The organism is Citrobacter sp. CK180 (assembly GCF_030333655.1).
Classification (GTDB): domain Bacteria; phylum Pseudomonadota; class Gammaproteobacteria; order Enterobacterales; family Enterobacteriaceae; genus Citrobacter_B; species Citrobacter_B koseri.
Genome location: NZ_JAOWFM010000045.1, coordinates 1 through 54,370 on the forward strand (window position 1 = coordinate 1; position 54,370 = coordinate 54,370).

At 62.6% G+C, this 54,370-nt stretch carries 63 protein-coding genes and 1 tRNA gene; 36 read left to right on the top strand and 28 right to left on the bottom strand.

Translation table 11 applies throughout. From position 1 onward, the window contains the following. On the top strand, nt 1–312 hold a 312-nt coding region (locus OGV50_RS10365; protein ID WP_286488534.1), incomplete at its 5' end, for an ATP-binding protein. A gap of 216 nt (nt 313–528) precedes the next feature. Beyond that, the gene (pcoE, locus tag OGV50_RS10370; RefSeq protein ID WP_004388336.1) at nt 529–963 is read left to right on the top strand and encodes a copper resistance system metallochaperone PcoE; all 435 of its coding nucleotides are present in this window, start codon (nt 529–531) and stop codon (nt 961–963) included. Nucleotides 964–1,459: 496 nt separating this feature from the next. Here the strand turns inward: pcoE and OGV50_RS10375 are convergent, their stop codons facing one another. The 14 genes from OGV50_RS10375 to OGV50_RS10440 all read right to left on the bottom strand — a co-directional run bounded on the left by OGV50_RS10375 (nt 1,460) and on the right by OGV50_RS10440 (nt 13,398). Then, complete coding sequence (locus OGV50_RS10375; protein WP_023102508.1) at nt 1,460–2,122, bottom strand: SDR family oxidoreductase; 663 nt, start codon at nt 2,120–2,122, stop codon at nt 1,460–1,462. A gap of 55 nt (nt 2,123–2,177) precedes the next feature. After that, entirely contained in the window at nt 2,178–3,137 is a 960-nt protein-coding gene (locus OGV50_RS10380) for a quinone oxidoreductase family protein (RefSeq protein WP_023102507.1), read from the bottom strand. Between the two features lie 33 nt (nt 3,138–3,170). Then, nucleotides 3,171–3,323: a nuclear transport factor 2 family protein gene (locus tag OGV50_RS10385; RefSeq protein WP_158443159.1), complete on the bottom strand. Its 153-nt coding sequence runs from the start codon at nt 3,321–3,323 to the stop codon at nt 3,171–3,173. Between the two features lie 4 nt (nt 3,324–3,327). Continuing rightward, nucleotides 3,328–4,341: a zinc-dependent alcohol dehydrogenase family protein gene (locus OGV50_RS10390; RefSeq protein ID WP_023102506.1), complete on the bottom strand. Its 1,014-nt coding sequence runs from the start codon at nt 4,339–4,341 to the stop codon at nt 3,328–3,330. A gap of 71 nt (nt 4,342–4,412) precedes the next feature. After that, complete coding sequence (locus OGV50_RS10395; protein ID WP_023102505.1) at nt 4,413–5,468, bottom strand: NAD(P)-dependent alcohol dehydrogenase; 1,056 nt, start codon at nt 5,466–5,468, stop codon at nt 4,413–4,415. A 27-nt stretch (nt 5,469–5,495) separates the two neighbouring features. Beyond that, entirely contained in the window at nt 5,496–5,906 is a 411-nt protein-coding gene (locus OGV50_RS10400) for an organic hydroperoxide resistance protein (protein ID WP_063977413.1), read from the bottom strand. Between the two features lie 63 nt (nt 5,907–5,969). Next, nucleotides 5,970–7,022 (bottom strand): aldo/keto reductase, encoded by a 1,053-nt coding sequence (locus tag OGV50_RS10405; protein ID WP_043086373.1) that lies wholly within the window; start codon nt 7,020–7,022, stop codon nt 5,970–5,972. A gap of 62 nt (nt 7,023–7,084) precedes the next feature. After that, nucleotides 7,085–8,224, bottom strand: a complete 1,140-nt coding sequence (locus OGV50_RS10410; protein ID WP_023112348.1) for an alkene reductase — start codon at nt 8,222–8,224, stop codon at nt 7,085–7,087. Nucleotides 8,225–8,304: 80 nt separating this feature from the next. Then, on the bottom strand, nt 8,305–9,696 hold the full coding sequence (locus OGV50_RS10415; RefSeq protein WP_023102500.1) for an NAD-dependent succinate-semialdehyde dehydrogenase: 1,392 nt from the start codon (nt 9,694–9,696) through the stop codon (nt 8,305–8,307). 70 nt (nt 9,697–9,766) lie between these two features. Beyond that, the gene (locus tag OGV50_RS10420) at nt 9,767–10,597 is read right to left on the bottom strand and encodes an NADPH-dependent oxidoreductase (protein ID WP_023102499.1); all 831 of its coding nucleotides are present in this window, start codon (nt 10,595–10,597) and stop codon (nt 9,767–9,769) included. 33 nt (nt 10,598–10,630) lie between these two features. Beyond that, on the bottom strand, nt 10,631–10,936 hold the full coding sequence (locus OGV50_RS10425) for a DUF1330 domain-containing protein (protein ID WP_023102498.1): 306 nt from the start codon (nt 10,934–10,936) through the stop codon (nt 10,631–10,633). Between the two features lie 11 nt (nt 10,937–10,947). Then, nucleotides 10,948–11,625, bottom strand: a complete 678-nt coding sequence (locus tag OGV50_RS10430; protein ID WP_023102497.1) for a type 1 glutamine amidotransferase domain-containing protein — start codon at nt 11,623–11,625, stop codon at nt 10,948–10,950. 37 nt (nt 11,626–11,662) lie between these two features. Beyond that, entirely contained in the window at nt 11,663–12,691 is a 1,029-nt protein-coding gene (gene curA / locus OGV50_RS10435) for an NADPH-dependent curcumin/dihydrocurcumin reductase (protein WP_023102496.1), read from the bottom strand. Nucleotides 12,692–12,792: 101 nt separating this feature from the next. Beyond that, on the bottom strand, nt 12,793–13,398 hold the full coding sequence (locus OGV50_RS10440) for a TetR/AcrR family transcriptional regulator (RefSeq protein WP_023102495.1): 606 nt from the start codon (nt 13,396–13,398) through the stop codon (nt 12,793–12,795). A 318-nt stretch (nt 13,399–13,716) separates the two neighbouring features. On the opposite strand from OGV50_RS10440, the gene OGV50_RS10445 reads away from it, so the two are divergent. From OGV50_RS10445 to csrA, 9 genes are all read left to right on the top strand, one after another. Then, a complete protein-coding gene (locus tag OGV50_RS10445; protein WP_257719772.1) occupies nt 13,717–13,845 on the top strand; it encodes a hypothetical protein in 129 nt (42 codons plus the stop codon). 128 nt (nt 13,846–13,973) lie between these two features. Beyond that, a complete protein-coding gene (gene pilL2 / locus OGV50_RS10450) occupies nt 13,974–14,558 on the top strand; it encodes a PFGI-1 class ICE element type IV pilus protein PilL2 (RefSeq protein ID WP_023102493.1) in 585 nt (194 codons plus the stop codon). Next, nucleotides 14,555–15,202: a hypothetical protein gene (locus OGV50_RS10455; RefSeq protein WP_023102492.1), complete on the top strand. Its 648-nt coding sequence runs from the start codon at nt 14,555–14,557 to the stop codon at nt 15,200–15,202. Before pilL2 ends, OGV50_RS10455 begins: the two co-directional genes overlap by 4 nt. A 9-nt stretch (nt 15,203–15,211) precedes the next feature. Then, nucleotides 15,212–15,952 (top strand): TIGR03759 family integrating conjugative element protein, encoded by a 741-nt coding sequence (locus OGV50_RS10460; protein WP_023102491.1) that lies wholly within the window; start codon nt 15,212–15,214, stop codon nt 15,950–15,952. After that, on the top strand, nt 15,949–16,521 hold the full coding sequence (locus OGV50_RS10465) for a lysozyme family protein (RefSeq protein ID WP_023102490.1): 573 nt from the start codon (nt 15,949–15,951) through the stop codon (nt 16,519–16,521). Before OGV50_RS10460 ends, OGV50_RS10465 begins: the two co-directional genes overlap by 4 nt. Continuing rightward, nucleotides 16,518–17,069, top strand: coding sequence for an integrating conjugative element protein (locus tag OGV50_RS10470; protein ID WP_023102489.1), 552 nt, complete (start codon nt 16,518–16,520; stop codon nt 17,067–17,069). The genes OGV50_RS10465 and OGV50_RS10470 overlap by 4 nt, the downstream gene beginning before the upstream one ends. Nucleotides 17,070–17,079: 10 nt before the next feature. After that, complete coding sequence (traD, locus tag OGV50_RS10475; protein WP_023102488.1) at nt 17,080–19,245, top strand: type IV conjugative transfer system coupling protein TraD; 2,166 nt, start codon at nt 17,080–17,082, stop codon at nt 19,243–19,245. Beyond that, on the top strand, nt 19,242–19,991 hold the full coding sequence (locus OGV50_RS10480; protein WP_033938196.1) for a TIGR03747 family integrating conjugative element membrane protein: 750 nt from the start codon (nt 19,242–19,244) through the stop codon (nt 19,989–19,991). Before traD ends, OGV50_RS10480 begins: the two co-directional genes overlap by 4 nt. Before the next feature lie 274 nt (nt 19,992–20,265). Next, the gene (csrA, locus tag OGV50_RS10485) at nt 20,266–20,463 is read left to right on the top strand and encodes a carbon storage regulator CsrA (protein WP_010427565.1); all 198 of its coding nucleotides are present in this window, start codon (nt 20,266–20,268) and stop codon (nt 20,461–20,463) included. 61 nt (nt 20,464–20,524) lie between these two features. On the opposite strand, the gene OGV50_RS10490 is transcribed toward csrA, so the two are convergent. Together OGV50_RS10490 and OGV50_RS10495 are read right to left on the bottom strand one after the other, a co-directional pair. Further along, nucleotides 20,525–21,814: a type II toxin-antitoxin system HipA family toxin gene (locus OGV50_RS10490; RefSeq protein WP_033938200.1), complete on the bottom strand. Its 1,290-nt coding sequence runs from the start codon at nt 21,812–21,814 to the stop codon at nt 20,525–20,527. Then, nucleotides 21,811–22,179 carry a helix-turn-helix domain-containing protein gene (locus OGV50_RS10495; RefSeq protein WP_049874857.1) on the bottom strand — a complete coding sequence of 123 codons (369 nt, stop codon included), beginning with the start codon at nt 22,177–22,179 and terminating at the stop codon, nt 21,811–21,813. Before OGV50_RS10495 ends, OGV50_RS10490 begins: the two co-directional genes overlap by 4 nt. 343 nt (nt 22,180–22,522) lie before the next feature. On the opposite strand from OGV50_RS10495, the gene OGV50_RS10500 reads away from it, so the two are divergent. Genes OGV50_RS10500 through OGV50_RS10540 form a run of 9 tightly spaced genes read left to right on the top strand, consistent with a single transcriptional unit; the run spans nt 22,523 to nt 30,213 of the window. Beyond that, nucleotides 22,523–22,879, top strand: a complete 357-nt coding sequence (locus tag OGV50_RS10500) for an integrative conjugative element protein, RAQPRD family (RefSeq protein WP_023102483.1) — start codon at nt 22,523–22,525, stop codon at nt 22,877–22,879. After that, nucleotides 22,876–23,109 (top strand): TIGR03758 family integrating conjugative element protein, encoded by a 234-nt coding sequence (locus OGV50_RS10505; protein ID WP_023102482.1) that lies wholly within the window; start codon nt 22,876–22,878, stop codon nt 23,107–23,109. Before OGV50_RS10500 ends, OGV50_RS10505 begins: the two co-directional genes overlap by 4 nt. A gap of 16 nt (nt 23,110–23,125) precedes the next feature. Then, a complete protein-coding gene (locus tag OGV50_RS10510) occupies nt 23,126–23,491 on the top strand; it encodes a TIGR03745 family integrating conjugative element membrane protein (RefSeq protein ID WP_023102481.1) in 366 nt (121 codons plus the stop codon). A gap of 9 nt (nt 23,492–23,500) precedes the next feature. Beyond that, the gene (locus OGV50_RS10515) at nt 23,501–23,902 is read left to right on the top strand and encodes a TIGR03750 family conjugal transfer protein (RefSeq protein ID WP_023102480.1); all 402 of its coding nucleotides are present in this window, start codon (nt 23,501–23,503) and stop codon (nt 23,900–23,902) included. Continuing rightward, a complete protein-coding gene (locus OGV50_RS10520) occupies nt 23,899–24,591 on the top strand; it encodes a PFL_4703 family integrating conjugative element protein (RefSeq protein ID WP_023102479.1) in 693 nt (230 codons plus the stop codon). The genes OGV50_RS10515 and OGV50_RS10520 overlap by 4 nt, the downstream gene beginning before the upstream one ends. Next, the gene (locus OGV50_RS10525) at nt 24,588–25,493 is read left to right on the top strand and encodes a TIGR03749 family integrating conjugative element protein (protein WP_023102478.1); all 906 of its coding nucleotides are present in this window, start codon (nt 24,588–24,590) and stop codon (nt 25,491–25,493) included. The genes OGV50_RS10520 and OGV50_RS10525 overlap by 4 nt, the downstream gene beginning before the upstream one ends. After that, complete coding sequence (locus OGV50_RS10530) at nt 25,483–26,916, top strand: TIGR03752 family integrating conjugative element protein (protein ID WP_023102477.1); 1,434 nt, start codon at nt 25,483–25,485, stop codon at nt 26,914–26,916. The genes OGV50_RS10525 and OGV50_RS10530 overlap by 11 nt, the downstream gene beginning before the upstream one ends. Further along, entirely contained in the window at nt 26,897–27,331 is a 435-nt protein-coding gene (locus OGV50_RS10535; RefSeq protein WP_023102476.1) for a TIGR03751 family conjugal transfer lipoprotein, read from the top strand. Before OGV50_RS10530 ends, OGV50_RS10535 begins: the two co-directional genes overlap by 20 nt. Then, a complete protein-coding gene (locus OGV50_RS10540; protein WP_033938203.1) occupies nt 27,331–30,213 on the top strand; it encodes a conjugative transfer ATPase in 2,883 nt (960 codons plus the stop codon). Before OGV50_RS10535 ends, OGV50_RS10540 begins: the two co-directional genes overlap by 1 nt. A 39-nt stretch (nt 30,214–30,252) precedes the next feature. Here OGV50_RS10540 and OGV50_RS10545 read toward each other — a convergent pair whose 3' ends face one another. Beyond that, nucleotides 30,253–32,364: a putative bifunctional diguanylate cyclase/phosphodiesterase gene (locus tag OGV50_RS10545; protein ID WP_033938205.1), complete on the bottom strand. Its 2,112-nt coding sequence runs from the start codon at nt 32,362–32,364 to the stop codon at nt 30,253–30,255. Between the two features lie 526 nt (nt 32,365–32,890). Here OGV50_RS10545 and OGV50_RS10550 point away from each other — a divergent pair. After that, nucleotides 32,891–33,637: a DsbA family protein gene (locus OGV50_RS10550; RefSeq protein ID WP_023102473.1), complete on the top strand. Its 747-nt coding sequence runs from the start codon at nt 32,891–32,893 to the stop codon at nt 33,635–33,637. 27 nt (nt 33,638–33,664) lie between these two features. Here the strand turns inward: OGV50_RS10550 and OGV50_RS10555 are convergent, their stop codons facing one another. From OGV50_RS10555 to OGV50_RS10570, 4 genes are read right to left on the bottom strand one after another with little or no spacing between them, the layout of a single operon-like run. Then, complete coding sequence (locus OGV50_RS10555; protein ID WP_234009660.1) at nt 33,665–34,288, bottom strand: IbrB-like domain-containing protein; 624 nt, start codon at nt 34,286–34,288, stop codon at nt 33,665–33,667. Continuing rightward, on the bottom strand, nt 34,179–34,730 hold the full coding sequence (locus OGV50_RS10560) for a GNAT family protein (protein ID WP_228379834.1): 552 nt from the start codon (nt 34,728–34,730) through the stop codon (nt 34,179–34,181). Before OGV50_RS10560 ends, OGV50_RS10555 begins: the two co-directional genes overlap by 110 nt. After that, nucleotides 34,727–35,149, bottom strand: a complete 423-nt coding sequence (locus OGV50_RS10565) for a DUF3440 domain-containing protein (protein ID WP_199533741.1) — start codon at nt 35,147–35,149, stop codon at nt 34,727–34,729. Before OGV50_RS10565 ends, OGV50_RS10560 begins: the two co-directional genes overlap by 4 nt. Nucleotides 35,150–35,164: 15 nt before the next feature. Continuing rightward, the gene (locus OGV50_RS10570) at nt 35,165–35,734 is read right to left on the bottom strand and encodes a phosphoadenosine phosphosulfate reductase domain-containing protein (RefSeq protein WP_199533723.1); all 570 of its coding nucleotides are present in this window, start codon (nt 35,732–35,734) and stop codon (nt 35,165–35,167) included. A gap of 163 nt (nt 35,735–35,897) precedes the next feature. On the opposite strand from OGV50_RS10570, the gene OGV50_RS10575 reads away from it, so the two are divergent. The 10 genes from OGV50_RS10575 to OGV50_RS10620 all read left to right on the top strand — a co-directional run bounded on the left by OGV50_RS10575 (nt 35,898) and on the right by OGV50_RS10620 (nt 44,743). Beyond that, nucleotides 35,898–36,323, top strand: coding sequence for an organic hydroperoxide resistance protein (locus OGV50_RS10575; RefSeq protein WP_023102469.1), 426 nt, complete (start codon nt 35,898–35,900; stop codon nt 36,321–36,323). A gap of 45 nt (nt 36,324–36,368) precedes the next feature. After that, nucleotides 36,369–36,824 carry a MarR family winged helix-turn-helix transcriptional regulator gene (locus OGV50_RS10580; RefSeq protein ID WP_031633154.1) on the top strand — a complete coding sequence of 152 codons (456 nt, stop codon included), beginning with the start codon at nt 36,369–36,371 and terminating at the stop codon, nt 36,822–36,824. 63 nt (nt 36,825–36,887) lie between these two features. After that, nucleotides 36,888–37,640 carry an SDR family oxidoreductase gene (locus OGV50_RS10585; protein WP_023102467.1) on the top strand — a complete coding sequence of 251 codons (753 nt, stop codon included), beginning with the start codon at nt 36,888–36,890 and terminating at the stop codon, nt 37,638–37,640. Between the two features lie 400 nt (nt 37,641–38,040). Further along, complete coding sequence (locus tag OGV50_RS10590) at nt 38,041–38,682, top strand: glutathione S-transferase family protein (RefSeq protein ID WP_033938206.1); 642 nt, start codon at nt 38,041–38,043, stop codon at nt 38,680–38,682. A gap of 80 nt (nt 38,683–38,762) precedes the next feature. Continuing rightward, on the top strand, nt 38,763–39,875 hold the full coding sequence (locus OGV50_RS10595) for a VIT1/CCC1 transporter family protein (RefSeq protein ID WP_023102465.1): 1,113 nt from the start codon (nt 38,763–38,765) through the stop codon (nt 39,873–39,875). 191 nt (nt 39,876–40,066) lie between these two features. Further along, on the top strand, nt 40,067–40,516 hold the full coding sequence (locus OGV50_RS10600) for a TIGR03757 family integrating conjugative element protein (protein ID WP_052157204.1): 450 nt from the start codon (nt 40,067–40,069) through the stop codon (nt 40,514–40,516). After that, nucleotides 40,513–41,463 carry a TIGR03756 family integrating conjugative element protein gene (locus OGV50_RS10605; protein WP_023102463.1) on the top strand — a complete coding sequence of 317 codons (951 nt, stop codon included), beginning with the start codon at nt 40,513–40,515 and terminating at the stop codon, nt 41,461–41,463. The genes OGV50_RS10600 and OGV50_RS10605 overlap by 4 nt, the downstream gene beginning before the upstream one ends. Further along, nucleotides 41,460–42,863, top strand: a complete 1,404-nt coding sequence (locus OGV50_RS10610) for an integrating conjugative element protein (protein ID WP_023102462.1) — start codon at nt 41,460–41,462, stop codon at nt 42,861–42,863. Before OGV50_RS10605 ends, OGV50_RS10610 begins: the two co-directional genes overlap by 4 nt. Next, nucleotides 42,860–43,210 (top strand): hypothetical protein, encoded by a 351-nt coding sequence (locus OGV50_RS10615; protein WP_023102461.1) that lies wholly within the window; start codon nt 42,860–42,862, stop codon nt 43,208–43,210. The genes OGV50_RS10610 and OGV50_RS10615 overlap by 4 nt, the downstream gene beginning before the upstream one ends. A gap of 15 nt (nt 43,211–43,225) precedes the next feature. Continuing rightward, nucleotides 43,226–44,743 carry a conjugal transfer protein TraG N-terminal domain-containing protein gene (locus tag OGV50_RS10620; protein ID WP_023102460.1) on the top strand — a complete coding sequence of 506 codons (1,518 nt, stop codon included), beginning with the start codon at nt 43,226–43,228 and terminating at the stop codon, nt 44,741–44,743. A gap of 8 nt (nt 44,744–44,751) precedes the next feature. On the opposite strand, the gene OGV50_RS10625 is transcribed toward OGV50_RS10620, so the two are convergent. From OGV50_RS10625 to OGV50_RS10640, 4 genes are all read right to left on the bottom strand, one after another. Further along, nucleotides 44,752–45,132, bottom strand: coding sequence for a DUF3742 family protein (locus tag OGV50_RS10625; RefSeq protein ID WP_049874861.1), 381 nt, complete (start codon nt 45,130–45,132; stop codon nt 44,752–44,754). 145 nt (nt 45,133–45,277) lie between these two features. Next, nucleotides 45,278–45,697 carry a type II toxin-antitoxin system VapC family toxin gene (locus tag OGV50_RS10630; protein WP_023102459.1) on the bottom strand — a complete coding sequence of 140 codons (420 nt, stop codon included), beginning with the start codon at nt 45,695–45,697 and terminating at the stop codon, nt 45,278–45,280. After that, nucleotides 45,694–45,948, bottom strand: coding sequence for a FitA-like ribbon-helix-helix domain-containing protein (locus OGV50_RS10635; protein ID WP_023102458.1), 255 nt, complete (start codon nt 45,946–45,948; stop codon nt 45,694–45,696). Before OGV50_RS10635 ends, OGV50_RS10630 begins: the two co-directional genes overlap by 4 nt. A 173-nt stretch (nt 45,949–46,121) precedes the next feature. Next, nucleotides 46,122–46,313, bottom strand: coding sequence for a hypothetical protein (locus tag OGV50_RS10640; RefSeq protein ID WP_023102457.1), 192 nt, complete (start codon nt 46,311–46,313; stop codon nt 46,122–46,124). Nucleotides 46,314–46,798: 485 nt separating this feature from the next. Here OGV50_RS10640 and mobH point away from each other — a divergent pair, with 485 nt between their 5' ends. Together mobH and OGV50_RS10650 are read left to right on the top strand one after the other, a co-directional pair. Further along, nucleotides 46,799–48,658 (top strand): MobH family relaxase, encoded by a 1,860-nt coding sequence (mobH, locus tag OGV50_RS10645; protein WP_023102456.1) that lies wholly within the window; start codon nt 46,799–46,801, stop codon nt 48,656–48,658. 462 nt (nt 48,659–49,120) lie between these two features. Then, on the top strand, nt 49,121–49,303 hold the full coding sequence (locus OGV50_RS10650; RefSeq protein ID WP_196765151.1) for an Hha/YmoA family nucleoid-associated regulatory protein: 183 nt from the start codon (nt 49,121–49,123) through the stop codon (nt 49,301–49,303). Between the two features lie 29 nt (nt 49,304–49,332). Here OGV50_RS10650 and OGV50_RS10655 read toward each other — a convergent pair whose 3' ends face one another. Then, nucleotides 49,333–49,659, bottom strand: coding sequence for a helix-turn-helix domain-containing protein (locus OGV50_RS10655; protein WP_031633150.1), 327 nt, complete (start codon nt 49,657–49,659; stop codon nt 49,333–49,335). Between the two features lie 106 nt (nt 49,660–49,765). Here OGV50_RS10655 and OGV50_RS10660 point away from each other — a divergent pair, with 106 nt between their 5' ends. The 3 genes from OGV50_RS10660 (at nt 49,766) to OGV50_RS10670 (ending at nt 52,145) form a co-directional block, all read left to right on the top strand. Continuing rightward, complete coding sequence (locus OGV50_RS10660) at nt 49,766–50,044, top strand: LysR substrate-binding domain-containing protein (protein WP_033938207.1); 279 nt, start codon at nt 49,766–49,768, stop codon at nt 50,042–50,044. Between the two features lie 66 nt (nt 50,045–50,110). After that, a complete protein-coding gene (locus OGV50_RS10665; RefSeq protein WP_033938208.1) occupies nt 50,111–51,490 on the top strand; it encodes an IS1380 family transposase in 1,380 nt (459 codons plus the stop codon). Nucleotides 51,491–51,713: 223 nt separating this feature from the next. Continuing rightward, nucleotides 51,714–52,145, top strand: coding sequence for a LysR substrate-binding domain-containing protein (locus OGV50_RS10670; RefSeq protein ID WP_052157205.1), 432 nt, complete (start codon nt 51,714–51,716; stop codon nt 52,143–52,145). 78 nt (nt 52,146–52,223) lie between these two features. On the opposite strand, the gene OGV50_RS10675 is transcribed toward OGV50_RS10670, so the two are convergent. After that, nucleotides 52,224–54,059 carry a tyrosine-type recombinase/integrase gene (locus OGV50_RS10675; protein WP_023102453.1) on the bottom strand — a complete coding sequence of 612 codons (1,836 nt, stop codon included), beginning with the start codon at nt 54,057–54,059 and terminating at the stop codon, nt 52,224–52,226. 226 nt (nt 54,060–54,285) lie between these two features. Then, nucleotides 54,286–54,361: transfer RNA gene (locus OGV50_RS10680), tRNA-Gly, on the bottom strand. Between the last annotated feature and the right edge of the window lie 9 nt (nt 54,362–54,370).

Sequence of the window (54,370 nt, forward strand, 5' to 3'; positions counted from 1 at the left end):
GCTTTCAGTAACCTGCTTTCCAATGCAATCAAGTATTCTCCCGATAACACCTGTACAGCGATACACCTTGAGCGTGACAGTGACTGTGTGAACGTGATGATTACGAATACGATGTCTGGCCCGGTTCCCGCTAATCTGGAACGCCTGTTTGACCGGTTCTATCGCGCAGACTCATCTAGGGTCCACAACACGGAAGGCGCGGGGCTGGGATTATCAATTACAAGGTCGATCATTCATGCTCACGGCGGCGAGCTGTCAGCAGAACAGCAGGGGCGGGAAATTGTGTTCAGTGTGCGTCTGTTAACGGATTAATACTGTTATTCAGGAAAAATCCGGAAGGTGACAAAAATGTCATCATTTAGTCACGCGATAAACAGAGGCGGTTTTTTATAATCAGTCATAAATCAGGAGCAACGTGATAATTCAATCGCCCGGTTCCTGGCGTGATGATTAACCAGCCCTGAGATCAAATGCTTTCTCTGTTATAAGCATTGATTGTTCGGGTATGAAAACACCGGAGACCCAACCATGAAAAAGATCCTTGTATCCTTTATTGCCATGATGGCTGTCGCTTCATCTGCCTGGGCTGCAGAGACAATGAACATGCATGACCAGGTAAATAATGCCCAGGCGCCTGCCCATCAGATGCAATCATCCGCTGAAAAAAGTGCAGTTCAGGGGGAGAGCATGAAAATGATGGATATGAGCGGTCACGATCAGGCCGCAATGTCCCATGAAATGATGCAAAACGGCAATTCTGCTGCCCATCAGGACATGGCTGAAATGCATAAAAAAATGATGAAATCCAAGCCAGCAGCTTCTAACGAAACAGCAAAATCATTTTCCGAAATGAACGAGCATGAGAAAGCCGCTGTTGTGCATGAGAAGGCGAATAATGGTCAATCTTCCGTTATTCATCAGCAGCAGGCTGAAAAGCATCGCAGCCAGATCACCCAGAATTAACCCGCAGCTCCACTTGTTAGACCCTCATTTGACGCCGAAGTCACTGGCTTACGCTCCCGTCCGGGAGCGTTTTTTTCCCATATATCAAACTTTAACTCTGAAGAGGTGGAAGTATCTGACCAACACTGTCACGTAACGCCAGATAACTACAAAAACACCTTTTTCCTCCTGTAAATTGCAGTTCCTGCAAGAACATCAAGGCATAATGTTGGAACAGCGTGTGATACACACTTAGTATCATGTTTTGTATGTGTTTTTTTTAAAAGTTTACAACTTTAAAGTCTTTTTCAGGTTAAAGGATACAACTTTAATGTCTCTACACAGCTCCAGTAGGTGCCGAGCAGGCGGTTGATGATCCGGGTGACCTCGGTGTCCTCGGTCGGTTTCTGCGAGAGCTGGTTTGACATGGGTTCGATTCCTTATCTATCTCTGCGGGTCGGTGGTGAAGGCGGCAAGATCGCCTTGGGCGAGGCTGCCGATCTCCATGGACGTTGGGCTATTCCTGCCGCGCGAGCGCGGCCAGTGCGTCGCGTACCGGGGCAGTGCCCTGGGTCAGCTCGATGATGGCCCGGTTGATTGTGGGTTGATCGATCAGTTCGGCGAGCGTCGCCGCCACGTCGTCTCTCGGCACGTCGCCATAGGGGATCGCCGGTCCGGCGGTGATCCTGCCGGTGCCCGCGGTATCCACCAGCGTGCCCGGACGCAGGATGACCCAGTCCAGACCACTCTGCGCCAGATATACGTCGGCCTGTTTCTTCACCTTCATGTAGTTCTCGAAGGTATCCGAGACGTGCCTTCCGCGGCCGGCCTCGGGAAAGGCCGATACCAGCAGGAAACGCCGGATGCCTGCCGCCTGCGCCGCCGCGACGGCCAGTTCCAGACCGCGTCCGTCGATGGCATCGGTGCGCTGCGGCCCGCCCTTGCCGCCCGCGCCGGCAGTGAACACCACCGCGTCGCTGCCGGACAGCAGCGAGGCCAGCGCGTCAGCGTCCAGCCCGGTCAGGTCGCCGGCCACCGGCGTTGCGCCCAGCGCGGCAAGCTCGTCGGCCTGATCCGGGTGGCGGTGCATCGCGATGGGCCGATGGCCTCGCGCGGCCAGCAGCCGGGTCAGGCGGCTCCCGACCTTGCCCGCCGCGCCGATGATGAAGACCTTGCTCATATCTTTCTCCCGGGTTTGGGCTGCCGGATCTATCGTGACAGCCCGGACATCGCATTCAAGGCACCATGACCACGCGGCCGATGCGGCCGCGCTCTTCTGCCCGTCGATGAGCGGCCGCCGCGTCGGCAAGTGCGAAGGTCGCGTCGATCGGCACCTTGATCTCGCCGCGCAGGGCCTGCTGGAGCAGATCGTCGATCAGTGCATGGACCTCGGGCTCGCCCATGACGGGGCCGAGCAGGCAGCCGATCACCGTTTGCCGATGGACCAGAAGATGCCCCGCGTCGATCGGCTGGTTGCGGCCACCGAACACGCCCACGATGATGGCGCGTCCGCCGTCCCTCACGGCCTGGAGGCCATCGACCAGCGCCGGCCCGCCGATATTGTCGATCAGAAGGTCGACCTTGTTGCCGCCGAGCAGCGCGCGGATCTGGTCGCTGGCGGGCTGGTCGGTGGTGACGATGGCGTCGGAGAGCCCGTATGCGCGGAGTTCCTCCAGCGTGTCTGCACGCGTGCCGGTGCCGATGACCCGCGCGCCCGCCCTGGCCGCGAGCTGGACGGCGGCCAGCCCCACGCCGCCCGCCGCGCCCTGGATCAGCACGGTCTCGCCCGACCTGAGCGCCCCCAGTTGCAGCGTGTAGGCGGCGGTGCCCGGACCCGACGGGATCGCCGCCGCGACCTTGATGTCGAGGCCATCCGGCACGAGCCAGCTGGTCGCCGCGGGCACGGCGCGCAGTTCGGCGTGCGATCCCTTGAAATTGAACCCTGTGACCTTCTGGCCGACCTTGAAGCCGGTCACCGACCGACCCACCTGCAAGATTTCGCCAGCGGCGGCGTAGCCAAGGATGTCGCTCGGGCCGGACGAGGTGCTGCTGCGGCGCCCGATGAGATCGCCACCTTCAATGCTGATGGCCTCGACGCGGATGAGCAGGTCGTCGTCGCCCGCGACCGGGTCCGGAACCTCGGCCAGATGCAGGACGGAGGGATTTCCAGGTTGTTCGTAGATGGCTGCTTTCATGTCATGCTCCTTTCTTGTGGTATGTCCGGGCACTCACCGTTCGGTGCGCTCATGCCGCCCCAAGCGGGCGGCGTGAAACGGAAAATAATCGCGCCATTCGGCAATTGTGCCGTCGGGCGCGATGAAGAGGCCCATCAGGCGGATCGTCGTCAGCACCGCGCCATCGGTCGGGCGCCGGTGGTCCACGCGCTCAGATCTCCACCACGACCTTGCCGAAATGGCGGCCGCTTTCCTGGAAGCGGAAGGCCTCGGCGAGCTGTTCCAGCGGGAAGCTGCGGTCGATCACCGGGCGGATGCCGGTCTGTTCCATCGCCGCGATGTATTCCTGTTGCAGGCGCCGGCTGCCGACGATCAGGCCTTGAAGCCGCGCCTGCTTTGCCATCAGCACGGTGGTCGGCACCTCGCCGGCGTGTCCGGTCAGCACGCCGATCAGCGCGATGTGGCCGCCCACGCGCACCGCGCGGATGGACTGCGCCAGCGTGCCCGGGCCGCCGACCTCCAGCACGTGATCGACGCCGCGCCCACCGGTGATCTCCAACACCCGTGTGCCCCACTCCGGCGTCTGCCGGTAGTTGATCAGGTGGTCGGCGCCGAGCGCGCGCAGGCGTTCGAGCTTCTCATCCGATGAGGAGGTGGCAATCACGCTCGCGCCCATCGCCTTGGCGATCTGCAACGCCGCCACCGAGACCCCTCCGCTGCCCAGCACCAGCACGCTCTCGCCGGCCTTGAGCGGGCCGTCGGCCACCAGCGCGCGCCATGCCGTCAGCCCGGCGGTGGTGATGGTTGCCGCCTCGGCATGGCTCCAGCCGCGCGGCGCCAGGGTGAAATCGGTGGCCGCGCGCACCGCGACCTCGGTGGCGTAGCCGTCGATGCCGTCGCCGGGCGTGCCCTGGAAGTTGCCAACACTGCCGAACGGCAGGCCATCGGCCCAGTGCGGGAAGAAGACGGAGACCACGTGGTCGCCGGGCTTGAATTCCGTGACGCCTTCGCCCACCGCCTCGACCACGCCGGCGGCGTCGGACAGCAGCACCCGCTCGTCGGCGGCGGGAAAGCCGCCGTTGGCCACCAGCAGGTCATGGAAATTGAGCGAACTGGCGTGTAGCTTCACTCGGATCTGCCCTGGCCCCGGCTGGCCGGGATCAGGCAGGTCGCGTACTTCGAGGCGGTCGAGTCCGCCGGGCGCGCGTATGACAATGACTTTCATCTTGAATCTCCTGCTTCAACACGCGGGCCGCCTCGCCGGGAAGCGGCCCGCAACGGTTAGGCTGTTTCGCCTCAGGCGGCGGCCAGGCTCGCGCTGTCGATCACGAAGCGGTACTTCACGTCGCTCTTGAGCATGCGCTCGTAGGCGTCGTTGATCTGCTGGATGGCGATCATCTCGATCTCGGCGACGATGCCTTTCTCGGCGCAGAAGTCGAGCATCTCCTGGGTCTCGGCGATGCCGCCGATCAGCGAGCCGGCGATGCTGCGGCGCTTGAAGATGAGATTGGCGATGCTCGGCGACGGGTGCGGGTGCTCGGGTACGCCGACCAGGGTCATGGTGCCGTCGAGTTTGAGCAGGCCAGTGAAGGCGTCGAGGTCGTGGCTGGCTGCGACCGTGTTGAGGATGAAGTCGAAACTGTTGGCGTGCGCCGCCATCTCTTCAGCGTTACGCGAGACAATGACTTCGTCGGCGCCCAGTTCCAGCGCAGCGGCGCGCTTGCTCTCGCTGGTGGTGAAGGCCACGGTGTGTGCGCCCAGGGCATGTGCCAGCTTGATGCCCATGTGGCCAAGCCCGCCGATACCCACGATGCCCACTTTCTGGCCAGGACCGACCTTCCAGTGGCGCAACGGCGACCAGGTGGTGACGCCGGCGCACAACAGCGGCGCCACGGCGGCCAGTTGCGCCTCGGGGTGCGAAACCTTCAGGACGAAGTCGTCCTTGACTACGATCTGCTGCGAATAGCCGCCCAGGGTGTGGCCGGGCGCATCATGCGTCGGGCCATTGTAGGTGAAGACCTGGCCGTGCTCGCAATACTGCTCCAGGCCCGCGTCGCAGGCCGGGCAATGATGGCAACTGTCGACCAGGCAGCCGACGCCGACCGTGTCGCCGATCTTGAACTTGGTCACCGCACTGCCGATGGCCGAAACGTGGCCGACGATTTCGTGCCCGGGCACGCAGGGGTACAGCGTGTTGGCCCACTCGTTGCGGGCCTGGTGCAGGTCGGAATGGCAGACGCCGCAGTAGGCGATGTCGATCTTGACGTCGTGCGGCCCCGGCTCGCGGCGAACAATGTCGAGCGCCGCCAGCGGCGTGTCAGCGGCGTGGGTGCCATAGGCTTTTACTGTCATGGTGTTTCTCCTTGGGTTTGATGTGTTTCAGGCGACGCTGGTGTGCAGGCGCACGTCGACGTTGCCGCGGGTGGCGTTGGAGTACGGGCAGACCTGGTGGGTGGTCTCTACCAGCTTGTGCGCGTCGGCTTCGCTAAGGCCCTGGACTTCCACGTAGAGGTCGATGTCCAGGGCATAGCCGCCCTCGGCGGTCTGGCCGATGCCGACCTCGACCGAGGTCCTGGTGGCGGTGGGTGCCAGCTTCAATTGCTTGGCCGCCACCGGCAACGCGTTGTCGAAGCAGGCGGCGTAGCCCATGGCGAAAAGCTGTTCGGGGTTGGCGCCAGCCTTGCCGGAACCGGGCTGGGACATGTCCAGCGCAAGGCTGCCATCGTCCAGCGTGGTGCGTCCGGAACGGCCGCCGACGGCGGTGGCGCGGGTCTTGTAGAAAATCTTCATGATGTCAACTCCTAAGGGTCAAGGGATCGGAAAAGAGCGGACCGGAGTGGTCCGCGACGAATTTCAGGAAGAAAGGCCGGACCAGCGGTCCACGGGGCCGAGCCGATCCGCGTTCTGCACTTCCAGCACCCAGCCGGGGTACTCGCGCAGCAAGGCGCTGGCCGCATCAAGCGCGGTCAGCTCCACCTCGCTCAGCGCCAGTTCGACGGCGGCAAGATTGTCGTGCAACTGCTCCAGGCGCCGGGCGCCGACGATCACCGAGGTCACCACCGGCCGCGACAGCAGCCAGGCCAGCGCGACGCGGGCGACACTGCAGCCGTGCGCCGCAGCTATCGGTTTCATCGCCTCGACGACGTTCCAGGCCCGTTCCTTGTCGACGAACGGGAAGTCGAACTCCGAGCGACGCGCGCCTTCCGGCTTCTGGTGCTCGCGGTCGAACTTGCCCGAGAGCAGCCCGCCGGCCAGTGGACTCCACACCAGCAGCCCGATCTTCTCGGCCTGCAGCAGCGGTACGAGTTCGCGTTCGATGTCGCGCCCGGCAATCGAGTAGTACGCCTGCAGGGTATCGAAGCGGGCCAGGTTGCGCGCTTCGGAGACGCCCAGCGCGCGGGCGATCTTCCACGCCTGCCAGTTGGAGACGCCGACGTAGCGGACCTTGCCCTGGCGCACCAGGTCATCGAGCGCGCGCAGGGTTTCCTCGATAGGCGTGACCGGATCGTTGGCATGGATCTGGTAAAGGTCGATGTGATCGGTCTGCAGGCGCCGCAGGCTGGCCTCCACCGCATCGAGGATGTGGCCGCGCGAAGCGCCCACATCGTTGCGCCCGGGGCCGGTGCGGGTATAGCCCTTGGTCGCCAGCACCACATCCTTGCGGGCGATGCCGAGGTTGCGCAGCGACTGGCCAAGCACCTGCTCGCTGCTGCCGGCCGAATAGGCATCGGCGGTGTCGAAGAAGTTGATCCCGCCGTCGACGGCAGCCTTGACTATCGCGTCGGCCTCGTCCTGGCCGGCGCTGCCGATGTGCCGGAAGATGCCCTGGCCGTCGCCGAAAGTCATCGTGCCCAGGCACAGCGAAGAGACCAGCAAGCCGGTGTTCCCCAGCGTCTTGTATTCCATCGCGATGTCCTCTGTGGTGAGGGCGGCCATGGCTGCCCGGTGGGTGATGCGACGCGCGCCGGCTAGCCGGCGTGGACCGGATAATCCGTGTAGCCTGCCGTACCGCCGCCATACATGGTGGCGGGGTTCAGCGCATTGAGCGGCCAGCCGTGCGCGATGCGCGCCGGCAGATCAGGGTTGGCGATGAACGGGCGACCAAAGGCGATCAGATCGGCCAGCCCCGCCTCAAGCAGGCGCTCGCCGCGCTCGGCGGTGTAGCGACCGGCGACGATGATGCGTCCGCTGAACGTCTGGCGCAGGTCGCGACGAAAGTCCTCGGGCAGTTCCGGGGCGTTGTCCCAGTCGGCCTCGGCGATCGAGACATAGCCGATTCCCGCCTCCTCCAGCACCCTGGCGGCAGCGATGTAGGTCGCGTGCGGATCGTCCTCGACCAGGCCCAGGTAGACGCGATCCTCATCGGTCGTGGTGAACAGCGGCGAGAAGCGCACGCCCAGGCGCTGCGGGCCGACCACGCCGGCCACCGCCTGGACCACCTCGCGCAGAAAACGCAGGCGGTTGTCCAGCGAGCCACCATACTCGTCGTCGCGCTGGTTGGTACGGGCGGAGATGAACTGGTTAACTAGGTAGCCATTGGCGGCGTGGATCTCCACGCCGTCGAAGCCGGCGTCCAGCGCGTTGCGGGCAGCCTGGGCATAGAGCTGCACCAGCTCCTTGACTTCGGCGGTGCTCAGGGCGCGCGGCACTGACGGCGGCACCAGGGTACCGGCGCCGGGGGCAGTCTCTATGAACACGCTGACCCGGTCGGCCGGGATCGCAGAGGGAGCGACGGGGGCCGCGCCCCCCGGCTGCAGCGCGCTGTGGGAGACGCGACCGACGTGCCAGAGCTGGGCGAAGATGATCCCGCCTTCGGCGTGTACGGCCTCGGTGACCTTGCGCCAGCCCTCGACCTGGGCCGGGCTGTAGATGCCCGGGGTCCAGGCATAGCCCTCGCCGCGCGGCTCGATCTGGGTGCCCTCGCTGATCAGCAGGCCGGCACCGGCGCGCTGCTGGTAATAAGTGGCCATCAGCTCATTGGCGGCATTGCCGGGCTGGGTGCTGCGTTGCCGGGTCAACGGCGGCAGCACGATACGATTCTTCAGTGTGTAGCTGCCGAGTTGCAAGGGCCGGAAAAGGCTTCGGTTGCTCAAGATGTTTTCCTTCATGTTGTGAGCAGAACGGGGTTGGGCGCCGCCAATCGTTCCCGCGATGAGAGCGGGAGCGACTGGCCGCCGGCCGGCCCGCATCAGAACGGCGCGTCGATATCGACCACGTCGATCAGCTTGTGGTTGACGAACTCCTTCAGGCCCAGGCCTAGCAGCTCGCGGCCGTAGCCGGAGCGGCGCACTCCGCCGAACGGCAGGTCGGCCTTGGCCATGGTCGGGTGGTTGACGAACACCATGCCGGTGGAGATGCGCTTGGCGACTTCCGCGCCATGTTTGGCGTCGGCGGTGAACACCGAGCCACCCAGGCCGAACGGCGAGTCGTTGGCGATGGCGATCGCCTCTTCCTCATCGGCGGCGCGGTAGATCAGCGACACCGGCCCGAAGAACTCCCAGTAGTAGGCTGGGTTGTCCGGGGTCACGCCGGTGAGGATGGTCGGCTGCACGAAGGCGCCTTGGGTCGGCACCTTGGGTCCGACCTCAGTGGCGGTAGCGCCGTGGGCGACAGCTTGACGAATCTGCTCCTTGATGTCGTCGGCGGCTTTCTGCGAGGACAATGGCGCCAGGGTGGTTGCCGCATCGAAGGGGTCGCCCGCCTTGAGCGCGGCCACGCCCTCGGTGTAGCGGCGCAGGAACTCGTCGTAGATGGCCTCGACCAGGATGATGCGCTTGGAGGACACGCAGACCTGGCCGGCATTCCAGTGGCGACCGAACACCGCCCACTTCACGGTCTTGTCCAGTTCGGCGTCGGCCAGTACCACGAAGGCGTCGGCGCCCCCCAGTTCCAGCGTCGACTTCTTCAGCGCCTTGCCGGCCTGGGCGGCGACCACTGCGCCGGCACCCTCCGAGCCGGTCAAGGCCACGCCGTGCACGCGCGGATCGTTGATGATGGTCTCGATCTGCTGGCGCGTGGCGTAGAGGTTCTTGAAGGCGCCTTGCGGCAAGCCCGCGTCGAGCATCAGTTTCTCGAAGGCGTCCGCGCTCTGCGGCACGTTGGCGGCGTGCTTGAGCAACAAGGTATTGCCAGCGGCCAGCTGCGGAGCCAGGATGCGGGCGATCTGGTAGTAGGGGAAATTCCACGGCTCGATCGCCAGGATCACGCCCAGCGGCTCGTGCACCAGCAGCGCGTCGCCTTCGGCCGGATCGGCCACCGGCAATTTCTCCGGTGCCAGCAGGGCTTCGGCGTGCTTCACGTAGTACTCAAAGATGCGCGCGGACAGCTCGACCTCGGCCAGCGCTTCGGCGGTGATCTTGCCCATCTCCAGGGTCAGCAGCCCCGCATGCGCCTCGGCATTCTCGCGCAGCAGGTCGGCGGCGCGCTGCAGGATCGCACCGCGCTCTTCGAACGAGCGCTCGCGCCAGGCCAGGAAGGCTTCATGGGCGGCGCCGATGGCCTGGGAGACTTCGGCGTCGGTAGCGTCGGGGAAGGTCTTGACGACTTCGCCGGTGTAGGGGTTGGTGGTGGCGTAGGCCATAGCTATGACTCCTTGCAGCAGTGAACGAACAAGTTGCGTTCGGCTCGACACGAGCCGGACGCGGTGGGTTTCAGCGCAGGGCGAAGCCGAGCGCGTTCAGGGCCTCGCGCAGGCGGTGGCGGCCCATCAACGCTTCGGCACTGCCGACGCGCTGCAATGACGTCTGCGACCAGGGCCGGTCGTCGCGTTGCTGGTCCTGCTGGAAGCGGCGCATCAGCGGGTCGTAATGCCCCACCGCGACCGCCTCGCCCGCGGCGTCGTAGTGCTCGCGGTGCAGCACCGCCGCCTGCGCCAGGCGCGGCTTGATCTCGGCCGGGCGGGCCTGATCGGGATGGCCCACGCACATGCCGAACACCACGAAGCTGTCCTGCGGCAGGCCCAGTTCGGCGGCGGCCGCCTCCGGCTGGTTGCGCATGCCGCCGATATAGACGATGCCCAGCCCCTGGGCCTCGAAGGCGACCACGGCGTTCTGCGCGGCCAGCGCGGTGTCGACCACACCGACGGTGTAGCTCTCCAGGTAGTCGATACCGTCGGTCGCCACGCCTTGCGCGGCACCGAGCCGGCGCAGCCGCGACCAGTCGGCGACCCAGGCCAGGAACAGCGGGGCCTCGGCCACGTGCCGCTGGCCGCCTGCCAGCTCGGCCAGCCGCGCCCGCCGCGCGGGGTCGCGCACGGCGATCACGCTCCATGGCTGCAGGTTGGACGAACTGGAGGCCGATTGCGCGGCGGCGATGGCGAGTTCAAGCGCCTCGTCGTCGACCGGCTGATCGGTGTAGGCGCGCACCGAGCGGTGCGCCAGCAGCGCCGCCAGGACGGCGGGAACGGGCGGCAACGGTCGGGTGGCAACCTCCCCGTAGCGGGCCTGCCACGCAGTGGCGGGATCAATTTGTTGGGATGTCATGCCAGATTCCTGTGCGTGTGTGGGAGCGTCGACTCAGGCCGCAGGCGGCGCATCGATACCGTCGAGCAGGACCACGCGGTATTCCGCGCCCTTGAACCGGTGCGCTCGTGCCGCCTGGTAGGCGGGGCTGTGATACCAGGCGCGCGCGGCCTGCATATCGGGAAAGCGCAGGATCACGCCGCCCTCGATCGTCGGGCCTTCCAGCACTTCGAAATCGTCATAGAACGCCAACGGCGTCAGGTCGTGCCCTTCGCGCGCGGCTGGAGCTTCCTTGGCGTAGGTGTCAAGTTCGCCGGCGTCGAGGGTGCGTTCTCGCAGGAAAACCACATAAGCGGACATGTTCAGACTCCTCACAGAAGGGAAAGCAGGGCCTTGGCGGCGTCGGCGGACGAGGCCGGGTTCTGGCCGGTGACCAGCAGGCCGTCGGTCTGCACATGCGAGGCCCAGTCGGCGCCCTGGCTGTAGTGGCCGCCATTGGCCTTGAGCACGTCTTCGACCAGGAACGGCACCACCTCGGTCAGGCCGACCGCTTCCTCCTCGCTGTTGCTGAAGCCGGTCACCCGCTTGCCGGCGACCAGCGGCTTGCCGTCGACGCCCTCGGCGTGGCGCAGCACGCCCGGCGCGTGGCAGACCGCACCGACCGGCTTGCCGGCCCTGACCGCCGCCTCGATCAGGCCGATCGAGGCGGGGTCTTCGGCCAGATCCCAGAGCGGGCCGTGGCCGCCGGGGTAGAACACCGCATCGAATTCGCCGATGGCGACTTCGGACAGCTTGCGGGTGTTGGCCAGCGCCTTCATCGCGTCGGCGTCGGACTGGAAGCGGCGGGTGGCCTCAGTCTGGGCGTCGGGTTCGTCGCTCTTGGGGTCGAGAGGCGGCTGGCCGCCCCTGGGCGAGGCCAGTGTCAGGGTCGCGCCGGCATCGTGGAAGGCGTAGTAGGGTGCGGCCAGTTCCTCCAGCCAGAAACCGGTCTTCCTGCCGGTGTCGCCGAGCTGGTCGTGAGAGGTGAGGACGACGAGAATGTTTGCCATGTGGAAGTTCTCCTTGGAATGATGAAGATGGAAAGATTCAGGCGCCGGCCACGCGCACCACGACCTTGCCGAAGTGCTTACCGGCCAGCAGGTCGATCAGCGCCTGCGGCGCGCGCTCCAACCCCTCGACGAAGTCCTCGCGGAGCTTGACCTTGCCCGCGGCGACCCAGCCGCCCATGTCGCACTGGAAGGCTGTGAAGCCGTCGGCGTAGTGATCGCTGATGATGAAGCCCTGGAGCAGCAGGCGCTTGCGCAGCACCAGGCCCAGCAGCTGCGGCATACGGTCCGGGCTGGGCGGCAGGCCGGTGTCGTTGTAATGCGCGATCAGCCCGCACACCGGCACGCGGGCGCCGACGTTGAGTCGCGGCAGCACGGCGTCGAGCACTGCACCACCGACGTTCTCGTAGTAGACGTCGATGCCCTGCGGCGTGGCGGCCGCCAGTTGCTCGGCGAAGTCAGGCGCACGGTGGTCGAGGCAGACGTCAAAGCCCAGCGCTTCCACCGCGTAGCGGCATTTCTCCTCCCCGCCGGCGATGCCGATGGCGCGCGCACCCTTGAGCCTGGCAAGCTGCCCGACCACCGAGCCGACCGCGCCGGTGGCCGAGGCGACGACCACGGTCTCGCCCGCTTGCGGCCGGCCGATGTTCAGCAGGCCGTGGTAGGCGGTGAACCCCGGCATGCCCAGCACGCTCAGCGCCAGCGAGGGCTGCGCCAGGCTGCGGTCGAGCAGGCTCAGGCCATGCCCGTCGGACAACGTGTGGCTCTGCCAGCCGGTATCGCCGAGCACCAGATCGCCGGGTTGAAAATCGGGGTGATGCGAGACCGCCACCCGGCTCACCGCGCCGCCGCTCGGCACCGCGCCCAGTTCCCACGGCGGCGCGTAGGACGGTGCATCGCTCATCCGCCCGCGCATGTACGGGTCGAGCGAGAGATAGAGCGTCTCCAACAGCAATTGACCCGCGGCGGATTGAGGCAGCGGCCCCTGCTCCAGCCGGAAGTCTTCCGGCTTCGGCTCGCCCACAGGGCGCGAGGCAAGCACGATGCGGGTCTGGGTGATCTCAGTCATGAGTGAGCTCCTTGAGGATGTGAGGTAAAGGCGGCCAAACAAAACAGATACATTGCTTGATTAGACCGGTCGTATAGCTCCCGGACAAAAAAACTGGTGTTTCAGGTGCCGACCGCAGCAGGCAGCCCCAGCAACCCACGCGTAGCGGTCAATGCGGACTCAAGAGGTACGCGGTCGCGCGTAATCTTGGCGCGCAAGCTCGCCCCTAGCCACAATTGGTACAGCGTGGTCGCCATGGCGCTGGCATCCGGCTGCGAGGCAAGGGAGCCGTCTGCTACGCCAGCCTCGATGGCACGGGTCAGGCGCGCAATGATGCGTGCAGTACCATAATCGAGGACGGAACGCATCGCTTCGGAAAGGTCGCTGACCTCGGCGGCCAGCTTGACCGCCAGGCACTTGCCTTTCGGATCGCAGGTTGCCTGGGTCTCCAGCCAGTGCTCGAAATAGGCCATCAAGCGCTCCCCGGCCGACACGTCGGACCGAGCCAGCACGGCATCAAGCGCAGCCAGGTAATCGGTGAAATAGTTTTCCAGCAAGGCCTCACCAAACGCCTCCTTCGACCCGAAGTAATGATAGAACGAGCCCTTGGGCACGCTCGAGGCATGGAGGATTTCATTCAGGCCAACGGCACTGAAGCCCTTACCGCCAATGATGCTTTGCGCGGTAGTCAGGATGTGTTGGCGAACGTCGTTCGTAGTATTGGTCATGCGATGCAGTATATTCCAAATTAGACCAGTCGGCTAGTCCTTAAATGCTCCTGCTCCAAATCACACGCCGATCAGTGGCTAAAAATGGAACATCTCCAACCTAATGTCTTCAGTTTTGCGATATCGGGAGCCCTCTTGTTGCATGGACGCGGGATACGCGCATCGCTGTAGTGCCTGCCCCGGCGGATCCGGACACTCTGCCGCTAAGAATCGGGTTGACCCGGACTGGAACCGCCCCTTTAGCGTTTCTTGGCGGCTTGGGCATGACGTTCTGGTACCACGACTGTCTGGCGACGCGCTACCAAGGGAGCCAGGAAAATGGCCTCCGGGTTGCAGTCGCTGACCTTCCACCGCGACGGCGTGGTCGGCACCAAGGTGCTGGAGGCCGGCGGCTTCTTTGACACCGATCGCGGCGGCGGCCTGGACACCCAGCGCATGGTGGTGTGACTCAGGCCCAGGCTGCGCAGCGACATCGCAGATGACTTAAATAGGGAGAGCCAGCAAATCCCTTTGTTTGCTGATGCTCCCGCCATCAACAGCGATGGTGTCGGTTCAACGTCCCAGAGAACCGACACATGCAACCACTCAGCCACTTTCATCGCCGTCTGGCGGGCGGCGGCCTGCTGATCGCCGCCGTACTGATGAGCGGCTGCGCGACGACAACGCCTCCGCCCAAGGCCGCCCCGATCGCAAAGCCGGCGATCGCACCGACGAAGCCGAATCCGGAATTCGTGCCCGTCGTTCGCTATGGCCGTTACACGCTGGTCGAACTGGCGCCGGCATCGGCACAGCAAGACCTGTTGCTGCAGGTTGTCGATGTCTCCATTCCCGACACGCGCAGCGCGACAGTGGGCGATGCACTGCATCACGTCTTGCTGCGTTCCGGCTACCAACTTTGCCCGGTGGGCGACATCACCGCACTCAACTCATTGCCGCTGCCAGCATCCCACTATCGGCTGGGGCCGATGCTGCTTCGCGATGCCCTGCTGACGTTAGCAGGTCCTGCGTGGGATCTGAAAGTCGATGATGGCGCTCGCCGAATTTGCTTCAACCGCGCTCAGCAGCCGTCATCAAGTCAGACCCAATCCCCCCCGCAGTCAGCCTTGAAGGCTGCCGATCATGTCGAAAGACGTCCGCTCACAACGGAGGTGCGGCCATGACCACCATCCCCGGCTCTCCCCGTCGGTCGCGGGTACCGCTGCTGCGCGTGGCCACCATCACCTGGGTCTTGCTGATCAGCACGGGAGTGGTGGTGAATCACGTGGCGTTGTCCAACCTTGCCACCGAGGCAGGCGGCAGCGCACAGAGCACACAAGTCGCAGCCCTGGAGGCCCGGCTGGCAGAACTGAGTCAGCAGCTCGAAGCGCAGCGTCAGCAGCCCGACATGTTGACGACCACGCAATTCGAGATCGAGCGTCAGGCCATCGAGCAATGGGCTTCCAGGATCGAGCAGGCCCTCGGCGAACGGCTGACGGCCGAGAGCCTTGCCCCGTTGCATAGCCGCATCGAGCAACTGGAAGCCCGCCTGGCGAAAGCCGCTCAGGTCGCACCCGCCCCAACCCGCGCGCAGAAAAACCAGGCCTCCAGGCGCAAGGCGGCGGTGCCTCCATTCAAGGTCGTTGGTCTCGAAATGCGGGGCGGTGAACGCTTTTTGTCGATTCAGCCCGCGAGGGGAGCTTCCTCGCCACTGACCGGCGTTTTGCGGCCCGGTGAATCCGAGGCTGGCTGGCGGCTGGAAACCATCGAAGACCGCACCGCCGTGTTCCAGAACAACGGTCAGGTTCTTCGCGTGGTAGCGCCATAGGAGGGCCAGATGAACCGCATGATCATTTCGCTTGCCCTGGCTACCAACCTTGCCGTTGGCGTCATCTCCCCCGTATCAGCACAGAACACCCGCACGTCCACGTCACCTGCTGTACCTGATCAGGAACAGGCGACAACTGCGAGCAACAGCGAGGAGAAAAATGCTCGCGACTGGGGGCTGCGCCTGGAGGAATGGACACGTTACCGGGAGGTGATGCGTGGTCCGCTGGGCATTTTTTCCCCCAATCTCGATCCGCTTACCGCGCTCGGCATCGAGGCGCGTTCAGATGAAGAGCGCCGGCGCTACGCCGAACTGCAGGTTCAGGTCGAAGCGCGGCGTGTCGAGAAAACACTGGCTTACCAGCGTGCTTATGACGCTGCCTGGCAACGCCTGCATCCGGGCATGCAGCGCGTCAATCTGCCGGGGGCCAACCAGACTTTCAGCGCAACCGGTGTGCCGGGCGATGCGAACCGGTTGGCCGTATTCATCAAGGACGGTTGTGCCTCATGCGGCCAGCTTGTCCAGCAATTGCAGACCTCCGGGGCTGAATTCGACCTCTACATGGTCGGCAGCCGCCAGGATGATGCCCGCATCCGCGATTGGGCCAAGCGCGCCCGGATTGACCCCGCCCGTGTTCGTAGCGGCTCCATCACCCTCAACCATGATGCAGGCCGCTGGTTGTCGCTGGGCCTGCAAGGGGATCTGCCAGCCGTCGTGCGGCAGATCGGCGGCGAATGGCAAAGGCAATGAACCGCTATGCACGCCTGCTTGCAGTTCTGGCCGCCTCGATCGCCGGAACCGCGCTCTCCAGGGCACAGGAGATACCGCCTCCTGCCTACCAGGTCGCGGCGCAGCGTGCGGAAATTCCGTCCCCGGTGCTCTATGCCGTTGCGCTGCAGGAGAGCGGCTTGCGGCGTGGTGGCCGACTGGTCCCATGGCCCTGGACCCTGAACGTCGCTGGAACCGCCCGCCGTTTCGGTAGCCACGCCGAGGCATGCAACGGGCTGAACAAAGCGTTGCGCGAAGTGCCGCCAACCCGCATCGACGCGGGACTGGCTCAGATCAACCTGGGTTATCAGAAGCATCGCTACAGCCACCCCTGTGACCTGCTCGATCCATATCGCAACCTCGCGATCGCGGCCGAAATCCTGCGTGAACAACATACGCCGGGCGAAGACTGGTTGCTCGCGATCGGCCGCTATCACCGCCCGGCTGGCGGCGCTCCCGCCGCGCGCTACCGGCGCAGCGTCAGCCAGCACCTGGCGCGCGTGGTCGGTCCTTCCCGTGCTGACGCTTCCACCAGGAGGAATACCCCATGAAGCATACCTTCACTGCCGTTGCCGCGAGGCCGATTCTTTGCGCCCTGTTATGTGCCGGTGGTCTGCCAGCCCTGGCAGGCCAACCGCCTCTCGTGGTAGTCGAGGACCATGGAGGCAGGTCGGCCTTGCCTTATTACCAGGCGCTGGACCTGCCACCACGCCAGGGTCAACCGGACCCGCCGCGGATCTCTGTGCCGCCGTCCGCAGACAAGACCTTCAGCGAAGCCGATATGCTGCCCGTGCGCTCGGAGCGGCTGTCGCCCGGCGATGAACCTCGCAGGGTGATCCAGGCACCAGGCCTGGCACCCGTTTTCCTCATCGGTGATGACAAACGCTCCCGCGCCTGGCTGATTGAGCGCAAGGCGGCGCTGCACGAAATCAGCGCCGTCGGTCTCGTGGTCAATGTCGGATCGGCGGAGACACTTACTGGGTTGCGCAAGCTGGCTCCCGAGCTCACGTTGTCTCCGGTATCGGGTGACGACCTCGCGCAGCGGTTGGGACTGCGGCATTACCCGGTCCTGATCACCGCCACCGGCATCGAGCAGTGAGTGCGCCATCATGGCCCAGCCTCATGCGGTGGAAGTGCTGCTGCGGCCAGCGGTGGAGCTATACACCGTTGCGGTTTGCGCCGGCGCCGCGTTGGTGTGCATGGTGGCACCCTGGTCGCTGGCGTTAAGCCCGCTGCTGGGCTTCGCCAGCGCTATGGCATTCCTCGTGTTCGGCGGCATCCGCTTGCGCGAGGCGATGGCTATCTTGCGATACCGCCGCAACATCCGCCGCCTGCCTCGCTATGTCATGACCAGCCGGCAGGTGCCGGTCAGTCGGCAACGCCTGTTTATCGGCCGCGGTTTTCGCTGGGATCAACGCCACACTCACCGGCTGATGCAAACCTATCGACCGGAGTTTCGGCGCTACGTCGAACCCACGCCGATCTACCGCCTTGCCCGGCGCGTCGAAGAGCGTCTGGAGTTCGCGCCGTTTCCGCTTTCAAAACTCGCTCGGGTGATTGCATGGGACAGCCCATTGAATCCCGCGCGACAGCTGCCCCCAGTGGGAGGCACGCCACGCCTGCACGGCATCGAGCCGCACGAGATCGACGTCACCCTGCCGCTCGGCGAACGCGTCGGCCACTCGCTTGTGCTGGGAACCACCCGCGTCGGCAAAACTCGCCTGGCCGAATTATTCATCACGCAAGACATCCGTCGGCGCAACGCCTCCGGTGAGCATGAGGTCGTCATCGTCTTCGATCCAAAGGGTGACGCAGACCTGTTGAAACGGATGTACGTCGAGGCCAAACGCGCCGGGCGTGAGGGCGAATTCTATGTGTTTCATCTCGGATGGCCCGACATTTCGGCCCGCTACAACGCTGTGGGACGCTTCGGCCGCATCAGTGAAGTGGCGACCCGCATCGCCGGGCAGCTTTCCGGGGAAGGCAATAGCGCTGCATTCCGTGAATTTGCATGGCGGTTCGTCAACATCATCGCCAGGGCCCTGGTGGAGCTGGGGCAGCGGCCGGACTACCTGCTGATCCAGCGGCATGTCGTGAACATCGACGCGCTGTTCATCGAATATGCCCAACGCTACTTCGCAATCCATGAGCCGAAGGCCTGGGAGATCATCGTTCAGTTGGAGGGCCGGATCAACGACAAGAACACTCCACGTCACATGATGGGCAGGGAGAAGCGCGTGGTGGCGCTCGAACAGTATCTGTCTCAGGTGCGCGTGTACGACCCCGTGCTTGATGGCTTGCGGTCGGCAGTGCGTTATGACCGCACCTATTTCGACAAGATCGTCGCGTCGTTGTTGCCGTTGCTTGAGAAGCTCACCACCGGCAAAACCGCACAGCTGCTCGCCCCCAACTATTCCGACCTGAACGACCCGCGGCCGATCTTCGACTGGATGCAGATCATCCGCAAGAGGGCGGTCGTTTACGTTGGCCTGGATGCCTTGTCGGATGCAGAGGTTGCGGCGGCGGTCGGAAACTCGATGTTCAGCGACCTGGTATCCGTCGCTGGACACATCTACAAATTCGGGATTGATGACGGCCTTCCCGGCGCGGCTACCGGGGTGAAAATTCCCATCAACGTCCACGCGGACGAATTTAATGAATTAATGGGCGATGAGTTCATTCCCATGGTCAACAAAGGTGGCGGCGCGGGACTCCAGGTCACGGCCTATACCCAAACGTTGAGCGATATCGAAGCACGCATCGGCAACCGCGCCAAGGCTGGCCAGGTCGTCGGCAACTTCAATAATCTCTTCATGCTGCGGGTACGCGAAACGGCCACGGCAGAGCTGTTGACCAAACAGCTTCCCAAGGTCGAGGTTTACACGACTTCGCTGATGAGCGGTGCCACCGATAGCTCGGATATTCGCGGCCAGACGGACTTCACCAGCAACACCCAGGATCGCATCACCACGACAAGCGTGCCGTTGATCGAACCCGCGCATGTGGTGTCTCTGCCCAAAGGTCAGGCGTTCGCATTGCTGGAGGGCGGCAACCTGTGGAAAATCCGCATGCCGCTCCCGGCTCCCGACCCAGACGAGGAGATGCCGCGGGATCTACAGCAACTCGCCGGGTACATGCGTCAGCACTACGTCGAAGCCGGCGACTGGTGGGAAAACCAGGGACTTCCCGGCCTTCAGGATGAGCCCTTGCCGGACGACCTTCTCGACGGTTTCCGGCACATTGCCACAGCTGAAGACGAAGCGGCTCTGCCATGAGCGATCCGGCCGCGACAGTGCAACGCCAGCAGAACCGCCAGCAGGGGCTGATCGCCGGCATCATCACGCTGCCGTTTCGCCTCTTCGGCGTACTGTGCGGCTCGCTCCTTCTGTGCATCGTCATCGAGTGCGTGGGCATGCACCTGTTCTGGCCGGAACAGGGATGGCGGCACGCACAGGGAATGCTGGACTACGAGCTGGCGCAGCTCTCCGGCCACTTCACCCGTAGCGCTCTCGTACAGGAGCCGGGGCGCACTGCCCATTGGCTGGTCGAACAGGCCCACGAGTGGATCTTCGTCAAAACCGGCCTGCTGGAATGGATGCGCAATGCGGCGAACCAGGCCAGCGCTCCCAGCCATGGCGCAGCGCGGGATTTTCGCTACTACATCAGCCAAGCCTATGTCTGGGTGGAAAGCTACCTGATCGCCGCGGCGTTCACGACCCTGGTGTTCATCGTGCGCCTGATGGTACTGGTGCTCACCTTGCCGCTGTTCCTGATGGCGGCCTTCGTCGGGCTGGTCGACGGCCTCGTGCGCCGCGACATCCGCCGTTTCGGCGCCGGACGCGAATCCGGCTTCATCTATCATCGCGCCAAAGCATCGCTGATGCCGCTGGCGGTGCTGCCATGGGTCATCTACCTGGCGCTCCCATTGAGTGTGAGTCCCTTGCTCATCCTGTTGCCCAGCGCGGTGCTGCTGGGACTGGCGACGGACATCACAGCCAGCAGCTTTAAGAAGTATTTATAGGTGTATTGCCACGATGCAAACTGACACTCAGGTCCGCAAATGTTGATCGGCAATAACGATCAATATTCAATTATTGATCTGCAAAAACATTTATGAAAACCGAAATACTTCTGCCATGATGAAATTTCCACACGGTGCTATCAAAAATAGGGAGCCCGGAGTGGAATAGCGACCAACACCATGGAAATCCGCCCGCGCTGTCATTGGTGGGCTTTCCCCTCCGGCCATTGATGGCCTTTCCGGCAGACAAAAAGAACGCCAGCAAGGAGGGCAAATGCTCATTCTGACGCGCCGCGTCGGTGAAATCATCCGTATTGGGGACGATATCACCGTCACCGTCCTGGGGGTCAAAGGCCAGCAGGTGAAGTTCGGAACCTCTGCGCCGAAGGACGTGAATGTTCACAGAGAGGAAATCTATGACCGGATTCACGGCGAAAGAGTTTCGGCTCTTTCTGGAAAGAACCTCTATTAGACAGAAGCTATGAATACAGGCGCAATTTTGCGCCTGCTTCTCTTTTCAGTTCGTGGGTCGATCAACCCAGCAGCGTTTTCGCAAGCGACATCTGTTCATGTTCGAAGGCAGGCGCGAAATCGTCCAGCTCGTTCGAGCGCAACCCCACCGCGGCACTGAGCGCGACCTTCCGCCAATCCAGAACGGCTGCATGCACTTCGGCCAGCACGGCCAGTGCATCGCTCCTGCTCAACGAAAAATACGCGCTTCGGGCCAGCAGCATCTCAAGATCGGTGATCGGCCCATCCTCTTCTGACAGCCAGGTCTTGGATTCCCTGTCCTTGTCGGGGAAGGGATTGACGTCGAAGGCCGGCGCCAGTCGCCAGAGCCCCCGTTCGACATGCAGAAAACCATGGTTCTGCAGGTGGTCATCCACATTGGTGATCAACAGGTTGAAGACCAGGCGCCGCCACAATTGCTGCACATCGGCGGTCGGCGCATGTCCCAGCGAGCGGATAACGTCCGCGATCTCGGTGTAGCTTCGATCCTCTTCGCGCGAAGCCTGCAACAGGGATGCGGCCGACTGATACGGTATGCGCCCGTCGGCACCATCGCGATCGAAGCGGCGGATGATCGCGACCGGTATGCCGTCGAGTTCCACGATACGGGCAGGCGCAGCGTCGATGCCGACACGTTGCGCCAGGCACAGGGCCAGCACCTCTCCGCGTGTCACGCTGCGCGTATCCCCCACGCTCGGGAATTTTCCGATGGCCAGCGCGCCATCCTCGTCGACCACAGTGCTCTTGGGCCGCATGCCGCCAAGAGACGTGCCCTTGCCCTGCAGGTAACGCAGATCCTCGGTGCTTTCCTGGCCTTGCTCGACCGCACGGCTGGCGCTGTAGATGCGTTGCAGTTCCAGAAGCGGCGGTGTGCTGCGCCTGCCGTCCTCCACCGTCCGACAATAGCGGCCATCCTGGTCGCGCAGACGTAAGGCGCCAACCCGACTGAAGTCGTCAACCGCAAGCAGGTAGTCCAGCTCGGTCAACGGGGCGAGCGCTGCGTTGTCCTTGCGGCGCCTGGCGTGGTCCCGCGCGATGACCCTGCGTCCCCATGCGTCCGGAGCCGTATCGGCAAGGGCGAAGTGAAAGACGGAATCATGTGCTGACGGTGCCCTGCGCGGTTGATACCCGGCGTGAAGACCGAGATCGGCGGACACATTGAAGCCGGTCGGGTTTGCCAGCCAGTTCTGGTCGTAGGCGAAGGTGGTGTTTTCGCGGCGGCCCTGCTTGACGTAGACGAGGGTGCCGACTGGCGTGCCCGCCTTGCCGATGCAGACCTGAATCTGCTGACGTATCGAAACAGCCGATTTCATAGCGCCCCCGATTTGCCCGGCTTGCTACGCACACGCTGGGGCAGGTTTTCGTCCATCAGCGTCAGGCCGATGTCGTCACGCGCCGTATCCAGCAGGCCAGCCAGCGCCTGTATCTCACCGAAGACATGCAGTGCGCGGGCAAAGAAGTGGATGGGCACGCGCACATCACCTTTTTCCATGCGCCGGACGGTGGACACGGATGCGCCCATTCGCTCGGCCAGCGAGGCCTGCGAAATCCGGCGGCGCCTGCGTGCCAGCGCGACGTCGCTGCCGAGCTTGCGGATAGCACGCTCGACAGGCAGCGGCAATGGAACATCTACTTTACCACTCTCAACGGAGTGACTATCTGGTTTATGTGTTTTCATGAGGCGGATTATTGCATTCCACCGCCTAATTTTCAATAACCGCTCTCAAGGGAGCGCAATTGTCAGATTTGCACTCCTGTCGGGATGCTTATCTGCGGTGGAAGCACCTTTCCCCCTGGTATTCCGCAAGCGGTTCCGGAGCAAGCGAACACGCCACATTCGATCCCTGTTGACCCCCAGCGAGCACCCACAGCCGACAGCGGCCGATACCACGTGGGCACGTCCGGACAGGCATATCCCCCGCATCCCAAGAATGTGGTGAGCCGGCAGTTCTCATTGTTTGCGGCTTTCACACGCTCACCGCCGCAGCATCAAGCCATTACGCATCAACGGGGAATGCACGATGGCACGGTCCTACCGCCCGGCACTTGCAAGGCGCAGCACGCTCGCAGCACTGCTGATTGTCGGCCTGTCGACGGCTCTACCGGCAGTCGCGGCCGACGACAGCACTGAGAAGGAGCACCTGGCGGCAGTCGTTCGCCAGCTGGACCTGCTCGATCGTCTCGCGAAGCAGTCCGCTGCGACCGCATCGCAGGAGCGCGCCCGCTATCACTTCGACTACACCCGCCTCACGGCTGACCTGCAGCGCATGCGGACCGGCATCAATGACTACCTGACGCCGCAGCGCGCCCAACCGCGCGACCCCGCGGCGTTGCAGGGCGACTACCGACAGGACTCCGAACAGGAGCCGAAGAAATGAATGCCAGCCAGATCACCGCCTTTCAGGCCAACGGCGGCTTCACCCCATCCGCCGTCTCCGTCGTGCTGGTCGGCGCTGTGTTCGCGGTCCTGCTGCTGTGGGGCGCGTGGGCACTGCGTACCGCCTATGTCGGCTGGTCGGAGCAGCGGATTTCCCAGCGTCAGTTCCTCGGCGTCGCGGTGCGTTTTGTCGCGATGTACGTCGTGCTGACTTTTTTCCTCCTCTCGTAACGCAAAGGCTCACATCATGAATCCGGTTTCGCACCCCTTCCGCTCCGCACGCATCGCCGCCCTGGCGTCCCTGCCGGCGTTTGCCATGCTGAGTTCGCTCGCTCAGGCCCAGGGCCTGCCCACGCTTGAAGACCCGTCGCGCGGCACGGGCTCGGGCATCATGGATACGCTGCGCAACTACGGCTACGACATCGTGATGCTGATCGCCTTGCTGGTGGTCGCATCGATGTTCGTCGGCGTTTGCTATCACGCTTACGGCACCTATGCCGAAATCCACACGGGCCGCAAAACGTGGGGCCAGTTCGGTCTGACAGTCGCGGTAGGCGCCGTCCTCCTGGTCGTCGGCATCTGGCTGCTCACCGAAGCCACCGGCGTTCTGTGAGGTACGAGCATGCCTGAGCATCAGGACGTCCGGCCTGACGGAACGGTAGCGTTCCTGCCGCATCGCCTCAACCGCCATCCCGTGGTCGTTCGCGGCCTCACGGCCGATGAACTATGGGTGTGCGCGGGCCTGTCGGGCGCGGCCGGCCTGTCGGTGGGCATTCCGATGGCGATCATCTTCTCGATGATCGCCATCGCGCCCACCGCCATCGTGCTTGGCATCGCCGCCGGCGTCTTTGCCGGCGGCGGCATGTTGCGCCGCCAGAAACGCGGCAGGCCCGACACCTGGCTTTACCGGCAGATCCAATGGTGGATCGCACGACGGCATCCGGGCATTGCCCAGTTCGTCGGCGGGCGGGACCTGGTGACCCGTTCGGGCTACTGGACAACCAGGCGGAGGGCCGCCTCATGAGCCGGTTCAAGAACGAGATCACCCATCTGCAGGCGCATATCAAGACCCTGCGCCTGGGAGCGGGCGCTTTGCTGCTGGTGGCCCTGGTCATGGGGATCGGCTGGTGGAATGCGCCGCGCGACCTGACCATTCACGTGCCGCCGGACCTGCGCTCGGGCAGCACCAGGAAATGGTGGGAAGTGCCGCCAGAGTCGGTTTATTCGTTCTCGTTTTATATCTGGCAGCAACTCCAGCGCTGGCCCGTCAATGGCGATGAAGACTATTCCCGCAACATCCATGTGCTATCGCCTTACTTCACGCCATCCTGCCAGAGCTTCCTGCGCCACGACTACGAATATCGCCGCACGGCCGGCGAGCTGCGTCAGCGCGTGCGCGGTATCTACGAGATCCCCGGCCGGGGCTACGGAGAAGACCCCACGCTGCGCGTCAAGGCCGTCTCGGACCGCGACTGGATCGTCACGCTGGATGTGACAGCAGATGAATATTACGGCTCCGAACAGGTCAAGCGGGCGCTGGTGCGCTACCCCCTCAAGGTCGTGCGCTCGGATGTCGATCCGGAACGCAACCCGTTCGGTCTGGCCATCGACTGCTACAGCGGCGCGCCGCAGCGCATCACCACCCCTGACCCTGTGCCCCCGACCGGAGCGACATCCGGCGGCCTCGGCGGCCCATTGGGAGACACGCCATGAAACACGTCCTCTATCTCCTCGGCATCCTGGTCACCGCGGGACTGCCCACTGCGGTCCAGGCGCTGGAAATCCTGCGCTGGGAGCGACTGCCGCTGGCTGTGTCCCTGCATGTGGATCGGGAGCGCGTCGTCTTTATCGACCGCAACGTCCGTGTCGGCGTCCCGGCATCGCTGGCCGGCCGCCTGCGTGTCCAGAGTGCCGGTGGCGCGATCTACCTGCGTGCCAGCGAACCGATCGAGCCCACGCGACTGCAATTGCAGGACGCCGATAGCGGTGCGTTGATCCTGCTGGACATTGCCGCCGAAGCTGCACCGGCAGGTCAGGCACCGCTGGAGCCCGTGCGCATTGTCGAGGCCGAGGGTGCGCCCACCCGTTACGGCGACCTGACAGCGGCAGCAACGGCTGACGACGACACGCAGGATACGGTGTCTCGCACAGCTCGCGAGACGCCGGTGCCCGTAGTGCTGACACGCTATGCCGCCCAGAACCTCTATGCGCCCCTGCGTACTGTCGAACCGGTATCCGGCATCACGCGCGTCAATCTGAAACGCAACCTGCCGCTGGATACCTTGTTGCCGACCCTGCCGGTACGCACCCGGGCGCTCGCCGCTTGGCGGCTCGATGGCCTTTGGGTCACGGCTGTGCGCCTCACCAACACCTCGAAACGCTGGCTGTCTCTCGACCCACGCGATCTGCAAGGCGACTTCGTGACGGGGGCCTTCCAGCACAACACGCTGGGGCCGGCCGGCACGCCCGATGACACGTCCGTGGTTTATCTGGTGACCAAAGGACACGGCCTGGCTGAATCGCTGCTGCCAACGATCAGTCCCGTCAACGCGGCGCTGAACCTGCCGGAGCCGAAGGCACCGACCGCCAAGAATGGAGGCCGTCATGAAAGGTAATGGCCTGCTCAAGTGGCTGATGATCCCTATGGCGCTGTTGCTGGTCTTTGTCGGCGTGAAGCTGTTTTCCGGCGGGGGTAGCCAGCCCGGCCGCGATGGCGGAACACAGCTCACGCCGGAAGAAGCCAGGGCGCTTGGCATCGAAGGCGACACGCCGCGGGATACGGTGGCGACCTTGGTCGGCCAGGTCCGGCAGCTGCGTACCGAACTGCAAACCGCGCTCACCGACAACAAGACCCAGAAAGCGGAGAACGAGCGCCTGCGCCAACGCGAGGGCGCCATCGATCGCCGTATCCAGAGTGCCCTGGAAACTGAGCGCAATCAGTTGAAGAACGACCGCGAGCAGGTCGCCAGCGAACGCCAGCAAACTCAGGGTCTGCTGCAGGATCTCCAACGCCAGTTCGAGAACCTGAGCAACAAGAGCGGACATGCCGATCTGCCGGTCGGGCTGGGACTGGAGCCTGGTGACGGCCCCGGAGCCGATGGCGTGCGCTGGATCGAGCCGGAAGATGCCCGCAGCGACGACAAAAGCCGCACCCCTGGCACAGCCGGGAACTTCACATTCCCGACCAGTTTCGGCCCGGCACAGAAAACGCTGGATACGACGAGGGATGCAGTCGTCGACGCCGGCAGCAAGGCAACCGGCGTCTCCACGGCGAAGCCCGTCTATACCGTACCTACGAACGCCACGTTGATGGGGTCGATTTCGATGACGGCGTTGATCGGGCGTGTGCCTGTCGACGGGACCGTGAACGATCCATACCCCTTCAAGGTCCTGATCGGTCCGGACAACCTTACCGCCAATGGCATCGATATTCCCGATGTCGCCGGTGCGGTCGTCAGCGGAACGGCGTCGGGCGACTGGACGCTCTCCTGCGTGCGCGGGCAAATCCGTTCGGTCACTTTCGTGTTCCATGACGGCACCATCCGCACGGTGCCCGAGGATGGCGAGCGTGGCGGCAACCGCCAGCAGAGCAACAACGCCAACGGCAACAGCACGCAGGACGGCCTCGGCTGGATCAGCGATCCCTACGGCATTCCCTGCGTGAGCGGTGAACGGCGCAGCAATGCCCAGCAGTATCTCGGCACTCAGGCACTGATCACCGCTGCCGGGGCAGGTGCGGCATCGCTGATCAAATCCGACAACGGCAGCGTGGCGGTAGTCGCCAACAACAACGGCTCGCTCGGCACGGTCGGCATTTCCGGCAACGAAGCGATGGGCCGCATCCTCGCCGGTGGCGTCCAGGACATGTCGCAGTGGGTGAACAAGCTCTATGGCCAGGCGTTCGCGGCGGTGTACGTCAAACCCGGCGCCAGGGTCGCGGTTCATCTCGAACAACCCCTCACCATCGATTACGACCCGAAGGGGCGCAAGGTCGATCATCGTCTCGGAGGTGCTTCTGATGCACAGGATCTGGATTAACGGCCTGGCGGTGCTGGTCATTGCCGTAGCGCTTGGCGGCTGCTCGACCAGCAAGGAAAAACTGCTGCCCCACGATGGTCAGACCATGATGGACATCTGGAACGAGGAAACCGGCGGCAGCGCCCGCGGCGGTCAGGCCGCACGGCAGTTGCTCGACGCCAGACAATCGCTGCGCCGTCCGCTGACCGAAGTCGATGTGAAGGCCGCACCTGCGGTCAATGCCAGCTATACCCGCACGGCGCAAAACGAGATCTACCGGCAGTTCCAGCGCCTGCCGAACCCCGATCTCACCCTGTACGTGTTTCCGCATCTCGCGGGCACCGATCCGGTGCCAATTCCCGGCTACACCACTGTCTTCCCGCTGTACCAGCGCGTGCAATACGCCATGCCGGGCGAACGGACCGAGGACTACTGATGGGACCGTTTTTCAAACGCCGCGCTACGGCGACAGAGGTCAATAGCGGCTCCTCGCCAGATGCTCCATCGGATGCCTGGGCTCGCTATCTTGCGTCACTGGAGGCACACGGAATCCCTGAACCCGGCAAGCGGGACACAGCCAGGCACAGGCCAGCGACACTGGCCGATGAGCAGGCGCTGTACGACGTTTCGCCGTCCTTTGCCGACCTGCTGCCGTGGGTGGAGTATCTGCCGGAATCCAGGTGCATGCTTCTGGAGGACGGTGTTTCCGTCGCGGCATTTTTCGAGTTGATGCCGATCGGCACGGAAGGACGGGAAGCATCCTGGCTGGCTCAGGTCCGGGACGCGCTGGAAAACGCGCTGCAGGACAGTTTCGACGAGCTGGACGAGTCACCATGGGTGGTGCAGTTGTATGCCCAGGATGATGCCGACTGGAACCGCTATCTTTCCACGCTTGAAAACTACCTTCAGCCCCGGGCCAGGGAAAGCGAGTTCACGAAGTTCTATCTCCGTTTCTTCGGCCACCATCTGCGCGCCGTCTCCCGGCAGGGAGGGCTGTTCGAGGACCGCACGGTCACGCGCTTGCCCTGGCGCGGGCAGACGCGACGTGTCCGGCTGGTCGTCTATCGGCGCGTCGGCAATGCGCCGGCCCGGCGCGGGCAATCCCCCGAGCAGGCGCTGAATGTCGTCTGCGAACGCCTGGCTGGCGGCCTCGCCAATGCCGGTGTGCAGGCGCACCGCCTCGATGCCGCCGCGATCCACGCCTGGTTGCTGCCCTGGTTCAATCCAGGACCGGCGCTGCTGGGTCCGACAGACGAAGACCGCGAGCGCTTCTATCGCCTGGCTTCCTATCCTGAAGACACCGAAGAAGGCGAACTGGAACTTGCCAGCGGCACTGACTTCGCGCAGCGGCTGTTTTTCGGCCAGCCGAGATCCGATGTCGAGAACGGCCTCTGGTTCTTCGACGGCATGCCCCATCGAACCATCGTGCTCGACCGTTTGCGCACGCCGCCGGCAACCGGCCATCTGACCGGAGAAACCCGCAAGGGGGGCGACGCCATCAATGCCCTGTTCGACCAGATGCCCGAAGACACGACCATGTGCCTCACCCTGGTGATCACGCCGCAGGACACTCTCGAAGCCCATCTGAACCATCTGGCAAAAAAAGCGGTCGGCGAAACCCTGGCATCGGAGCAGGCGCTCAAGGACGTGCAACAGGCACGCGGTCTGATCGGCAGTTCGCACAAGCTCTACCGCGCTTCGCTGGCGTTCTACCTGCGCGGCCGCGACCTGGCCGATCTCGATATGCGCGGCCTTCAGCTCGGCAATGTCCTGCTCAATGCGGGCCTGCAGCCCGTGCGTGAGGAAGACGAAGTTGCCCCGCTCAACAGCTACCTGCGCTGGCTTCCTTGCGTCTACGACCCCGGCAAGGACAAACGGCAGTGGTACACGCAACTGATGTTTGCCCAGCACGCGGCCAATCTGGCCCCGGTCTGGGGGCGCAGTCAGGGAACAGGCCATCCCGGCATCACCTTCTTCAATCGCGGCGGTGGCACCGTCACCTTCGATCCGCTAAACCGCCTCGATCGGCAGATGAATGCGCACCTGTTCCTGTTCGGGCCCACCGGCTCGGGCAAGAGCGCCACCCTGAACAACATCCTCAACCAGATCACCGCGATTTATCGCCCACGGATGTTCATCGTGGAAGCAGGCAACAGCTTCGGCCTGTTCGGCGATTTCGCGGCGCGGCTGGGCCTCACTGTGCATCGCGTCAAGCTGTCGCCCGGCGCTGGCGTGAGCCTCGCACCGTTTGCCGATGCCTGGCGACTGGTGGATACGCCAAGCCAGGTGCAGACGCTCGATGCGGATGCGCTGGACGACGACGCAGCAGAAGAGGAATCGGCGGAAGGCGACGAACAGCGTGACGTGCTCGGGGAACTGGAAATCACTGCGCGGCTCATGATCACAGGCGGCGAGGACAAAGAGGAAGCCCGAATGACGCGGGCCGATCGCAGCCTGATCCGACAGTGCATTCTTGAGGCCGCACAGCGTTGCGTGTCGGAGAAGCGCACGGTGTTGACCCGCGACGTGCGCGATGCGTTGCGTGAGCGCGGCCGTGATTCCACGCTGCCTGAAACCCGCCGCACGCGCTTACTGGAAATGTCGGATGCCATGGATATGTTCTGCCAAGGGATCGATGGCGAGATGTTCGACCGGCCCGGGACACCGTGGCCGGAAGCGGACATCACCATCGTCGACCTGGCGACGTTCGCGCGCGAGGGCTACAACGCGCAGCTTTCGATCGCGTACATCAGCCTCATCAACACGGTCAACAACATCGCTGAACGCGATCAGTTTCTCGGCCGCCCCATCATCAACGTGACAGATGAGGGCCATATCATCACCAAGAACCCGTTGCTCGCGCCCTATGTCGTGAAAATCACCAAAATGTGGCGCAAGCTGGGGGCCTGGTACTGGCTAGCTACACAGAACCTCGACGACCTGCCGAAAGCGGCCGAGCCCATGCTCAACATGATTGAATGGTGGGTCTGCCTCAGCATGCCCCCCGACGAGGTAGAGAAGATCGCCCGTTTCCGCGAACTCAACCCGTCACAGAAAGCCCTGATGCTCTCAGCCAGGAAGGAGGCAGGCAAGTTCACGGAAGGGGTGATCCTGTCCAAGTCGATGGAACTGCTGTTCCGCGCCGTCCCGCCCAGCCTGTACCTGGCGCTTGCCATGACTGAGCCGGAAGAGAAAGCGGAGCGCTACCAGCTGATGCAGCAGTTCGGCATCAGCGAGCTCGATGCCGCCTTCAAGGTCGCGGAAAAAATCGACCGGGCGCGCGGCATCAACTCTTTGCCCCTGGACGCATTGGAGTGAACCGGGAAGTGGCCGGCGTGTTTCCGTTGGAACGGCCGGTCAGACCAGTTCCATTTCATCCGGTGCCGCGGGCCTGTCATCAGACACCTTGCCGATATCCGGCAGGGCAATCACTTCATCCGCCTGCATGGGATACGCCAGTAGATACCCCTGAAGCGTATCGCAGCCGAGGCTGGTCAGAAATTCCTGCTGCTCGGCCGTCTCCACGCCTTCGGCTACGACCCGAAGATCAAGCGTCTGTCCCAGGGCGACGATGGCCGAGACGATGGCGGCATCCTCTGTGCCGCAAGCAAGGTCGTGTACGAAGCAGCGATCGATCTTGAGTTCCGTTGCGGGCAAGCGCTTGAGGTACAGCAGGCTGGAATAGCCCGTCCCGAAATCGTCGATGGAGATGCGGACGCCGATGTCATGCAGCTTCTGAAGGATCGCCTGACTGCTATCGACGTCACGCATGGCGGTCGACTCGGTGATTTCCAGCACCAGCCGGTGCGGTTCCAGCCCATGGCGATCCAGAGCGCCGCGCACTGCGTCCACCAGACCCGAATGCGCGAGCTGCACCGCAGACAGGTTGACCGCGATAGTCCAGTCCTCACGTCCTTCATCCCGCCACGCGGCCATCTGCCGGCATGCCTCGTTCAGCACCCACTCGCCGATCGGCACGATCAAACCTGTCTTCTCGGCCAGCGGAATGAAGCTCGCCGGGCCGAGCATGCCATGGGCGGGATGCATCCAGCGCAGCAGCGCCTCCAGGCCGGTAATCGGACCGTGGGGCGCGGTGAACTTGGGCTGGTAGTAGAGAGCCAATTGGTTGCGCTTCAGCGCCATACGCAAGTCCTGCAGCAGTTGCACCTGACCGTGCGCATTGGCGGTCATCGACGCCTCGAAGAAGCAGTAGTCGTCGCGACCTTTCCCCTTCACGTGATACATCGCCGCATCGGCATTGCTCAGCAGTTCGTCCTGGTTTTCGCCGTTGCCCGGATAGATGGCGATGCCGATGCTGGTCGAGACATGAAGCTCATGCCCTTTCACCAGGTACGGTTCTCCGATCGCCGCCACCAGCTTGCTGGCCAACACTCCGGCATCGGTTGGTTCGTCCACCTGAGCCAGGACCACGAACTCATCACCGCCGACGCGCGCAACGGTGTCACTGCCGCGGGTGTTCTCCACAATGCGTCCGGAAGCCGCGACAAGGAGCATATCGCCCAGCAGATGACCGTAGGCATCGTTGACCGCCTTGAAGCCGTCCAGATCCATGAACATCAGCGCGAAGCGGCTTTTCTCGCGGCGCGCCCGCTCCATGGCCTGGTTCAGTCGATCCTCAAGGAGGACGCGATTGGGGAGCTTCGTGAGGTTGTCGTGCAGGGCGAGGTACGTCAGCTCCTGATTGGCTTCTGCCAGTTCTTTCGCCAGCAATGCCGTCCGGGATTCCATGCGCTGCTCGAGCACCGAGACGATCAGCGCGATGGCCAGTACGGCCAGCACCGCGAGAATGATGGTCAGGGCGAGCCAGTGTGCATGCACACCGCCTTGCGCCGCGCCGCAAATGCTGCCTGCAGGAAAGTTCGCGGCGGCCATGCCGATGTAATGCATGCCCGCGATCGCCAGCCCCATGACGATCGCCGCGAGGAGGCGAAACAGAGTGGCCTTCGCGAAACGATGGCGCAGTACGAACTTACACCATATCGCCACTGCAGACCCGCAAATAGCAACGAGAACAGACAGTCCGAGCAGCGTCGGGTCATAAACGATGCCAGGCATCATCCGCATGGACGCCATGCCCGTGTAATGCATGCCCGCTACCCCGCCACCCATAACAATGGCACCGGCGGCAAGTAGCCGGTGGGTCAACGTTTCTTGCGTGACGATCCAGAGAGCAAAGGCGGACGCGGCGACTGCGAACAGGAGTGACAACAGCGTGATCAGCAAGTCGTAGCCGAGATCGATCGGCAGATCGAAGGCCAACATGCCAATGAAGTGCATGGACCAGATCCCGATCCCCATGGTGCAGGCACCGCCTGCCAACCACCATCGGGCGGGACGCCCGGAAGATGTCGCGATACGGCCTGCAACAACCAATGTGGTATAGGATGCCAATATGGCAACCGCCAACGAGAACAGCACTAATGGGCTGTCATAGCTGCCATGGAGCATCTAAATAATTCCCCTTCTTGAAATTAATTCATCACGGCAATTCAACTAATTCCGTAATGCCACTACAAAGTCTCCCACTTTAAGAAGGGATCGAGCACCAACCAAGTGCATTTCCAGCCATCTGAGTGTTATAATAATAAGAACAGGTGATTCTCATCACACACCGCCCAAGATGCGGTCGCGCTTCCCAGCGCCGTTTTTCCCTCCTCGCCGTTGTCGGATTTCAGCGCCGCCAGGCCACATGACCGGAACTGGATATTCAAAATATATCGACGGGTTCGGCCCGAACTTGAATCGCAGCCCAATCCAGTCAGACAGCACCGGCACCTGACCCGGACACAGCGGCACCGAGCCATTTGGACATCGGCTTTCTGCATCGTGACCAGATAGACGCACCGGGCCAACCAACAACCCGGTTCGGTCAAGTTCGCTTTGTTTGCACCAGGAACGGGACGGTTGTGTTCGACTGTGGTGACGAACCGGTGTGAAGCAACCCGACCTTGCGGTGGGCGATCAGGAACCTGTCATGCAATCTTCTCTTTTCTCTCGTTTTCCCCTTCGCCGCATGCTGGGGCCCCTGATGGCTCTCGCGCTCACCTTGTTGCTTGTGGCGACCTGGTATTTGACGAGCCAATCCGGCTCACCTGCAAAGACCGGTGCGGGCAACGCCGTCTCGCAAAGTTTTCAGGCGGGACCGCCATGGCGTTACGGCAAGGCCGACGCGCGCTTTACGCTGGTGCTGTATGCCGATCTGGAATGCCCATACTGCAAGAGCTACTACCCGCTGCTCAGGGCATGGGTCGACCGGAATCCGGAGGCGAACCTGCAATGGCACCATCTGCCGCTCCCCATGCACGAGCCCGCCGCAACACGACAAGCCCGGCTGGCCGAATGCGCGGGAGAGGCCGGGGGCCACGCCGCGTTCTGGCAGGCGGTTACCTGGATCTATCAACAAACCCGCAGCGACGGGGCCGGCATACCTGAAAACATGCAATACCCGGCACTCACCCCGGAAATCCAGGCCTGCCTGGACAGCACACGCACCGAGGCAATCATTCAGGCGCAGGCGAACGAAGGTTCGCGTGAAGGCGTTACCGCGACCCCGACGCTGAAGCTCAGCGACAACCAGAGCGGCCATACACTTGTCCTGCCCGGTCCCGTCGAAGGCGACGCACTGTTGTCAGCCCTGGATTTGCTATCAAGCGATCGCGACACCGGCCAGGGAAAGAATGCCGGGACACCCGACGACGGCGTTGGCAACGCCCCCAGATAGCTTGCGGCTCTCAAGGAAAAGCGAGATCTAATCCCATGACTTCGAATAGTCATGGTCCTTGAACAGACCAGGCAGGCCGGACACCTGCTTGAACCGCAACACCTCATCATCATCCATGCCCAACTCGCGGGCCACATCGCCCTCAGTCCATCCTGTCTGCAGAAGCCTGACCACGATGTCGGTCATCGGCAGCACGGAATAGACACCGCGAGCGCGGTTGTGACGGATGGTGGCGGCGATCCGGTCTGCCGTTGCCGCGCGCCCGCTTCTGATCGAAACCACCGGCAGGTAGCCGTGCAATCGTTTCCTGATCGGCCCCTGCTTCTTGCCGATCTTCTGACGGTGGAAACCATCGACCACGACATGGCTTTCTTCCTGCTCGCGATGCGTGACGATGGGCTGGGTGAAGCCATCGGCGTCGATCGACAATTCGAGCAGCTTCATTTCCGGCGTCGCGACGGAATTCGGGTTGTAGTCATTGGCCTCAACCTGTTCGCCCCGGACCCATTGAACGCAGTCCACCGGCTCATCGGCGAACGGGCTATGCTCGTGCAGCCGCAGCCGGATCTGGTTGATGGCTTCGACTCGCTTCGCCAGCGGCAGGCTGTCCAGTTCGGTGAACAGGGCTTCGGCCCGGTTCGTCAGGTTGATTACTTGTGGCATATTTCTGTCTCTCCAAAGTCACCCAGCTTCCGCGGGAGGACTGAACGTTGAATCCGTGCGGTTCGAGGAACCTTGCAGCAGCCTGCTGCACGCGCGCCGTGCAGATCAGACCCAGGCCATCGACATGTTCCAGAACCTGGCGGCGCAGTTCACCGAACAAACCCCGGCCGCGCGCCTCAGCGCGCAGGTAGCCTTCGCGCAGGCGCACGATATCGGAGCGCTGCTCGATGCTGATGAAGCCCAGAACGCGAGCCTCGCCCTTGCGGCGGACGATGAACCAGCGGTACAGCGGCCCATCGTTGAGCGGATAGCCTCCGCATTCGCGCCGCACGCTTGGGCTGGCGAAGAAGTAGCCCATATGGGAAAAGAACGCCGCCTCGCCATCGGCCGAGCGTATCTGGGCGAATTCGTATTTTGCGAAGGGCTTCATGATGATTGCCCCTCGATCAGCGCCAGCGTGTCGATGTCCTGACGAGCGAAACCGAAGGACAGTGAGCGCGCCATGTCCTGCTTGAGCAGCGACAGGGCGACACGACGCCAGGAGGGTTGGGCCTTGCGGTTTTCCAGCTCAGGAATGCCGGCATCGGGCCAGGAAGACAGCGGGTAGTTGTGCTTCTCCCACCAGTCGATGAAGACCCCGATACGACGCTGATAGACCTGACGCAGCGGCCCCGGCATGCTTCGCAGCAGGAATTCACAGTATTGCCGCCAGGTATCGAAAGTCGGCGGCAACCCCATCCCGCCTCGATAGCCGAGGAAACGCTGGCGGCTGTACCGCGCGGCGTAGTTCGCGCCGGCGACACGCTGCACGACGCGGAACCAGGTCTCGGGCTCCAGCTTGTGGAACAGATCGAGTCCCTTGCGCTAGTCGTCTCCGTAAGGCTGGCAAATACGCATTTGCGAAAACGGCAGGTCCGCCAGATGCATGCGATCGTAGAGCCGGTTGAAGGCATGGCCATGATCTGCGACGTACCGCCAGAGGTCCTCGAACCGCCAGTCGTAGATCGGAAAGAAGGTAACGGCGCGGCTGTCCGGCTGGTCCTTTGCGCTCCACTGGACCGGCGTATGCGTACCAGGCGGCGTCCAGGCGCGCTTCTTCACCCTGGCACGGCGTTTGACCGCCAGAAAGCGATTGAGCGCTTCATCGGACCGGATGCCGACCAGAAAGGCGGTAGGCACATCCCTTGCGAGCCACTCGTTGAATTCAGGAACGAATTCCTCGAACTCCATCCGATGGCGATAGAAAGGGAACCGCGTAGGATCGCTGATGACGGATGGATGGGTTGGCATCGGCCTGATCCAGTCCGCCTCACGCCCCGGTTCCCATGCGCACCAATAGGGCTCCTGCAGGCTGGAAGCATTGCGCAGATTGATCGGCAGGCAGATCCAGGTCAAGGTCTTGTCGAATGGTGAGATCCGCAGTTCTTCCGTCATGTGCATTCCTCTGGGAGTTTAGCCGTGTCCGAAACCTCAGCAGGCGCCGATGCTACGCATGGCTCCGAAGTGCTGCTTCGCGAAGATATACTATTGACAATTAAATTGGTAACAATACAATTTTAGGCAATCTTTGCAAACCCGCCACATCAGGAGAAACACCATGAGCGCACTGTATTCCACCCGTGTCACCGCCAACGGCGGTCGCAATGGCACCGTCCGCAGCGAGGACGGCCTGCTCGACCTGCAATTGTCTCTTCCGCCGGCACTGGGCGGCAAAGGCGGCGCGACCAACCCCGAGCAACTCTTTGCCGCCGGCTATGCCGCTTGCTTCGGCAACGCGGTCATCCACATCACTCGCAACCAGGACGCGAAAATCCGCGACAACGACGTGGACGTGGTGGCCCAGGTCGGCATGGAGCCCAATGGCAGCGGCGGTTTCGCCCTGACGGTGGCGCTGGAGGTGACGCTGGCCGGGGTCGACCAGGCCAAGGCCGAGGCGATCGTCGCCGAGGCGCACAAGGTCTGCCCCTACTCCAATGCCACACGCGGCAACATCGAGGTGGCGCTGTCGGTGCGTACACGCTGAAACGCCATGACGACGAAGACAGGCAGGTGCGCCGATGAACGCGGAGTGAGCGGAACTACCTCCCCCAAGGAAGACGACCCGCTACTGTTGGATCGTCAGATCTGCTTTCCGATCTATGCCGCCTCAAACCTGCTCACCAGGGTCTACCGGCCGGTACTGGCACCACTGGGTCTGACCTATTCGCAGTACCTGGTCATGCTGGTGCTGTGGGAGCGTTCGCCGATCAGTGTCGGTGAACTGGGCGAGCAACTGCATCTGGACAGCGGGACGCTGACGCCGTTGCTCAAGCGCATGGATCGAGGCGGATTCGTCAGCCGGCATCGTGATCCCGAGGACGAGCGGCGGGTCCTGATCACGCTGACGCCGCACGGAGCCGATCTACGCCACGCTGCGCTGGCTGTCCCGGAGACGCTCTCCAGGCAACTAGGCCTCGAACCGGAAGCCATTGATGGTCTGCGCGATGCCGTGAAGGTGCTGGTGCGGGTGCTGGCCAGCCAGTAACCCGCCCGGGACATCCCGTGCAGATCCACTGCACTTCATTCTTCAACACCAAAGGAACACAACATGGGTACTTCCAACAACATCCAGGACCAAGTCGTGGTCATCACCGGCGGCAGCAGCGGGCTGGGCGAAGCCACCGCGCGCCATCTCGCTGGGCTGGGCGCCAAACTGGTGCTGGGCGCACGCCGGCAAGACCGACTCGACACCATCGTCACAGACATCGTCGCGGCGGGCGGTCAGGCTATTGCGGTGAAGACCGACGTGACCCGCCGTGACGACCTGGAGGCGCTGGTCGCTGCCGGCGTCGAAAAGTTCGGTCGCATCGACGTGCTGATCAACAACGCCGGCACCATGCCGCTGGCGCCACTGAACAAGCTCAAGGTCGATGAGTGGGAAAGCATCATCGACATCAACATCAAGGGCGTGCTCTACGGCATCGCTGCGGCGCTGCCGCGCTTCGAGGCGCAAGGCAGCGGCCACTTCATCAACCTGTCTTCGGTGGCCGGGCACAAGGTGCTGTCGCCTATGGGGACGGTCTACAGCGCCAGCAAGTTCGCTGTGCTCGCGCTGTCGGAAGGCTTGCGCGCCGAAGTCGGCAGCCACATCCGCACCACGGTGATCTCGCCGGGCGCGGTCGATACCGACCTCAAGTTCCACACCACCGATCCGGAGACCGCCAAGGGGATACAGGCGTTCTACGAGGCCTCGCAGATTCCAGCGGACGCCGTTGCCCGAGCGATCGCCTATGCCATCGAACAGCCGGACGAGGTGGACATCAACGAAATTCTGCTGCGGCCGACCGCGCAGGAGCTGTGACCCGGCAGGCGCCACGACAAGGTCTTGCGGCACACCGTTTCACGGTGCTGCCGCAGGGGCCGCAAGGCGACTACGCGCCTGCGGAGATCCCGTTTTTTTGCAACCGCGCACTGCGCGATTAGCCCCCTGATGTCGGCCCAGAGGAACTTGACGGCCGGCATGCGGGAGAAAGCCGCCCGCCCGGGCCATTGATTGGCTGCTGCATCCCGGCGACGCGACAGCGTCCGTATCAGCTCGCATCGCCCGCTGATCGAGGCGCAGCCCGCCTGCTCGATGGGCGGCGCGTTGTTCTCCAACGCCCGCCAGAACTGGCCGCCACTGCGGGCACCGGTGGCATCGGCTCAATTTTCGGCCTGACTTTGCAAGTCGGTTACGCAGTTTTACCGAGGAGGATCCACACATGATCACCATATATCACCTGGGCGTTTCGCAGTCGGAGAGAGTCGTCTGGCTGTGCGAGGAGCTTGGACTTGCCTATGCGCTTCGTCGCTTCGAGCGCGACCCCATGACACGGCTGGCCCCGCCCGAATACAAGTCCATCTCGCCAACCAGAACGTCACCGGTCGTGCGCGATGGCGACATCGTGCTGAGCGAATCGGGAGCCATCATGGAGTACCTCATTCACCGGCACGGTGGCGGCCGCCTGGCGGTTGCGCCGGAGCATGCGAACTACCCCGTGTATCTGTTCTGGTTCCATTTCGCCAACAGTTCGCTCACCGCGATGGAGATGGCCAGAATGATGCTGGTCGCAGCGGGCGGGCGCGATGGCGAAGGGAGTCTTGCGTTCGCGGAGGAGCGGATCGATACCGCCTTCGGGTTGGTCGAAAACCAACTCGGGCGCACCGCCCATATTGCCGGCGAAGCCTTCACGGCCGCCGACATCATGCTGCTATTTCCGCTCACCACCATGCGGCATTTCATGCCCAAGGATCTTGCAGGCTATCCGAACATTCTCGGCTACCTGAAGCGGATCGGCGAGCGGGAAGCCTACCGGCGAGCCATGGCCAAGGCAGACCCTGGCATGCTGCCCCTGCTCGCCTGACGCCGTGATCAAGCCGCTCGGCGCCCCGCCAGCGGCCACGACGCTCTCAGTGCGGCAACCAACCCCGGAGGAACGGCCCCATGACCAATACGACGACAGGCCGCTACCGCGCCAATCTGCAGGGCGAGGTGGACGGCGCCGCGATCTACACTGCGCTTGCAGAGAGCGAATCCAATCCCGACCTGGCCGGCGTGTTCCGGCGACTGGCGGCTGTGGAAGCGGCTCATGGCGAATTCTGGAAGAAACGGATGGAGGCAACCGGGGATCACTTCTCACCCCGCCCCTCTCGCCGTGCCCGATTCGTGGCCTGGCTGGTGCGCAGGCATGGCGCCGCCACCCTGCTGCCGATACTTGCTGCCGCGGAAACCCTGGGCAGTCGGACATACGACGATCAGCCCGAGGCGCGCGCGGCGGGGCTCGCCCAGGACGAGCGTTCTCACGCGCTGCTGATGCGGGAAGCCGCCGGGAGCGGAGGACTTTCCGGTCCCATTCTTGCGATACTGGAAGGTCGCCATCGCGGTGGCGGCAACACCCTTCGCGCCGCTGTACTGGGCGCCAACGACGGACTGGTGTCCAACCTCAGCCTGGTGATGGGCGTGGCAGGCGCCGCGGCGCCGGGCTCGGCCATCCTGTTGGCGGGCCTGGCCGGACTTATCGCCGGCGCCGGCTCGATGGCCATGGGCGAGTGGCTGTCGGTGACCAGCTCGCGGGAGTTCTACCGCAGCCAGATCGCCATCGAGGCCGACGAACTGTACGAGTTTCCGGATGAGGAACGCGAGGAACTGACCCTGATCTATCAGGCCAAAGGCCTGACGGAGCTGCAGGCGCGCGCACTGGCCGACAAGCTGTTGGGCACACCAGGGGCCGCACTGGACACCCTGGCCCGCGAGGAACTCGGAATCGACCCCGAGGGGCTTGGCGGCTCGGCGACCGCCGCGGCCGTATCATCCTTCATGTTGTTCGCGGCTGGCGCCATCGTCCCGGTGCTGCCGTTCATGTTTCTATCGGGTATACCAGCATTGGTTTCCAGTCTGGCCACCAGCGGTTTAGCACTCGGCCTGCTGGGTGCAGGTACCAGCCTGTTCACCGGGCGCGGCACGCTGTTCTCCGCCGCCCGCCAGGTCGCCATCGGACTGGCCGCCGCCGCGGTCACCTATGGCATCGGCGCCATTTTCGGCGTGACACTCGGCTAAGGCACCATCGAGCTTTTGGCCGCTCATCCTTGCCGCGGTCCATCGAGGCGGACTTCAACTCCAGCGATGCCTTGGTTTGTTCAGCGAGCACAATGCGGATAAGGCGGGTTTCCGATTGTTGGCTGACCCGCGGGCACGTTCCGGATGAACTCTGAGACTCCACAACAGCAATCTGTTTCAGGAGTCCGGACATGCTCAACCCGTTTCGCACCCAATCCGGGCCGATACGCTTTCCATCGGCGGTAGCCAGCGCCTTGTGCGTAGCATTGGGCCTGGCCAATCAGGCGACCAGCGCCGCAGAAGTGACCGTTTTCACCGACCGATCCGTCACGCTGACATCGGCGGATAACGCCAATGTCGTTCACCTCGACACTGCACAGGAAATCGAGGCCAGCCTCGCGGCCGATCTGCCCGCCGATCCCCATCGTGCCCAGGCCATCGTCCAGGGACGCCTTCAGCAGGGCGGCTGGCAGCTGCAACGCGCCCTTGCTTCCGCCTGGCAGGGCGTGGCCGATGCCTGGGGCCTCAGCGTTTCAACCGTTCCTGCAGTCGTGGTCGACCGGCGCTACGTCATTTACGGTGAGTCGGACGTAGCGAGGGCGGAAGCCCGTATCGAGGCATACCGGAGGGCGCAGCCATGAAGCGCGCCCGTCGTCTCCGCGCCGCGATCGCGGCCCTGATGCTTGGAACCGCATCGTCGGCCTTCGCGCTCAACACCGCATCGATCACAGCCTCGGCCCTATCCCCCGATTGCCTCGAATACCGGGTCGTCGGGATCTGCTACTGGCTCTTCTGCACCACCTTCGGCTGCTCGGTGCGGACCTCGGTGAAAGTTAGCCATTACGTGCCCGATGCCGTGGTTTCCAGCTACGCCAATACTGGCGAGAACCCGTGGGTAGAAGTGCGTGCCATGAGCATGCCGAACACCACGGCACAGGCCGGCGGCGATGGCACAACGAACCAGGACCACGAAAACAACCTGTCAAAGTTCAAAAACGCTGACGTGATCGGTCACCCCGGCGGGGCTGTCCTGGGTCAGCTCGCCAGTGCTTCGGGCTATTCCTGCGAAGGTGCAGGCACGGCCTTCATGCCATACCTGCTGAGCACGCTCGACACGGTGGCATGGCGCTATAACGTGCCGGAGGCCGTCTATCCGGAAGCACTGATCCCTGGCATGCGCGAGATCGGAGCTCGGACCTCTCTCAACCTGTGGGGCGCCGTCTACCCGAGGGGCGGATTCCTGCATCAGACCGACGACTACAAGAGCGGTGCCGTCGTCGCGCAGCGCGCCGGCGATATCGTCACCCGCCGCGGCCAGATTCACGTCTACCAGCCGCTGCTCGCTACCGCGCGCGACGGCTACTGGCCCGCAGGCGAGCTCGCCGAAGGCGACGCCTCCACCGGCAAGTGGCAGGAACTCACCCCCACGATGTCCAGTTCGTGCGCCGTCTTTCCCCATTCGAACCAGCGCGTCCAGGCCCAGCAAGGCGACTATGCCTGGGCGCTTTGGCGGCCCTACAGCTGCTGCCAGCGCCGCGGACAGACCTTCCTCGGCAGCGTCGACTTTAGCGGAGGGAGCGCACGATGACTTCATCCTCCACTCTCGCACTCAGCAAGCACTTCCGCCGGGGCCTGCTTGTTTGCGCCCTGACGGCGGCATGCTCTGGTGCTGCCGCCCAGACGAGTGTCAACGAATATGGCCTGCAGCATCGCGGCAGCGTCATTGGCGACGATGTGCTGTACAGCATCGGCGGCGGACGGGCGGTATCCATGACGGGCGCGGCAAACATGCGCTCGATCGGCGTCGGCGTTGGCTGGAACAGCAACCTCATTTGCGGCGACATGAGCCTCACCACCACGTTGCAGAACCAGTTGAACGGCATCACCAACGGGTTCCAGACCATCATGTCGAATGTGATCCAGAACGCCACCAGTGCGGTGGCTTCGCTGCCTGCGCTGATCATCCAGCGCGCTGATCCCGGTCTCTATAACCTGCTCACCAACGGTGTCCTGCAAGCCAGGCTCGATTTCGACCGCTCGAAACTCACCTGCAGGGCGATCGCGAACAGGATGGCCGACATGGCCGGTGGCCAGCTCGGCTGGGACCAGCTCGCGGAAGGCATGGCGCTCAAGAAGGCGGTTGCCAGCACCGATGCGGTTTCCGCGATCGAGGAGGCAGAAAGCAGCAAGGGCAATGAAGGCGTGCCCTGGGTCGGAGGCGACAATGCCGGCGGCTCGGGCCAGGCGCCTATCCGCGTGGTCGCTGACGTGACGCGCGCCGGCTACAACCTGGTCAACGGGCGCAGCGTCGATGACACCTCATCCATCGATTCCGGCAGTTGCGGCGACCGACTGGCGTGCCAGACCTGGACCTCTCCGCAGGCTGCCGTCACCTGGGCTACGCGTGTGCTGGGCGAGCAGGAACAACGCACCTGCGAGAGCTGCACCAAGACGCAGACCACGCCCGGCGTCGGTCTGACACCGCTCATTCAGGAAGAGTACGAGACCAAGCTGGAGAGCTTGCAGGAACTGATCTCGGGCAGCAAGTCGATGAGCTTCGACAACCTGCAGGCGGCCAGCAGCACCTCGTTGCCGATTACCCGTGGCGTGATCGAGGCGCTGCGTGATGAACCCGATCAGGACATCCTCGCAAGGCGTCTCGCTTCCGAGGTTGCGCTCGCCAGCGTGCTGGAAAAAGCATTGCTGCTTCAGCGCACGCTGCTGACCGGGCGGATGGAGCCGAATGTGGCCGCGAACGAAATGGCCCAGGAGGCGGTCACGCAGGAGAGCAACATTCTCGACCGCGAGATCAACAACCTCAAGACTGAGCTCGAACTGCGCCGTGAGCTGGCCAACAACTCCCCGATGCAGATCATCCAGCGCCACAGCACCCGGGCTGCGGGTTCGCGGGGTGTGTACCAGGGCGATCCCATCCCCAATCGCCTCGATGAATTGCAGCGCTCGCAATCGGGAGGAAGCAATCCATGATCCCGGCCTGGCTTCGCATGCGGTGGTTGTTCAATCGCCGTGTCGGCTTCGCGTTGCTGTGGACGATCCTGCTGCTTGTTGTGGCGATCTCCATCAACCTGATTGGCATCCGTGTGCTTGGCAGTATCGAAGGCTGGCAGCGCTGGATGGACGACCATACGGGCTATTTCCTGGCCTGGCGTCTGCTGCTTTATGCGGGCCTCGCCTGGGGTTGGCTCTGGATGCGTAAACGGGTCCTGGCTCGCGAACCTGGTACGGAACCACACCAGCGCCTCATCCGTGTCGAAATCGCCGGCGTGGTGGCTCTGGCCGTTCTGGAAGGCAGCCTGCTGCTGCAGTCCACTTGATGAGCGGAGGACACGATGACGCTCTATACGTCCGATTATCTGGAGTATTACCTGACACTGGTTGGGTGGATCGTTCATAACGGCATCTGGTCGGTCCTGGTCGCCAGCGGCTTGTTTGCGCTCCCGTTTATCGCGATCGTCATTCAGGAATGGCTGAAAGCACGCGCGGAGGGAGCTGACGAGGGCAACAAGGGCGTGCTTTCCTCGATGCGGATCGAAAACCGGGTGTTCGTCGCCATCGTGGTGATCATGTTCGCCGGCATTCCGTTCATCGATGTGGATCTCAACACCATCAGCTTCGATCAGTCCCGCTCCAGCCAGTGCCAGGTGAACGTTCCCGCGCCCAGCGATACAGGTTGGGGCCAGTCATTCACCACGCTCAACAACCAGTCGGCCAAGGTGCCGGTCTGGTGGTTTTTCATGCACTCGATCTCCAAGGCTGTCACCGGTGCCGCCGTCGCGGCGATCCCGTGCGGAACCGACCTGCGGCAGATGAGGATGGACATCGACAACACCCGTATCGACGACCCCTTGCTGGCTCAGGAAGTGACAGATTTCGCGCTCAATTGCTACGGTCCCGCCCGAGCCAAGCTGTTCATGAACCGCCCGACTCTGAGCGAAGAGCAGATGGCGGACGTCAGCTGGATCGGCTCCAATTACTTTGTCGACACGCCCGGCTACTACGACACTTATCGCTCAAGCACGCCTCGCGAGTCATGGCCGTACGATGACAGCCGTGATGCGGGGCTGACCGAGGTGCCTAGCGGCGCCGGTTACCCGAACTGCCGGGAATGGTGGTCGGATGGTTCAACCGGACTACGTGCGCGCCTGCTGGCTCAGGTCGATCCCAATCTGCTTTCACGCATGGCGAACTGGGCTGGCTTCATCTCCAGGACCGAGCTGGACGATTCCGTGATCCGCGCCATCGCGGCCCCGCGGCAACAGAAACTGAACCAGGGCGCCGTCTACACCGACTACGGCGGCCAGATCGACAAGACCTTGCCGAATGTCGTTACCCGAGCCGCGGGCGATGTGGGGATGGCGGTGGGTGCCGTGGGGTTCTTCCCGGCGATGGACGTCATGCGTCAGGCTTTGCCCATGGCGTTGTCACTGCTCAAGATGGCGCTGGTGATTTGCATTCCGCTCGTGCTGGTGATCGGCACCTACGACCTGAAGACCGTGGTGACCGTCAGCGTGATCCAGTTCGCCCTGTTCTTCGTGGATTTCTGGTTCCAATTGGCAAGGTGGGTCGACTCCACGATCCTGGACGCGCTCTATGGCTGGGGATGGGGCTACAACCGTCCGATGACCTATTTCGACCCGGTGATGGGGCTGAACAATGCATTCGGGGATCTGCTGCTGAACTTCGTGATGGGAATGATGTTCCTTGTGCTACCAACTTTTTGGGTTACTACGCTTACTTGGGTGGGAATTCGAGCTGCTGGCGTAGTTGCTGGATTGGCAAGCGCAACGAAAGATGCCACTGCGGCTGGAGGAAAAGGACCTAGCGTTATCTCCAGCAAGCTGAAATAACTTAACGCTTACAGATCTTTTTCATCAGGGAAATCGGGGTGGTCCGTGTCGTTATAAGGCACAGGATCGTACCAGGGCATTTCCCTGAGATCATCATGCCTAGTGGATGGCCACTTATCTTCCTCTGCATCAGCGCCTTGTCCGGCTGACCAGGCAACTGCGACAACGAACAGGAGCAGCAAGGCCAGCCAGAAGGCGACGCAGAGGAGAACGCCAAGCACCGCGAGCCTGGCAAGCCATGGGAGAGCCGACGCCACCAGTCCGGGGACGCCTTGCGCAACCAGCCAGCGAGCAGCCTTCTTTTCCAACCGTGTATAACCACGCCAGGCACGCCCCATGCCGCTACCGAGCCGATAGGCCCATCCCTTGTTGTGTGCGTGCGTTGCCATGGTCATATCCTCGCTTCTCACTGTTGCATTAGTTCATCGTCGAAATATCTTCCTGTGTCGTTCGCAGACGGGTTGGAGGCACTGCTTTCTTACTTCAGACCTCCACAAGGGAGCTTTGTTCGTTCTAGTTTCTCAAGCACCTGGATCAACGCTTCCACGGATCGATCACTGTGATGCCACAGTCCACGAAGTCCTTGACGTTGCGGGTTGCCAGGCTGGCGCCTCGCGACTTTGCGATCGCCGCGATCATGGCGTCGAACTGGCTGATCGGCTTGCCCGCCAGTTTGCGTGACGCTGCGATTTCGGCGTAGGCATCGGATGCGTCATTGTCGAAGCCCAGCACCTGTCCGGCCATATCCGAAGCAAAGATGCCGTGAATCGCCTCCATGAGCGCGGCCTTGCGTTGGCCGTCCGGCAGCAGGCGCACGCCATACAGCAACTCCGCCCGCGTGACTGTCGTGGTGAACAGCGCTGAGCGAGGTTGCTGAGCCAGCCAGGTCAGCGCAAGTGCATCGGGAGCTGGGCGAAGTGTCTCGGACAGAACGTTGGTGTCGAGGACGATCATGCATCAAACTCCGGCGGGTTACGAATGGCATCCCGCGCCGGCAGGTCTAGCTCGATCCCGCCTAGCGGCTCTACCCGCGCACGAATAGCCTCGATCAAAGAATTGCCGCGTGCAGTCTCGGTCGATAAAGCCGCCCGCAAGATGTCGCGAGCCTCATCTTCCATCGAACGGCCATGCTGAGCGGCTTGCACGCGCAGACGCGCTTTCAGCCCCTCGTCAATGTTCCTGATGGTCATCGTGGTCATTGCCATGTCGCACCTCCATTAGTCATTGATGACATATTAGTCACCGACTAACGGAAACGCAAGGTGGCAGCTCTCACATCGGCCTGCTTGTGCGACAGCAGGGATCGCATCGGCCGTAGGCGGATATCAATGCTGTGTGGCAGGCATCAGGTCGCCCGCAGTATCGAGATCAACGCGCCTCAACTTCTCCAGCAGATCAAAAAATTCGCGTTCGCCCCCAGAATGCGGGTGAACACCGCACACTGGCAGATGAGAGAGTCGAGCAATAGGCGCTGGTCCAGTGCGGTATCGCATTCCGCTACGCCCGACATGATGAGCGCATACGCGCGTTGCGCGTGAATGCTGGTTCTGTTGTTGTCTGAATGATCCATGTTGTCCCCTCCGTGGCCTTGTTCCCCTGCGCCGCCCGGAATGGAATCCGATAGATGGCGGCGACCCGCAGGGGTGAGAAACCGGCTGATACCAGACCGGCCAGACGCGAACGTCTGCCCTACGGATCGCCATAACGCGACCCGCTGGTATCAAGTTCGGGTTCTCACACCCGGCGCCTATGAGTGGCGCACCGCAAGGATTGCACATCGCAATTTGCTGGAGCAATAAAAAGATCAATTTTTTCCGCTAGATAAGGCCAAATTCTGTCGCAGCCTAGAACTGCCGTACGAAGGCATCTTGGACGACGACAAAGGGACTGCATCCGTGCCGCATTCCTGCTCGCTGGAACTGGCCCAGAGGGCTATATCAAAGGGTTTCGGCAAGGGCAAAAGGTCGTCAAGGGGCAAGGGAATGGGGCCCAAGGGGAATGGGCCTATCCGGAAAAGGAAAAGGCTCCCCGCCGACCGCAATTTCAGGTGCTTTCATGTTCGCGCTGTTCCAACGAAAACGACCCGTGCAGGCCGCTACCACAGCGCCCGCCACTGCAACAAAGGCCAAAGGGCTGATGCGACCGGAACCGGCCGCATCGCTGCTGGCCACCGCGCGCCGGCAGAAGCTGCTGGAGCACATATGGCAGCGAACATCACTCTCGCGTCAGCAATTCGCAGTGCTGTACCTCGGCCCGTTGGAACGGTACGCCGAGTTGGTCCAACAGTTTCCAGCGTCGGAATCGCACCACCACGCCTATCCCGGCGGCCTGCTTGACCACGGGCTTGAGATCGTCGCCTACGCACTCAAGCTGCGACAGTCCCACCTTCTCCCAGCCGGGGCGACACCGGAAGATCAAGCCGCGCAGGCCGAGGCCTGGACAGCCGCTACAGCCTATGCGGCGCTGCTGCATGACATCGGCAAAATTGCAGTCGATCTGCACGTCGAGATGAACGACGGCAGTTTGTGGCACCCCTGGCATGGACCGTTGCAGCATCCATACCGCTTTCGCTATCGGAAGGATCGCGAGTACCGCCTGCACAACGCCGCGAGTGGATTGCTTTACAACTGCGTGCTCGATCGCGAGATCCTGGACTGGCTCAGCAGCTACCCCGAACTGTGGGCGGCGCTGCTTTATGTCCTGGCCGGCCAGCATGAGCACGCCGGAGTATTGGGCGAACTGGTCACGAATGCCGATCGGGCTTCCGTGGCGCAGGAACTCGGCGGAGATCCCGCCAAGGCGATGGCTGCACCGAAGCATACATTGCAGCGCAAATTGTTGGAGGGGCTTCGCTACCTGCTCAAGGAAGAGTTAAAGCTGAATCAACCACAGGCCTCGGACGGTTGGCTGACGCAGGATGCCTTGTGGCTTGTTTCCAAGACTGTCTCGGACAAGCTGCGCGCACATTTGCTGTCTCAGGGCATCGAGGGTATTCCGGCCAACAACACGGCCGTCTTCAATATCCTGCAGGACCACGGCATGCTCCAGGCCACGCCGGATGACAAGGCTATCTGGAAAGCGGTCGTCACCAGCGACACTGGCTGGACCCACACGTTCACTCTGCTTCGGCTTGCACCAGCATTGATATGGGAAGGCAGTGAACGCCCGCCGGCGTTTCAGGGAACCGTGGAAGTGGTGCAGGATGACACCTCTACGGCGGATGCATCCCCCGCTTCACCAAACGTTGCGGAGCAGCCTTTGCCGTCCACCGGCTCGGCAGCTGCTCCAGCGCTCTCCGCTCCTGGACCTGGTACGCAGGCGGCCAGCGTGGATGGCGTCGATGCGTTGCTCGATCTGCTCGGGACACCGGACGTGACGCTGCCGTCGACCACAGCATCTCCGAACGAACCAACTGAGACAGGCACCACGCAGGATCAGGAGCCTGAGCTGCCGCCTGCCGCTCCTTCAACTGCCGAAGTGAAAAACGAAACTCAGGTGCCTCCATCTGGCGAACACTTCATCGCCTGGCTGCGTCAGCATATCAGCACCCGCAAGCTGATTATTAACGACGCTAAAGCCCTGGTGCATACCGTCTCCGATACCGTTTACCTGGTCAGCCCAGGATTGTTTCAGCGCTACGCACAAGAGCATCCCAAAACGGCATTTCTGGCAAAACAGGAAAATGTTGCGGATTGGCAGTGGATTCAGAAAGCGTTCGAAAAGCTGCAATTGCATCGTAAACAGGATAGCGGCCTGAATATCTGGACTTGCGAGGTCACCGGGCCACGGAAATCAAGGCGATTGCATGGCTATCTGTTGGCTGATCCCACACGTCTTTTCGATGAAGTTCCGCCTAACAATCCATACTTGACTTTGGCAACGACCACATCACCAACGGCATCAGGCGTATATTGAGGCGCTGCAAATTGAGTTTGGCGAAATCTACCTTTTTTCAGGTACGGTAATCAAGCTCGGCATGCTGCGCGGCCTTCCATGCCCAGCGGATGAGGATATCCAAAAGCGCAGCCAGCGCCCATCTCCTGGAAAATCAACGAACGAGGAACGAATTTCGGCTGCAACCTGGATCGCCTCCAGCGCACCTTGTAGACCATCACATTGAGGCAAATACCTGCCGCGGGATTTGCCTTCCACCTATGTCGTTCGCCTAACGAAAATCCTGCTCAAATCGAAACCTGAAAATCTTATGAGCACACGTCAACAATTCGGTGTGAATGCATTCACGAAAATATAATCTTTAAGCACATTCTAATAACAATTTCCACCGAGTTACATTTAAACCAAACACCAGAAGCGTCTCCCTCAATTGTCAATTCGGATAAATGCAAGCGACAATCAATGATAAGAAAAAGATATTTAATGCAGTTCAGAAAATGCCAGACCTTGCACACCTTGGAACAGGTCTACAGTCATATGAAAGACCGCGTTCCATCTTCTGAACTAGGAGAATTTGAAGGGGCATGCGACCACCGCCGCGCAGAAATCACCCATGGTCAACTGTGGGACAGAGTTCCCGCATCCGCCTGGAAGAATGTCGAGTAGATGCCACCGATGTAATCTGATGGTGAGCATCAAACGCGATCGGCCTGTCCTTCATTCGCCATGACGCCGGCGCGAACAAGCTTCAGGCACTTCTCTGTCTCTTCGATAAGCAGAGCCGCGCTGCATTCCAGCGCATCTGCAATGCGCAGGATCAGCGCCAGGGTGGGCATGTGCTCACCCCGCTCGATTCTGCCCATGTGCGCGCGTTCGATTCCGGCCATGTTTCCCAGTGCCTCCTGGGCCGTTCCGCGCTCCGTCCTCAACGCCTTTACCGCCATGCCAAACGCCTTGGCCGGCTCCGCCTCAAAACTTGTACTGCCTGTAGGCCGGCCTCGCCTTATTTCACGCTTTTGCATCTACAAAAGCGTGAAATAAGAGCATAAATTAAACCACGTTTAATTAAACGCGGACTGCTATTATCTGGCATTGTCTACCGCATCCTTCTTTACAGGAGAGCCAGCCATGCAATGCCAGCAACCCCCTGAATCGGTACGGATCGCCGTCTCCTTCGGAGCCTTCACCGCAACATTGACGCACCTCTTGGCGAAGCAGCGCGCAGAGGAGCCCGGCACGGCGATATGCCTTACCGAGACTTTGTTTTCCGAGCAGGTCAGCGGGGTGAAGGATGGTCGTTACGATCTTGGATTTGCTGTCGCACCGCCCGCTGAGGCCAAGCTGCAAAACGAGCTGCTGTGGCATGATCCCGGCTTATTCATGAGGCCGGCCCGAAAACGAAGATAGCGGATGGTATTCTCTTGAAAATTCAGTGTGTTCCGCCAAGAATCTGAACCAAGAGAGCCATCCGCTATGGGTGAAAGCCTATCCACCTGGACGCCCTCATGCAACGGCGCTGTCCGTGTTGAGCTGAGCGGCCAGCGCACTACCAGCGACAGCGGCGCTCTGCTGTTGCGTGAGGCCCTCGACAACAGCGGCGTGATTGAGGCGCTGGAAGACAATCTGGTCGATCGACGCCACCCGCTGCGCATCCTTCATTCGCTGGCCAGCCAGTTGCGTACCCTGGTGCTGCAGCGTGCGATGGGCTGGATCGACCTCAGCGATACCGACACGCTGCGCCGTGATCCGCTCTGGCAGCTGGCCTGCAGCGATGCGCGCGGGACAACGCCCCTGGCCCAGGACCGGCCGTCTCAAGCCACGCTGTCGCGGCTGCTGACCTGCCTCGGGCGCTGCGACAATATCGATGCCGTGCACGAAGGCCTGCTGCGACTGGTGATCTGGCGCCTGACCGCGCTGAAGAACGGCGAGCGCCCCAAGCAGCTGACGCTGGACATCGACGGCCTGCCGATCGAGGTCCACGGCCACCAGGGCGGCTCGGCCTATCATGGCCTGTACGGCGCGCGGATCTATTCACCGCTGGTCGCCTCGCTGGCAGAAACCGGCGACATGGTGGGCGGCCTGCTGCGCGAGGGCAACGCCGGCCCGGCCGAGAACGCCGACACCTGGATCCCGCATCTGGTGCGGCGACTCAACGAGAGCACCGGCGCCCAGGTTCGGGTGCGCATCGACGCCGGTTTCACCGACAACGCGACGCTGGAGGCCCTGGAAGAGTGCGACATCGAGTACCTGGGCCGACTGCGCAGTCACTCCGGCCTGCAGAAACTGGCGGCACCGCACCTGAAGCGGCCACCTGGCCGGCCACCCGAGCAGCCTCGCGAGTGGTGCCACGATCTGGAGTATCAAGCGGGCTCTTGGTCGGCACCGCGTCGCGTCGTGCTGGTGGTGCAGGAACGCCCCGATGACCTGCTGCTGCATGCCTTCTTCCTGGTCACCAACCTCGGCAAGTTCGACTGGCCGCCGGAGAAGGTCCTGGCGCTCTATCGCAAGCGCGGCAGCGCCGAGGCCCACATGGGCGAGGTGAAGTCGGCGCTCGACGTGCACCTCTCGTCGACGGATCGCGGTGCCTCCACCGTTCAGGACGTGATGGCCCGCAACGAGGTGAGCCTGCTGCTGAGCCTCTACGCCTACCAGATTCTGCATGGCCTGCGCTGCCTGCTGGAGCGGCAGACTCGGCACGGCTGGAGCCTGAGCCGGATGCGCGAGCAGGTGCTCAAGGTGGCCGCCACACTGAGGCTGCACGCTCGGCGAATCACCGTTCATCTCGGTGCCGCGGCCGACAAGTGGTGGCCGACGCTGCTGAAGGGGCTGCCGAAGCTGACCGCACTGAGCTGACGCTCCTGCGAGACCACCACAGCATCAGTAAGCGAGCGACCGGAGCGGCGGTCGGCGATCACGGCTGCTTGGACGGCCGCAATTGATTCCAAAGAGCTATAAGAAAGCGGGAAAGGGGCCGCATTCTGGCATTACTCAACGACCATTCGCGCTGAAGAAGCCAATCTTGATGAGCGATGCCGCCAGCCAGCACTTTCAGACCGCCCGATCAACGCCCTCGTGAATGAGGCGGGATGATGAGATTGCCGTGGCGGTTCCAGCGCTCTCACCGCTCCTGGAGTTCCCGGAAATCACGCTGGAAAAGGCCGTGCAGTACCCCCTGGTGCTTTGGTCAGCAGAGCACTGTGAGCCCCTTAGCCATCAGATCATGGAATTGTTGAGCTCGGCCACGTCGAAACTCAACGTGGTCGACCACGCGAAATCTTTCGAACTGATGGCCGTTCTGGTCGCTGCGGGCTACGGAATCGGCTTCGCGGGAAAATCACGCATCGATACGGCACGAAAGCTTGGCATCGTGATGCGGCCGCTGGCGGGATCGCCGAACGATCTGAGCACGTATTTGCTACGCGCTCAAAACGCGCCTTCACCATTCACCGAACGGCTGATCGAGCGAGCGCGCAAGCTCGATCAGTCTCGATCAGTCGGTATCACTTAGTTGACCGCCGCAAGTTCTTAAATGGCCTGACTTTGAGCGCAGCCCGCCAGGTCTCAACACAGCGTTGCCAGCAGGCCACTACGCCAGCCGAAGCATCGCCTGGCTGTCCTTCAGCGAAAAACACACCACCATAACGACTTCGTGCAGGTTCTCTGCGGTCACCGCTTCGATGGGGGCAAGCCCCTTGAAGTCATCGTGCGGTCCAGAAAGCGCGCGGTAGATCTCCCACGAGTCCGCATCACGCGCGAACTTGAGAACCGCCTGTATCAGCTTGTGCTTGAGGGGCGTGAAGTGCCAATCCGGGACGCGCTGACCGAGGTTGCCGAGGCTCAGCGCCAACATCTTGCGTCCGCTGATCTCGTAGCTGATCCACCGCCGCGACTTGCCAGCCATTTTTGCAAAATCGGCCGCAGAAAGCAGGTGTGGCGAATTGAAGATATCCAACCGCTCCAGTTGCTCGCGCTGGCTTTCCGACAAGACCGGTGGTGTACGCGGCCCCGTGATCGCGGACAGTCGATGCACCGTGTCCGGCAGCGCAGGCATGCCGACTCCAGGCTTCGAGACCAACACGATAGGGGCAGGTGCAATGGCGACCTCCGCCCCCTCTGGAACTTCATCAGGAACCTCCGGAACACCTTCCAGATGGACGGTCAGGTGCATGCTCGCGGCCTCCACCTGATGCTGTTCGAACAGATCGAGCCGGTCAGCCCAATCCTGCATCATGCGTCGGCGCTGCTCCACGTATTCCGCATGGTTGTAGGCGGCGCTCACCTTGTCAGGATCTGAATGCGAAAGCTGCGCGTCTACCCAGACTTTCGGATAGCCGATTTCATTCAGTGCAGTCGAAATCGTCGCCCGAATGCCATGCCCCGTCAATTGATCCGTATAGCCCATGCGCTTGAGAGCCTGATTGAGTGTGTTCTCGCTGATGCGCTTCTTCAGGTCCCAGCCATGTGAGAACAGGTAGCGCTGAGCAGGTTTGAACTGCTCCAGCATGTGCTGAACGATCTCCATGGCCTGTGCCGACAGAGGAACGATGTAGGGAGGAATGTCGCCGGGCCGCTTGCCCTCCTTGCGCATCTCAAGCTGCAACTGTTTCACAACCTCCGGGGGGATGATCCATAGACCCTGATCGAGATGAAACTGATCAGGTGTCGCCAGCCGAAGCTCCCCCGTACGCACGCCGGTCAGGAGCAGCAGTCGAAGCCCCAGCTGTGTCTGAAGCCGACCATGGTACTTTCTCAGCCGTGACAGCATTGCCGGCAACTCATCCATTCGCAGGAACGGGTTGTGACGAACGGGCGGCATCGGCAACGCCACCACATCCAGATCGAACGCCGGGTTCTGCGGCAGGCCAGGCACGATGATCAGCGCGTATCGGAACATCTGCCTGAACCAGGTACGCACCTTCTCCGCCACGCTGAGCGCCTTCCGACGCTCAATCCTGGCTACGACCTCCAGAAGGTCCGGACGCTGAATTTCGTAGACGGGGCGTTTCCCGAGTGTGGGCAGGATGTCTTTTTTAAAGATGCGAAGGATCTGCGTCAGAGTGCTCTGACGCCCTTCCTTGAGGACGAGCCTGCGGTGCTCGACCCACTTGTCGAACACGGCCTGGAAGGTGTGTTCGTCGGCCAGACGGACAGCCTGGCGCTTCTGCTTGCGATCTGCTCGGGGATTGATGCCCTTGGCCAGCAACGCGCGGGCCGCATCGCGGAGGGCGCGCGCTTCCCGAAGGCCAACCTCCGGATAGGTGCCCAGCGACATGCGCTTCTGCTTGCCAGCCCAGTAGTAACGGTAGTGCCAGGTCTTACCTCCGGTCGGAGAGACCGCGAGGGAGAGGCCGTCGATGTCGCTGACGGTGTAAGCCTTGCCGGTCGCCTTGGCGTTCCGGGCAGCCATATCTGAGAGTGCCATGCTCCAGCTCCTGAACTATGAGTCAGGACTAGATGCTTGTCTCGTTGGCCTCGCTCCTCCAGCAACAATCCGGAAAGCGCCTCATCCGTATTCATGGACTTAAAAATGGACTTAAAAGTCCCGGATGTTGGCGGTTTCCAGCGGACGTCACTGGAATGAAAAAAGGGCCTTTCGGCCCTGTTTTCAATGGCTTGCAGAATTCAGTGGAACTCTACAGAACCAAAATTGGAGCGGGAAACGAGACTCGAACTCGCGACCCCGACCTTGGCAAGGTCGTGCTCTACCAACTGAGCTATTCCCGCTTAATCTTC

Bases quoted from the DNA above. Each gene is read 5' to 3' on its own strand.
- pcoE (WP_004388336.1), top strand. From the start codon at position 529: ATGAAAAAGATCCTTGTATCCTTTATTGCCATGATGGCTGTCGCTTCA.
- OGV50_RS10375 (WP_023102508.1), bottom strand. From the start codon at position 2,122: ATGAGCAAGGTCTTCATCATCGGCGCGGCGGGCAAGGTCGGGAGCCGC.
- OGV50_RS10380 (WP_023102507.1), bottom strand. From the start codon at position 3,137: ATGAAAGCAGCCATCTACGAACAACCTGGAAATCCCTCCGTCCTGCAT.
- OGV50_RS10390 (WP_023102506.1), bottom strand. From the start codon at position 4,341: ATGAAAGTCATTGTCATACGCGCGCCCGGCGGACTCGACCGCCTCGAA.
- OGV50_RS10395 (WP_023102505.1), bottom strand. From the start codon at position 5,468: ATGACAGTAAAAGCCTATGGCACCCACGCCGCTGACACGCCGCTGGCG.
- OGV50_RS10400 (WP_063977413.1), bottom strand. From the start codon at position 5,906: ATGAAGATTTTCTACAAGACCCGCGCCACCGCCGTCGGCGGCCGTTCC.
- OGV50_RS10405 (WP_043086373.1), bottom strand. From the start codon at position 7,022: ATGGAATACAAGACGCTGGGGAACACCGGCTTGCTGGTCTCTTCGCTG.
- OGV50_RS10410 (WP_023112348.1), bottom strand. From the start codon at position 8,224: ATGAAGGAAAACATCTTGAGCAACCGAAGCCTTTTCCGGCCCTTGCAA.
- OGV50_RS10415 (WP_023102500.1), bottom strand. From the start codon at position 9,696: ATGGCCTACGCCACCACCAACCCCTACACCGGCGAAGTCGTCAAGACC.
- OGV50_RS10420 (WP_023102499.1), bottom strand. From the start codon at position 10,597: ATGACATCCCAACAAATTGATCCCGCCACTGCGTGGCAGGCCCGCTAC.
- OGV50_RS10425 (WP_023102498.1), bottom strand. From the start codon at position 10,936: ATGTCCGCTTATGTGGTTTTCCTGCGAGAACGCACCCTCGACGCCGGC.
- OGV50_RS10430 (WP_023102497.1), bottom strand. From the start codon at position 11,625: ATGGCAAACATTCTCGTCGTCCTCACCTCTCACGACCAGCTCGGCGAC.
- curA (WP_023102496.1), bottom strand. From the start codon at position 12,691: ATGACTGAGATCACCCAGACCCGCATCGTGCTTGCCTCGCGCCCTGTG.
- OGV50_RS10440 (WP_023102495.1), bottom strand. From the start codon at position 13,398: ATGACCAATACTACGAACGACGTTCGCCAACACATCCTGACTACCGCG.
- OGV50_RS10445 (WP_257719772.1), top strand. From the start codon at position 13,717: ATGGCCTCCGGGTTGCAGTCGCTGACCTTCCACCGCGACGGCGTGGTC.
- pilL2 (WP_023102493.1), top strand. From the start codon at position 13,974: ATGCAACCACTCAGCCACTTTCATCGCCGTCTGGCGGGCGGCGGCCTG.
- OGV50_RS10455 (WP_023102492.1), top strand. From the start codon at position 14,555: ATGACCACCATCCCCGGCTCTCCCCGTCGGTCGCGGGTACCGCTGCTG.
- OGV50_RS10460 (WP_023102491.1), top strand. From the start codon at position 15,212: ATGAACCGCATGATCATTTCGCTTGCCCTGGCTACCAACCTTGCCGTT.
- OGV50_RS10465 (WP_023102490.1), top strand. From the start codon at position 15,949: ATGAACCGCTATGCACGCCTGCTTGCAGTTCTGGCCGCCTCGATCGCC.
- OGV50_RS10470 (WP_023102489.1), top strand. From the start codon at position 16,518: ATGAAGCATACCTTCACTGCCGTTGCCGCGAGGCCGATTCTTTGCGCC.
- traD (WP_023102488.1), top strand. From the start codon at position 17,080: ATGGCCCAGCCTCATGCGGTGGAAGTGCTGCTGCGGCCAGCGGTGGAG.
- OGV50_RS10480 (WP_033938196.1), top strand. From the start codon at position 19,242: ATGAGCGATCCGGCCGCGACAGTGCAACGCCAGCAGAACCGCCAGCAG.
- csrA (WP_010427565.1), top strand. From the start codon at position 20,266: ATGCTCATTCTGACGCGCCGCGTCGGTGAAATCATCCGTATTGGGGAC.
- OGV50_RS10490 (WP_033938200.1), bottom strand. From the start codon at position 21,814: ATGAAATCGGCTGTTTCGATACGTCAGCAGATTCAGGTCTGCATCGGC.
- OGV50_RS10495 (WP_049874857.1), bottom strand. From the start codon at position 22,179: ATGAAAACACATAAACCAGATAGTCACTCCGTTGAGAGTGGTAAAGTA.
- OGV50_RS10500 (WP_023102483.1), top strand. From the start codon at position 22,523: ATGGCACGGTCCTACCGCCCGGCACTTGCAAGGCGCAGCACGCTCGCA.
- OGV50_RS10505 (WP_023102482.1), top strand. From the start codon at position 22,876: ATGAATGCCAGCCAGATCACCGCCTTTCAGGCCAACGGCGGCTTCACC.
- OGV50_RS10510 (WP_023102481.1), top strand. From the start codon at position 23,126: ATGAATCCGGTTTCGCACCCCTTCCGCTCCGCACGCATCGCCGCCCTG.
- OGV50_RS10515 (WP_023102480.1), top strand. From the start codon at position 23,501: ATGCCTGAGCATCAGGACGTCCGGCCTGACGGAACGGTAGCGTTCCTG.
- OGV50_RS10520 (WP_023102479.1), top strand. From the start codon at position 23,899: ATGAGCCGGTTCAAGAACGAGATCACCCATCTGCAGGCGCATATCAAG.
- OGV50_RS10525 (WP_023102478.1), top strand. From the start codon at position 24,588: ATGAAACACGTCCTCTATCTCCTCGGCATCCTGGTCACCGCGGGACTG.
- OGV50_RS10530 (WP_023102477.1), top strand. From the start codon at position 25,483: ATGAAAGGTAATGGCCTGCTCAAGTGGCTGATGATCCCTATGGCGCTG.
- OGV50_RS10535 (WP_023102476.1), top strand. From the start codon at position 26,897: ATGCACAGGATCTGGATTAACGGCCTGGCGGTGCTGGTCATTGCCGTA.
- OGV50_RS10540 (WP_033938203.1), top strand. From the start codon at position 27,331: ATGGGACCGTTTTTCAAACGCCGCGCTACGGCGACAGAGGTCAATAGC.
- OGV50_RS10545 (WP_033938205.1), bottom strand. From the start codon at position 32,364: ATGCTCCATGGCAGCTATGACAGCCCATTAGTGCTGTTCTCGTTGGCG.
- OGV50_RS10550 (WP_023102473.1), top strand. From the start codon at position 32,891: ATGCAATCTTCTCTTTTCTCTCGTTTTCCCCTTCGCCGCATGCTGGGG.
- OGV50_RS10560 (WP_228379834.1), bottom strand. From the start codon at position 34,730: ATGAAGCCCTTCGCAAAATACGAATTCGCCCAGATACGCTCGGCCGAT.
- OGV50_RS10570 (WP_199533723.1), bottom strand. From the start codon at position 35,734: ATGACGGAAGAACTGCGGATCTCACCATTCGACAAGACCTTGACCTGG.
- OGV50_RS10575 (WP_023102469.1), top strand. From the start codon at position 35,898: ATGAGCGCACTGTATTCCACCCGTGTCACCGCCAACGGCGGTCGCAAT.
- OGV50_RS10585 (WP_023102467.1), top strand. From the start codon at position 36,888: ATGGGTACTTCCAACAACATCCAGGACCAAGTCGTGGTCATCACCGGC.
- OGV50_RS10590 (WP_033938206.1), top strand. From the start codon at position 38,041: ATGATCACCATATATCACCTGGGCGTTTCGCAGTCGGAGAGAGTCGTC.
- OGV50_RS10595 (WP_023102465.1), top strand. From the start codon at position 38,763: ATGACCAATACGACGACAGGCCGCTACCGCGCCAATCTGCAGGGCGAG.
- OGV50_RS10600 (WP_052157204.1), top strand. From the start codon at position 40,067: ATGCTCAACCCGTTTCGCACCCAATCCGGGCCGATACGCTTTCCATCG.
- OGV50_RS10605 (WP_023102463.1), top strand. From the start codon at position 40,513: ATGAAGCGCGCCCGTCGTCTCCGCGCCGCGATCGCGGCCCTGATGCTT.
- OGV50_RS10610 (WP_023102462.1), top strand. From the start codon at position 41,460: ATGACTTCATCCTCCACTCTCGCACTCAGCAAGCACTTCCGCCGGGGC.
- OGV50_RS10615 (WP_023102461.1), top strand. From the start codon at position 42,860: ATGATCCCGGCCTGGCTTCGCATGCGGTGGTTGTTCAATCGCCGTGTC.
- OGV50_RS10620 (WP_023102460.1), top strand. From the start codon at position 43,226: ATGACGCTCTATACGTCCGATTATCTGGAGTATTACCTGACACTGGTT.
- OGV50_RS10625 (WP_049874861.1), bottom strand. From the start codon at position 45,132: ATGGCAACGCACGCACACAACAAGGGATGGGCCTATCGGCTCGGTAGC.
- OGV50_RS10630 (WP_023102459.1), bottom strand. From the start codon at position 45,697: ATGATCGTCCTCGACACCAACGTTCTGTCCGAGACACTTCGCCCAGCT.
- OGV50_RS10635 (WP_023102458.1), bottom strand. From the start codon at position 45,948: ATGGCAATGACCACGATGACCATCAGGAACATTGACGAGGGGCTGAAA.
- OGV50_RS10640 (WP_023102457.1), bottom strand. From the start codon at position 46,313: ATGGATCATTCAGACAACAACAGAACCAGCATTCACGCGCAACGCGCG.
- mobH (WP_023102456.1), top strand. From the start codon at position 46,799: ATGTTCGCGCTGTTCCAACGAAAACGACCCGTGCAGGCCGCTACCACA.
- OGV50_RS10650 (WP_196765151.1), top strand. From the start codon at position 49,121: ATGCAGTTCAGAAAATGCCAGACCTTGCACACCTTGGAACAGGTCTAC.
- OGV50_RS10655 (WP_031633150.1), bottom strand. From the start codon at position 49,659: ATGCAAAAGCGTGAAATAAGGCGAGGCCGGCCTACAGGCAGTACAAGT.
- OGV50_RS10660 (WP_033938207.1), top strand. From the start codon at position 49,766: ATGCAATGCCAGCAACCCCCTGAATCGGTACGGATCGCCGTCTCCTTC.
- OGV50_RS10665 (WP_033938208.1), top strand. From the start codon at position 50,111: ATGGGTGAAAGCCTATCCACCTGGACGCCCTCATGCAACGGCGCTGTC.
- OGV50_RS10670 (WP_052157205.1), top strand. From the start codon at position 51,714: ATGAGGCGGGATGATGAGATTGCCGTGGCGGTTCCAGCGCTCTCACCG.
- OGV50_RS10675 (WP_023102453.1), bottom strand. From the start codon at position 54,059: ATGGCACTCTCAGATATGGCTGCCCGGAACGCCAAGGCGACCGGCAAG.